A 55043-nucleotide genomic window follows, 5' to 3' on the forward strand; every position below is an offset into this window, starting at 1 on the left:
AAACCCTCCATCCATGACTCATCTTTTTCGAAACTCGCTGGATTGCTATCCATTTTTCAATGACCCTTCTTCCTTCGCTCGCTCTTCCCGCTAACGCTAACTTCGCGTCAGCAATTCCTATATTACCAGTACCCCTACCCGCTGTCAAGTTACAGGTTCGTTTCCTCTAACTCCTTCTTATAGTGAATTCATGCGGATTGGCTCAAATCTCAAAGCTCTCTTCTGAAAGGAATGTTGACTGCTGCTTCTTTTCAGGGAGAAGGAGGGAGACATTCCATTTGCCGGCAATATACTTCTTGATCGAAGCATTCACATCATCAATCGTGAGACGGTCTATCCGTGCAATCAAATCTTCTAGAGAATCGGGCTTCCCGCAAATCACTACATCATCCAGGAATCTGCTGAGAGTCAGGAGCGTTCCTTCCGTGGACATCAGCAGTTTGCCCCTCGCCCTTTCTTTTCCGTAGTTAAACTGAGCTTCCGTTGCTCCATGGACGATCAGCCTATCCATTTCCTTTTTCAATGAGCTTACAAGATTATCGAGGTTCTTCGGACTTGTGGTGGCATTTATCATAATGGCTCCAGAATCAGCGTAAGAAACGAACTCCGAACTAATATTGTACACCATTCCCAGTTCTTCTCTAATGTTGTGAAAGAGTATGGAACTCATACCACTACCAAAGAGGGTGTTGAAAATCTTGAACGCATCAAAATCCGCTTTGTTTTTCCTGCCTGGGGCATCTCTTGTCAGCAAAATGTGAACCTGCTGAAGGTCCTTCCTTCTTTCGACAATCCAGAGAGGTTCGTCAGCAATCACCGGAGATTTCGCTGCAGATGTATGACCGTTGCTCTTCATTGAGAGAAGTTTATCTTCCACATTTCTCAGCAACTCATCGCCGTAATTGCCTGAGACTGCAAAGATCGCGTTGTTAGCCACATAGTTTTGGCCGTAGAAGTCGGAGACTTTACTCCTTTCCAGCCCTTCTATCGTTTCTTGATAACCAAGGATCGGCCTACCAAAATCCCTATCCCATACTTTCTCAATAGTCATGTCGTATATTCTGTCGTATGGGTCGTCCTCGGCAGAGGCTATCTCCTCGAGAATTACGCCTCTTTCGAGATCCAGGGACGGTTCATCGAAACGGGGCGAGGTGATCAGATCAAAGAGGATCTCCATAGCTTCTAGAGAATATGTATCTGGGACCTTTGCGTAATATACTGTAGAGACTCTCCCGGTGTATGCGTTGAGACTACCACCTATTCTCTCTATCGGTTCCTTGATTTCGAATGCGTTTCTTTTGAGAGTTCCCTTGAATAGAGCATGTTCTATGAAATGGGAAACTCCGCTGATGGCATCATCTTCATCAGCGGAGCCTACCTTCATTGCGAAAGCCATTGAGACGGTTCTCGTCTCTTCCTTTCGCTCTCCAATAATAACTGCACCATTTGGCAGTTCAATATAGTGATTATTCATCAACTTCCTACTTTCTGTTTCGATCTCCTCGATTTCTGTCGTTTCTGGGACTAGGTCTTCTGTTGTCTCTCCGCTTATCTTCGGTAACCTCTACACCTTCGAGTTTCAGACTTATCTTGCCCATTTGATCAGTCCCTGCAATCTCAACCGGAATAGTGTCACCAACTTTGTGCTCTTTCAAGAAGTCCTTTCCGTTAGCGCCCATCTTCGAAATATGAAGAAGACCGGTCTTTCCTGGTGCGAGCTCTACAAAGAATCCGTAGGCTTCTGCTCTAGTGATCTTTCCTTCAAAGAGTTGTCCGGGTTTGACTTCAGATATTATCGCGTCAATAACCTTCTCAAGCTGGTCAAGCTTCTCTCTATTGCTTCCAACGATTTTCGCCTGGGACTTTTCGTCATCTATGAAGATAGTCGAGTCATACTCGCTAGAGAGTTTCTTTATTACCTTTCCTCCAGGTCCGATTATTTCTCCGATCTTCTCGTATGGTAGGTTGATTGTTCTGATAATTGGAGCATAGTCAGAGACGAATTTCCTCGGTTCTGAGATAGCTTCATTCATAAGGTCAAGAATCTTCAACCTCGCAAGTTTCGCCTGGTCTAGTGCCTTTGTCATTATTTCGCTGGAAACTCCCGAGACCTTGACGTCCATCTGGAAGGCTGTGATTCCGTCGCGTGTGCCTGTCACCTTGAAATCCATGTCGCCCATGTGATCTTCATTTCCAAGAATATCGGTGAGAACGACGGTTTTCTCCGGTTCCTGAATCATACCCATTGCCACTCCCGCAACATGCTTTTCCATTGGAACTCCTGCAGCCATCAGTGCCAGTGATCCAGAACATACCGTGGCCATCGAAGAGGAGCCATTCGATTCAAGAACTTCAGAGACAACCCTAATTGTGTAGGGGAAAGATTCACCTTTGGGAACGATGTTCTTGAGGGATCTCTCCGCCAGATGACCATGTCCTATTTCTCTCCGGCCGGGGCTGCGAAGCCTCTTGACTTCTCCTGTGCTGAAGGGAGGAAAATTGTAGTGAAGCATAAACGACTTAGAACCCTCTTCAAACATAGTATCGACGATCTGTTCATCCATCGTGGCTCCGAGAGTGACAATACCAAGACTCTGAGTTTCGCCTCTAGTAAAAAGAGCGGAACCATGAGCCCTTGGAAGAAGATCGAGTTCAATGGTGATTGGACGGATTTCGTTGTGTTTTCTGCCGTCCATCCTGACATCGTCTTCTATAACTCTCTTTCTCATAACTTCTTTTTCTATGTCGTGAAAGAGATTTTTGACAAAACCAATATTCTCGTCGATCTCTTCTTCAGACCACGTCTCCTTTGCCTTTTCAATGAAGAGATCAATTAGCTCGTCTCTGTATGTCTTCAGAGCTCTATCCTTGTTTTTCTTGCCGGAGGTTAGCATGATCTCGGCAAGCTTCTCTCTGTCCACCATTGCATTGAATGGTTCGAGGAAGCCCTCAGGAGCGACGGGGATTTCTGCTTCCCATTTTTCTATCTCGAACTCGCTTATGATTTCCTTCTGAAAGGCCACAAGAGACTTAATCGCTTCATGAGCAGCTTCCAAAGCTCCAACCATAACTTCTTCGGAGACTTCTTTTGCCTCTCCTTCAACCATCGCGACTGCGTTCTCGGTTCCCGCAACTACTATATCGAGTTCTGATCTGTCAAGCTCTTCTGCGGAGGGGAAGATTACGTATTTTCCATCAATGTAGCCTACCTGAACTCCCGCAACGATTCCTTCGAAGGGAATAGGCGAAATATTCAGTGCCAGTGAAGAGGCCGTTATTCCCCAAATGTCGGGAGGATTATCCGGATCGGCCGAGAGAACGGTTATGATAACCTGGATCTCGTTTCTCATTCCATCAGGAAAGAGAGGTCGGATAGGTCTGTCAATTATTCGCGCAGAGAGAACCGCGTTGTCACTAGGTCTACTCTCTCTTTTTAGAAACCCCCCCGGAATCTTTCCGGCGGCATAGAACTTCTCCTGATATTCAACAGTTAGCGGTAGAAAGTCAGTTCCGGGCATTGCCTTCTCATTTCCATTTACTGTAGTAAGCAAGACTGAATCGGCATATCTTAGAACAACGGCACCGTCCGCCTGCTTAGCCATCTTCCCGTTTTCTATAACGAGTTTCTGGCCGAAGAATTCCCTTTCCCATCTCTTGTAACTCACAATAACACCTCTTTTTTCAATTCATCAAATAACCAATTATATCAGCTGTGTGAAATCCACGCAAAAAAGGAGCGGTATCCCGCTCCCAGCGATTTCTACTCTATCAACCTCTCAGCCCGAGTTTGCTTATTAGTTCGAGATATACTTCAGGCTTCTTGGTCTTTATGTATCTCAACATCTTTCTTCGTCTTCCGACAAGCTTTAGAAGTCCTCTTCTGGTATGAAAATCCTTTGGATGCTTCTTAAGATGCTCGGTAAGATGCCTGATTCTTGCAGTCAATATTGCAATCTGTACTTCGGTTGAACCGGAGTCGTTTTCGTGGATCTGGAATTCCTTTACCAATTCTTGTCTGTTGACTTCCATGTATCTGCCTCCTAATATAATCCTCATATCCAGGAATGGGCTGCGCCTCAAACCGAGAATAGGGCAAGGCAATTCTAAACCTATCAGGCATTATTGTCAACTCTCCGATTTTGAATAGATTCTATTTTGATGCATTAACTCTCTCTTGAGTAGATTTAATTATGATGCATTACGCTCCGCCCAGGAAATCCGCTACCATCTTCTTTGCCGTCGGAGTAATTGCAATTCCTCCTCTGGCAGTCTCTTTAAGCTCTTCAGGCAATCTTCTTCCTACTCTTCCAAGAGAGTCTGCAACTTCTTCAAAGGGGATGGCAGACTTTATTCCGGCTAATGCAAGCTCCGCCGCGGTGAAAGCTATCGATACACCAAAAGCATTTCTTTTAACGCAGGGAATCTCTACGAAGCCACCAACAGGATCGCAGACTAGTCCTAGCAATGACTTCAGAGCGAGAGCGGGGGCGTTTTCCAGTGCATCGTATTCCTCGGGGTGTGTTGCATAGATTATCGCTACAGAAGCCATCGCAGTGGCAGTTCCCACTTCTGCCTGACAACCGGACATTGCTCCGGAAATGGAAGCCCTTCTCTTGATCCTTTCTCCAACTGCTCCGGAAACGAGCAAAGCATTCCCAAGGGTGTCAAGATCAATACCCAGATTCATATGAAGTGAGAGCAGCGCTCCCGGAACGACTCCGCATGCTCCCGCGGTTGGGCAGGCCACTATTTTTCCCATACTGGCGTTATGCTCCGACATGGAGAGTGCAATTCCGACTCCCGAAAAGACTAGCGGGCTTAGAAACTCAGGGGTATGGTTCCTTGCCTTCGCATCGTTATCTCCAACCCAGCCGGTAAGAGACTTCTCAGGCCTGTCGAGTCTGCTATGATAGGAACCCAGCATTTCTCTTACTAACTCTTTCGCAGTCTCTTCAGCAGCTTTCGGATCGTTCCCCGTATTCATCATATACCAATCGGAAACCACTTTATGTAGCGGAGTCCTCGAATCTTTTGCGGCCTTCACAAGATCTTCGAACTTCATTATCATATTGACGAATCTAGCCTTTCGAGATAGGATACTTTCTTTACTACGTGCAGCCTCTTGATTGCACTTAGCAAGCTTTCGTCTGGTTCATTATCGAGTTCAACGACGCAAAGGGCCTCTCTTCTGAAAGGGTCAACCCTTGAGAGGAAGAGATTGCTGATGTTCATATCGCTTGAAGAGATCTCACCTACTATCTGGGACAGTGCCCCAGGGACGTCAGAGTTCAAGATTACGAAGGAAGGGTACTTACCAGAGACGTCAGTATCAAAATCATTTATCGAAGTGATCCTTATCGAACCACCGCCAATCGAAGCGCCGGTCATGCTAAGAAATAGCTCTCCAGTACTTCCGTTTATCCTAACTGTGTTTGGATGAAGATCGCCCATATCTTCTTCCTCAAATGTGAAGTAAATTCCCTTTTCTTTGGCAATCCGGAAGGAATCTCTTAGCTGCGGGTCGGACTCCTTTATTCCCATTATGCCGCCTATGAGGGCTCTATCGGTTCCGTGTCCCCTGAAGGTTGCATACAGGGGAGAATTGAGGACAAACCCAACCTCCGTAGGTGTTCTAGCAAAGAGGGATCTGAAGGCTCTGCCTAGCCTAGCCATACCTGCCGTATGAGAACTCGACGGACCGACAATTGCCGGCCCAATTATGTCTAGCAACATCTTTCTGCCTCCAATGAAAACGCGGAACCGTTACGGTTCCGCGTCACCATATATATTGGTCAAAGATTATAAAAGGAGCTCTTTCCTCTATACTCGGCCTGCTCACCAAGTTCTTCTTCGATCCTCAGAAGTTCGTTGTACTTTGCTATCCTATCCGTTCTTGAAGCAGAGCCGGTCTTTATCATACCTGTATTAGCTGCGACGGCGAGATGAGAGATGAAAGTGTCTTCGGTCTCGCCTGAGCGATGAGAGATCACGCAAGTCATCCCGTGCTTTTGCGCATACTCTATTGTGTTTAGAGTCTCAGTAACGGATCCGATCTGATTCAACTTAATGAGGATCGAATTGGAGGATTTTTCTTTCACTCCTCGCTCCAGTCGCTTGATGTTTGTCACGAAAAGGTCGTCTCCAACAATCTGAATAGTGTCTCCAATTTCTCTCGTGAACTTTGCGAAGTTTTCCCAGTCCTCTTCGGCAAAGGGATCTTCAATCGAGATTATTGGATATCTCTTCGTAAGATTTGAATAGTATTCAATGAGCTGATCAGGTGTCAGTTCATTTCCATCGACACTGTATAGACCTCTTTCTTCACTGTAAAATTCATTTGCTGCGCAGTCGAGAGCTATCATTATCTCTTCGCCCGCTTTGTAGCCGGCCGCGTCAATTGCGTTGATTATGTATTTCAGCGCAGCTTCGTTGTTCTCAAAACTAGGCGCAAAGCCACCTTCATCGCCCACAGCCGTCACGTGACCGTTATCCTTGAGTATCTTCTTGAGATTGTGGAAGACCTCGACGCCAGCTCTGAGGGCATCCTTGAAATGACTGAATCCTGCAGGAACTATCATGAACTCCTGAATATCAAGGTTGTTGTCGGCGTGTTTGCCGCCATTCACAATATTCATGAAAGGAATAGGAAGTGCTTTGGCATTGACGCCGCCAAGATACTTATAAAGAGGAGTATCTATGCTGTCGGCAGCGGCTCTGGCAACGGCCATTGACACTGCAAGTATCGCATTGGCCCCCAGCTTGTCCTTGTTTTCTGTCCCGTCAAGCTCAAGAAGAGCAGTATCCACGGTGATTTGGTCAAGTGCGTTCATACCGACAATCTCTGGAGCTATCACTTCGTTAATATTCTCAACTGCCTTGAGGGTTCCCTTCCCGAGGAATCTTTTCTTATCCCCATCTCTGAGCTCTAGGGCCTCAAACTTGCCTGTCGACGCTCCCGAAGGGACGATTGCTCTTCCATGACCGCCGTCATCCAACCAAACTTCGGCTTCAACCGTAGGTGTTCCCCGTGAGTCCAGAACCTCTCTCGCTATTAGATCTACAATTTGAGCGTACATTCTTCCACCTCCACTAGTCAGGTAAAACCACCGTACCTGTTTTCCCGCCTATTATAGCATCGAACAGATTTCCCTTGATAAAGAAATCGATAACTCTTACCGGCAGGCCATACCTCTGGCAAATAGAAAAGGCCTCCATATCCATCACGTTGAGCCGATCGCGTATTGCTTCGGAAAAAGTTGTTCTATCGATCTTCTTAGCATCTCCGTTCAATTTCGGGTCTTTGCTGTAAACCCCGTCAACCTTCGTGCCCTTTATAAGAACATCCGCAGCAATCTCCACTGCCCTGATGGCCGCCGCCGTATCGGTTGTGAAGAAAGGCAGATATGTTCCTCCGCCAAAAACGACAACCTTTCCATTATTCAGAGCACCTTCGATAATATCGTATCTGTGTTCAACGAGAGACGGAAGTCCAGCTGCTGAGGATACCGCAATTGCTTCAAGTCCATTCATACATAGTAATTCTTTCAAATAAAGAGAATTCATTATCGTGCCAAGAATACCTAGCTCATCGGCTCTGGAACTCCTCATCTCCGACAGGTCCCGGCCACGGACAATGTTACCCGCGCCGATTACTATCGCTAGCTGAACACCCTTTTCTATAACGGGTTTTAGCTCTTCAATCAAGTACTTTGCCATCTCTGAAGCAAAGCCTCTACCACCTTCTCCGCTCAAGACCTCGCCGCTGAGTTTCAAGAGTACTCTCCTATACATAAGCACCTCCAATAAAAAAGGTGAGCACCGGGCTCACCTTCCTAACTCAATTTTCTGACTCTCCGACTTGCCAGCGGACGAATCTGCTGAGCTTGATGTTCTCTCCGGTCTTCGCAATAAGCTCAATAAGAAGATCATTTATCGTTTTCCCGCTTTCAAATACGTACTCCTGTTCGAGAAGACAGTTGTCTTTGTAGAAACTCTCGAGCTTGCTCTCAACAATTCTTTCAACAATATTGGCGGGCTTTCCGCTTTCTTTCATCTGCTCTGCATATATTTCCTTTTCTTTATCAATTACTTCTTGAGGCACGTGTTCTCGGGAGATGAATCTGGCTCCCATTGCTGCAAGCTGAAGAGAGATCTTATGCGCGAGTTCTTTGAATTCTTCCATTCTTGCCACAAAGTCCGTTACGCAGTTTAGCTCAAGTAGCACGCCGAGCTTGCCATTGTGATGAATATAAGAGTAAACGAGTCCCTCGGCCGTCTCTCTTCCCGAAACCTTATCTGCCTTGAGTATACCCTTCTTTCTCAGATAGTCCTTTGCCTGGTCGAAATCACCATCTGTTTCGACTAATGCTCTCTTGCAATCCATCATGCCTGCTTGAGTGGCATCACGGAGCTTTTTTACCATATCACTGGTAATATTTGCCATCTTTTAAGTCCTCCTCCACTAAAACTCCAAGGAAAATTATAACTCAGTTGAGCCGACATTAATTTCCGCGATGTTAAGTCATCTTCCGAGTTTCTTTCTGAACTCTTCTCGTACGCAGGGCGGAACCCATTTTGAAATATCTCCCCCGAACGCCGCAATCTCCCTCACCATGGACGAAGATATGAAGGAGTTTGTGGTCTCAGTCATGAGAAAGAGGGTTTCAAGTTCAGGAAGCATTGCTTTGTTCGCGTGGGCCATCTGAAGTTCTAACTCAAAGTCAGACACAGCCCTAAGACCACGAATGACTACCTTAACATCATTTTCTCTGGCAAAATCAACGAGTAGACCGCTGTGAGTTGTTATTGTAACATTTCTTAGATGAGACACTCCCCTTCTAACCATGCCAATTCTTTCTTCATGATTGAAGAAGTGTCTCTTGTTAACGTTTTCCATAACCAGTACAACAACTTCGTCGAAGATTTCGCTACACCTTTCGACTAAATCTATGTGTCCATATGTTATTGGATCGAAAGAACCTGGATAGACGGCTTTCATCTTCAAATAGCGCCAAGTCACTCCGATCATTTGGAGACAGGCGCCCCTCCTTTCATAGTCTGCTACTCAGGGTTCTCAAATATTTTATAGGATCCCGGGGGAGTCTCGCTAATCTTGTCGCCGTAAATAAGAAGATTTTCAAGCGTCATGGAACCCAATTCCCTCATCATTGCGTTATATAATTTAAACCATACATACTTTACGGTGCAGTCGGGATCTTCAAGACACTTGCCGTTCTGCTGAAGACAGGCATACGAGTTCATTGGTCGGTCGAGTTTGAGTATCACGTCTCTCAGAAGAATCTCATTGGCCGGTCTTGCCAAACAGTATCCTCCGTATCTGCCTCTCACTGCCTTTATTATTCCAGCCTGTCTCAACTCTCCGAAGATCTTCTCCAAGAAGTCTCTTGGGATCTCATTACCCTGAACGATCTCCACAAGCGAGAGCTTTTCCTTTCCTTCGCGGGCCGACTTCGCCATCTTATAAAGCGCTCTCAGTGCATAACTGCTCTTCAGCGTAAAACCCATGCTTATACCTCCTCTGAACCCTCTTCTCCGGAAGATAGAAGGGCGTTCACGAATTCCCTGCTGTCGAAAGGCTTCAAGTCGTCTTCCTTCTCTCCGACGCCTATGTACCTCACCGGTATTCCGAGTTCCTTGACGATTGCAAAGATTATTCCTCCCTTTGCAGTGCCATCGAGTTTAGTTAGCACAATTCCGGTAACGTCGACTGCCTCTTTGAACTTCTTTGCTTGCACCAGGCCATTTTGTCCAGTTGTGGCATCCAGAACAAGCAAAACTTCACTCGGAGCTCCGGGTGATGCCTTTCCGATCACTCTATGCACTTTCTTCAGTTCTTCCATTAGATTGCTTCGAGTATGCAATCTCCCCGCAGTGTCGATTATGACGATATCTTTCCCTTTGCTCACCGCATGATTTATCGCGTCGAAAGCAACCGCAGCTGAGTCTGCTCCTTGACCCTGGCTGATGAAATCAACATTCGCCCTCTCACTCCAGATTCTCAGCTGTTCAACCGCAGCAGCTCTGAACGTATCACAAGCTGCGAGTACAACTTTGTTTCCTTTTCCGGAGTAAAGCTTCGAAAGCTTTCCTATTGTCGTGGTCTTTCCTGTGCCGTTTACACCTACCACAGAGACCACGTGCGGTTTTGCCTGTGGAACTTCAAATGGTATGTCAAGAATTTCTATCAGCACTTCCTTCAGTACCTCTACGGGCTCTCTACCTTTCTCGGTTCTCTCTCTCAGAGCTTCAATTACCTCTTCGACAGTTTCAGAACCCATATCTGATAGTATAAGAAGCTCCTCTATTTCTTCAATAGCATCTGCATCAAGCGTTTCGAGAGAGAGGAGCTTCTTCACTCTCTTGAAGAAACTTTCTCTTGTTTTCTTTAGGCTATCCTTTAATTCAGAAAAGATACCCATCATTCGTTCTCCAATATGCTAACTGGTTTATACACTGACAACTCTTTCCTTATTTCCTCGAGAAGAAGGTTGAATCCTTCTTGGATACTGACTTCTAGCGGTTTCTTTTCAGTTCTGGCTTTGACCTCAACAATGCCCTGTTGAAGTTTCTTTCCCAGAGTCACTCTGATGGGAATCCCAATAAGATCGGCATCCTTGAACTTCATTCCGGGAGAGATATCTCTGTCGTCAAGGAGAACATCGTAGCCCTCCTTAATTAGAAGCCCATATATTTCCTCAGATTTCTTCAAGACATCAGGATCCTTAGCATTTACGGCAGTTATTATGATTTCAAATGGAGTGACAGACAGAGGCCAGATTATTCCGTTTTCATCGTGCAACTGTTCAACTACAGCACTTATTGTTCGCGAGACTCCCCACCCATAACAGCCCATAATATAATTAATACTATTACCCTGATCATCGGTAACATATCCGTTCATTTTCTCCGAATACTTGGTTCCAAGCTTGAAGATGTGTCCCACCTCTATGCCTTTCACGGACTTCATAGGGATTCCGCACTTAGGACACGGATCTCCCTCTGTCACCATTTTCAAATCATGCCAGGAGTCTATCTCGAAATCACGGCCGGGAAGAACTCCATGGTAATGGTACCCTTCCTTCAGAGCCCCACAAACGGCATTCTTCAGTCCTTTAATCGTTTTGTCCGCGATTATTGTAATGTTCTTGTTGAGCCCTATTGGGCCTACAAATCCTATCGGTACACCCAGCAGGTCCATCACTTCCTGTGGCGTTGCCATTACTAGCGTTTGATCCTCAAGAGTAGCCCTAAGTTTCGACTCGTTGAACTCTTCGTTTCCGCGAATCAAAGCCATATAATAGCCCTTTCTACCTTTATATATAAGGGATTTGACGATTTCCTTTGGAGTTACACTAAGACACTCCGCCACTTCATCGACGGTTCTCGAGTTTGGAGTTGGTACCAGCTGCAGCTCTGAGATCGGTCTCTCCTGAGATTCCTCTTTGAAAAGGTATTCGGCCTTTTCGTCGGAGGCCGCATAACCGCAGTCGCAATATAGCAGTGTCGATTCTCCGTAGTCCGCGAGAACGTTGAACTCGTGAGACTCGTTACCTCCAATTGCGCCTGAATCGGCTTCAACAACCAGAAATTCGAGTCCTATTCTCTCCAAGATCCTGCTATACGCTCCATAAAACTGTCTATATGTTTCGTCAAGAGAAGTCCATGAATCGTGAAAACTGTAGGCATCCTTCATCAGGAACTCTCTTGATCTCATGAGGCCGAATCTAGGGCGAATTTCATCTCTATACTTCATCGCGATTTGATAGAGTGAAACAGGGAGCTGCTTGTACGACTTGAGTTCATTTCTAAGCAAATGAGTGATGATTTCTTCGTGAGTTGGCCCTAGCGTGAAGAACCTCTCGTGCCTGTCCTGCATTCTCATCATTTCGGGGCCATAGTCGTCCCATCTGCCCGTCTCGTGCCATAATTCTGCCGGCTGTATGATTGGCATCAGAATCTCTTGAGAACCGATTGCGTTCATCTCTTGACGAACGATCTCTTCAATCTTCTTAAGAACCCGGAGACCAAGCGGAAGGAATGAATAGATACCGGCAGCAACTTTTCTGACAAATCCACCTCTGACAAGAAGTTTAATACTTACTAGGTCGGCATCGGCCGGAGCATCTCTTAATGTTGGAGCATAAAGCCGTGAAAACCTCATCAGATCTCTCCTCTCGAAATTCAGCTAATCAGGACTAATTCAGTGAGATTATAGCATAGTTCCTGCAAGCTGTTTGACGTTTTGATATAATAAAGTATATGACTTATAAGGAGGACGAGCATGAGTATTTCTGTACTTCAAGAAGAGCTCAGGGAATATGTTGAAAACGTAAAGAGAGCTGCTCGTTTCATTGAAAAGGAAGTTGAGCTGAAGCCAAAAGTTGCAGTGATTCTTGGCAGTGGACTTGGAGATGTTTCTAATAGCCTTGAGAACGCAGTATCAATTCCTTACGATGAGATTCCCGGCTTCCCGTTGTCAACTGCTCCCGGTCATAAGGGCGAGCTAACTTTCGGGAATGCCCTCCACCACAATGTGATGCTCATGAATGGACGTTTTCATTTTTACGAAGGTTACTCCATGAAAACTGTGACTTTTCCAATAAGGATAATGCAAGAACTGGGTGTAGAAGTACTTCTGATCACCAATGCTTCGGGCGGTTTGAACCCTGATTTCGAGGTGGGGAGAGTCATGCTGATAAAAGACATCATCAACTTCATGGGCGACAATCCTCTTATAGGTCAAAATGTCGATGAATGGGGTCCACGCTTCCCGGACATGAGCGATGCGATAGACAAAGATCTGTTGGACAAGGCGCTTATTTCTGCCAAAGAGCTTGGTATAGGCGTCTATGAAGGAGTTTATGTAGGTGTGGCAGGTCCGAATTTTGAGACTCCTGCGGAACTCAGAATGCTGAGACGATTCGGTGCGGATTCTGTCGGCATGTCGACCGTACCGGAAGTTATAGTTGCGCGTCACGCAGGTATCAGGGTGCTCGGCCTTTCTGCGATATCGGACAGAGCCGTTCCGGACGATTTGAAGCCTCTTACAGCCGAGGAGGTCCTTGAAATGGCTAAGAGGGCTGGAAGCGACCTGAGTAAGCTGATATTGAAGACTTTGGAAAAAATATAGGGAGAGACAATCTCTCTCCCCTCTGGTGGGTGCGGTAGGGATTGAACCTACGGCCTCTTCCTCGTCAAGGAAGCGCTCTTCCACTGAGCTACGCACCCGAACAAGATTGATTCTACCATCGTCTTAAGAGCGTTGTCAATACAATTAAGTCGCGAAGTTGATTTGGATTACGAAATAATACGTGCAAGTTAACGGCATTTTGAATTTATAGGCTCCATAGATTATAATTGTACTATCACACTCATCTCTATTTCGAAAGGGGGCAACATTAGTGAAAAAGATTTTGCTGGTAACACTTACTATGCTTTTCTTAGCGTTTACTGCGTTTGCAAGCGACCCAGAAACATTTGTTACCCTAACCATCAGCGAGCCAGAGACACTAGATCCCCTGCAGTCTTATGACACTGCAAGTGGTGAGGCAATTCAGAACCTCTATGACAACTTGATTCAGTACGATGGACAGTCCATGAGCGAGTTCCTCCCTATGATCTCCACAGAAGTACCATCGGTGGAAAATGGACTTCTCTCTGCGGATGGAAGAGTCTATACTTTTCCGATAAGGGAAGGTGTCAAGTTCCATACCGGAAACACACTTACTCCGGAAGATGTTGAGTACTCCTTCGAAAGATACATCCTTGGAGATCCATCGGGTGGGCCTCACTGGATGATTATCGAAGCTTTTACCGGTGCCAATTTCGCAAGTATTGAAGACTTGTTCGAAGATTACGCTGGGATGCCCTATTCGGAGGCTGTGGATGTTGACAGGAACCCGACGTCCGAAGAAGCTAAGGCAAAACTGATCTCTTTCTATGAGGAAGTCGTAGATCCTCTAGTGGAGGTTGTAGACAATACTGTGGTCTTCACTCTTGAAAGCGCATTTGCTCCATTCATGAATATCATCTCGCACTTCGGCTCTTGGTCCGCTATTGTGGATTCGAAAACAGTCAAGGAACTCGGTGGCTGGGACGGAAATGCAGATGGCTGGTGGAAATGGCATGATCTTGAGGTTGAGGAATGTGTGTTGCATAACTTCGATGCGGGATCAGGCCCATTCAAGCTTGTTGAATGGGACAGGGCACAGCAGAAGGTAATACTTGAAAGATTTGACGATTACTGGGCAGGCCCCGCAAAGCTGAAGACAGTCGTTATTTGGGGTGTTGATGAATTCTCCACAAGGAAGGCAATCTTTGAAGCCGGTGACGCAGACATTGTGTATTTTCCTGCACAGTATCTTGATCAAGCCAGAGCACTTGAGGCTCAGGGTAAAGCGATAGTCACTCTAGGTTATCCTCAGGCAACCATTACTTCGCTCCACTTCAACTGGCTTGTGGTTGAAGGCAGCGAATATGTTGGCAGTGGGAAGCTTGATGGGAAAGGCATTCCGAGAGATTTCTTCTCCGATATTCATGTGAGAAGGGCCTTCACACATGCCTTCGATGCGGTTACATTTATCGAAGAAGTAGCAATGGGTCAGGGAAGACTTGTTCCCACAGACCTCCCCGAAGGATTCCTCGGTTTCGATGAGACCCTACCCCTTACCGAATTCAATCTAGCGAAGGCAGCTGCAGAATTCAAGCTTGCCTGGGGCGGAGAAGTCTGGGAAAAAGGCTTCACGATGCAGCTGATGTACAACACTGGTAATGAAGCCAGGCAGACTGCTTGTGAAATGCTTGCCTACTTCGTAAACTCGCTGAATCCGAAGTTCAAAATAACGACACTAGGCGTTCAGTGGCCGACGTACCTCAGCACTTATCAGAACGGATTGCTTCCTGCATTTGTAATAGGTTGGCAGGCGGATTATCCCGATCCCCATAACTTCATTGCTACCTACTACGCAAGCAATGGCGTTTATGGCAAACCTCAGGGAGAGCTTTATCAGGAATGGGCAAGAGAAAATGTTGATGAGTTGATCAGTGCTGCAATCAAGTCAACTGACCTTAAAGAACGAGAGGAACTCTACAAAGAAATCCAGAGAAGAGTCATTGACGCAGTTGTTGGATTGCCTATTTATCAGCCTACAGGTATCAACGTAAGAGCACCATGGGTTGAGGGTTGGTATCCGATGCCCGTCAGATCCAATTACTACTACTATCATCTTTCCAAGAGCAACTAAATGAACAGTTAGCTTTTGAGAGCCGGGAGTTTGCCGCCCGGCTCTTTTTTTGAGAAGAAATTTGGACTATAATTGGAAATGCAATCTCTTTTGGTAAGAGGGGTGATACTCAGGTGACTGCTTTCATAATCAGACGGCTCCTACTTATGCCGCTTATACTGATAGGCGTGACTTTGTTAATTTTCTCAATGATCTGGGCGCTGGGACCTGACAGACTTCTAGCTTCGTACATAAAGAGTCCTGAAGCACTTAAGACTCCGGATGCAGCGGAGAGACTCATCAGAAAGTATGGTTTGGATGAACCGATGCCTGTCCAGTATATCAAATGGCTTGGTAACATTCTGCAGGGCGATTTCGGTTATTCGATGGTGGGTAAGAAGGGCGTACTTCCAGCCATGCTTGAGCGTTTCCCGCATACTTTGGAGTTGACTATTTATGCGATTATTCCAGTAATATTGGTGGCAATATGGTTGGGAGTGATCTCTGCGGTTCATCAAAACAAGTTCATTGACCAGTTCATTAGGGTAGTTGCTCTAATAGGTTGGTCACTTCCCGATTTTGTCTTTGGACTCTTGCTGCTTATGCTTTTTTACTCAGTTCTGGGGTGGTTCCCGCCAGGAATGGCCAGCACTCAGTTTGATCTTGTGATGCGAGGCGCGGATTGGAAGACAATTACTTCAATGACTACGTTTGACGCGTTGTTGAATGGAAGATTCGATATATTTGTTGATGCGTTGCGTCACATCTTTCTCCCTGTGCTGACTCTAGCGTATTTGTGGTGGGCGTATCTTCTAAGAATTACGAGATCAAGTATGCTCGAAGTTCTCAGAAAAGACTACATAAGGACCGCAAGAGCAAAGGGAGTATCTGAAAAAGTGGTAATCAAGAAGCACGCAAGGAAGAATGCGTTAATTCCTGTCATAACAGTTTCCGGGGCTTCGATAATAGGGCTTCTTGGCGGTACTGTATTCGTTGAAACAATCTTCTCACGAGTCGGAATGGGTAGGTTCCTTGCCGATGCTGCGAGCCTTTTGGATTACTGGTCAATAATTGGCGGAGCTCTGTTCTTCTCATTTATTATGGTTGTTGGCAATCTGGTTGTTGATATCTCTTACGCCCTTGTTGACCCGAGAATAAGGCTAGAGTGAGGGGGAAGCTATTGATGCCTGCAAAGAGAAAGAGTGAATTCAGAAAGATAATGAAGAAATATTGGACAAACGGAACGGCAGTTCTTGGTACTTGTCTGCTGATCTTCTTCATAATCATAGCGATCTTTGCCCCTCAGATTGCTGGTGTTAATGAAATGGGTGACAATTACCAGATTCCAAGAGTTTCGTGGTCGTCGAAACCGATAGCTCCTTCAGCCGAACACCCGTTTGGGGTTATCGGTGGGAGAGATGTTTTCTATGGTGTTGTCTGGGGAACTAGAACTGCATTTAGACTGGGTCTAATCATAACAGGCTTTGCATCTTTGATTGGAGTCATTGTGGGATCTATAGCCGCATACTTTGGTGGTTGGGTCGATGAAATCCTCATGAGGATAACGGATATATTCTTGTCGATTCCCTTCCTGGTTGCTGCAATGGTTATGACAACGATTCTGGGCAAGGGTCTAGACAAAGTTATAATTGCTTTGATAATCTTCGGTTGGATGAGCACAGCGCGTCTTATTAGGGGAAATATCCTTCAAGCGAGAGAAGAGCAATATGTGCTCGCAGCAAAAGCTCTCGGACAGAAGGATTGGAAGATTATTATCAAGCATATCCTTCCAAACACGATCTTTCCGGTTGTCGTTCAGATGTCAATGAGAATAGGTTCTTATGTTATTACTGCAGCAGGATTGAGCTTCCTAGGGGTTGGGGCAGAACCTGGTTATGCTGACTGGGGAACGATACTTTCCTATTCAAGGAACTGGATGACGATGCTTGACCAGTCATGGTTTGCAATTGTCTTCCCCGGTACTGCCATGGTGCTCTTCGTTCTTGCATGGAACCTTGTCGGAGATGCCTTGAGGGATATCTTCGACCCGAGAATGAGAAGCTAAGGAGGTTTGAGTCATGGTTAAGAAGAAAGCACTGTTGCAGGTTGAAGATTTGAGAACCTATTTTCACACAGAGGATGGAATCGTGAAAGCCGTCGATGGAGTGACGTTCGAGGTCTTTCCAGGAGAGACGCTTGGAATCGTCGGTGAATCTGGCTGCGGAAAGAGTGTCACCTCTCTTTCGATAATGAGACTTCTTGACGAGAAGGGGGAAATTGCAGGCGGTAAGATAATCTTCGACGACCAAGATGTAATGGCGATTCCGGAATCCAAGATGATGAAGATCAGGGGAAACGATATGGCTATGATTTTTCAGGAACCCATGACGGCTCTGAATCCAGTTTTTACGATAGGATTCCAGATAATGGAAGCTATCTTGCTTCATCAGGATGTTGACGAAAAGAAGGCCCGGAAAATGGCAATAGATATGCTTAAGAAGGTTGGAATTCCCGAACCTGAAAAGCGGATCGATGAATATCCCCACGAACTCTCTGGAGGGATGCGCCAAAGAGCTATGATAGCGATGTCTCTCTCCTGTAATCCCAAACTGCTTTTCGCAGATGAGCCCACGACTGCTCTTGACGTGACTATTCAGGCGCAGATACTTGAGCTCATGAAGTCTCTTCAGGATCAGTATGGTATGGCTCTAGTAATGATTACTCATGACCTGGGAGTCATTGCCGAGATGGCCCAGAGAGTCGTAGTGATGTACGCCGGAAAGGTTGTTGAATATGCCGACGTTCATACCCTATTCAAAAATCCAAGGCATCCATACACCTGGGGGCTAATGAATGCGATTCCCAAGCTGGATGAAGATAAAGAGGTTCTCTATAACATTCCCGGTGTCGTTCCTGACCCTCTTGATTTCCCAGACGGATGCAGGTTCAATACGAGATGCCCTCTCGCTACCGATAAGTGCCGAAAGGAAGAGCCGCCACTGGTAGAGATAGAAAACGAACACACTGCTGCCTGCTGGCATATCGATAAGCTCATTGAAACTATCAAGGTATCTAGGGCAGGTGAGACTGCATGAGTAAATCCAGCGAAAGCAAACTGCTTCTCAGATCAGACAGACTAATAAAATATTTCCCAGTAAAAGCAGGAGTCTTCAGAAGAGTTGTTGATCAGGTGAAGGCCGTGGATGACGTCAGTTTCAATGTATATGAGAAGGAGACACTTGGGCTAGTCGGAGAGTCAGGTTGTGGAAAGACAACTGCTGGGATGACTGTTCTAAGATTATATGAGCCGACTTCGGGAAGAATAATCGTTGGAGACGAAGATACGACGCATTTCTTCATGCCGGCTTTGAAGGCAAGAAAGTACCTGAAAAGTACGTATATTGATAAATTCGTCGATTTGAAAGCAAAGGCAGGGACTGTTGAGGGCGCCCTTAACTCTATTGAAGATGAGTTCGATAAGAGTATGGCTGAGAAGTATTTCAAAGAGTTCAATGAAGACAGGAGTGAGTTCATCAAGAGTCTTCTGGGAAATAGAGAAGAGAAGAGGAAGGCTTTTAGAAGAGATGCTCAGATTATCTTCCAGGATCCCTTTTCTTCGCTTAATCCAAGAATGAGGGTTAAGAACATAATCGGCGAGGGAGCAAGAATTCATGGTCTTGCAACCGGCCGTGACGTTCTGGACAAAGTCGCCGATATTATGACAAAAGTCGGTCTGTCAAAGGATCATATGTCGAGGTTCCCTCATGAGTTCAGCGGCGGGCAGCGACAGAGGATAGGAGTTGCCAGAGCGCTAATTCTGAATCCAAGGCTTATTGTATGCGACGAGGCCGTCTCCGCGCTTGACGTTTCGATCCAAGCCCAGATTCTAAATCTTCTAAGTGATCTTCAAAAGGAGTTCGGACTTACATACCTGTTTATTGCACACGATCTTGGTGTCGTGAAGCATGTCAGTAAGCGCGTTGCAGTAATGTATCTTGGAAAGATCGCCGAGCTATCAGACAAGAAGAAATTATTCGATAACCCTCTCCATCCGTACACGGTCTCTTTGATGTCTGCAATTCCCGAGGCTAACCCTGAAAAGAAGAAACAAAGAATACTTCTCGAAGGGGACGTTCCCAGCCCAATAAACCCACCCTCTGGCTGTAGATTCCATCCGAGATGTCCGATAGCGAAGGACGTTTGCTCAAAGGAAGAACCCAAGCTTCAGGACGTAGGTGGAGGGCATTTCGTGTCCTGTTTCTTCCCCGGAGAACTGAAGAGAGGTTTATGATCTATACCATTCCGCCGATGCCGTTGATGATTATCTGGATATCGGCGGGATGTTTCTTCTGAATCTTCTCTAGGAAACCATAGCTTCCATCTATTGGCATCTTCACCACTAATTTCATTCTATAAGAGTTCTTAAGCTTGGAGAGAAGAGGGGCTAGGGGCCCGAAGACTTCTAGAGAGCTGACTCCTGACTCTTGTATCTCCTTTAAAACCCTTTCTGCCAGTTCTCCGCTTTCATCCTCTGAACTTCCATAACAGATAATCTCGGCGATTCTACTGAACGGCGGGTTGTTCAGTTTCTTGCGAAGGTTGATTTCGCCTTCATAGAAGGACTCGTAGTCTCTTTCACAGGCTGCTCTCATAATTCTGTTGTTTGGATTGAAAGTTTGAATGAACGCTTTTCCTACACTTGCCCGGCCTGAGCGCCCACTAACCTGAGCGATATGCTGAAAGGCGGTCTCGGAACTGTCGTAACTGGGGAAGCTCATCAGTCTGTCCGCATCGACGATAAGAACCATCTCAACATCCGGAAAGTCAAGGCCCTTCGTAATCATCTTTGTTCCAACAATTACCTGGCAGTTTTTTCTGGAGATCTCTAGCAAGGCCTTTTCATAAGCAATCGGGTTGTCGATCGTCTCTCTATCCATCCTCATGATTTTCGTGGACGGAAAGAACTTTTGAAGATCGTGTTCCACTCTCTCCGTTCCAAAGCCCCTTGCAGAGAGAGTCATAGATCCGCATTCTGGGCAGACTTTCGGGATCGCGCTCCTGTGACCGCAGTAATGGCACTTAAGCAAATTATCGTTTCTGTGAAAAGTCATGGATACCGAGCAGTGAGGACAGGTGATAGTCTTTCCACATGTGTAGCAAACGACGTAATTCGAATAACCTTTCCTATGCACAAAAACGAATACTTGTTTTCCTTCCGAGACAGTCCGCTTTATCTCTTCAAGTGCTTGTTTGCTTATTATGGGATTTTTCTCATCTTTCATGTCGATTACTCTAATCGTTGGGAATGAGCCGACAGGTCTTTCGGTAAGAGATAATAAGGAAATCCTGCCTGATTCGGTAAGATGGTAGTGATCAACTCTTGGAGTCGCAGATCCTAGAATCACAGGTATGTTCCCAAGTTCTGCTTTGCGTATTGCAGCCTGAACCCCGTCGTAGAAAGGCACACTCTGCTGATAGAAACTCGAGTCATGCTCCTCGTCTACGATTATTAGACCTGTATTCTTCATTGGTACCCAGAGCGAGCTCCGCGTACCAACCAGGATGTCTACATTCCCTTCAACTGAATCGAGCCAGATCATCTGGCGCTGTACTCGGGTCATGTAACTGTGGTACTGTCTAACATCTCTTCCCGGAAAGGCTCCCCTGATCCTTGCGAGGAGTTGCGGAGTCAACGACACTTCGGGGACAAGATACAGTATCTGCCGGCCTCTATTTAGCCAGTATTCCATAACCTTGAAGTAAACCTCTGTCTTTCCGGTGCCTGTCAACCCGTGGAGAAGAAAGGACTTTGAGTCGCTTTCCATTATCTCTCTGTATACCTCTTTCTGGCTGACACTTAGCTCATCGACGGCGGGAATTACCCAGTGGGAGTCGTCTTCCTCAATTTCCTCTACCAAAAGAATTCCTTTTGAGATCAACGTATCAATCGGACTTCGACTTCTGAGCTTGAGTTTCTTTTCCAGCTCGGTTATCTCTTCCGATTCGACTGAAAGCAGATAATCAACTACGATCTGCCATAGCGGGGTGAGCTCTTCTTCTATAATCCCTGTCTTCTTTGCTAGCGACACTCTCCGTGTCTTTCGTTTCTTCGGAGTCTTTCGGTCAAAGCTATGCATGATCTTCACTTTTCTGGAGGCGAGAAGTTTTTTGAGATAGTCTTCGCCAAACTCCTTGATGAATTTATCCTTTTGAGTAGGTGGAAATCCAAGCTCGTCTGAAAAGGCAACAACGTAATCATCGATTGAAAGCAGCTTGCCCGGCGGAAAGAACAAATCAAATACTTTGCCTGGGGGTGCCAGATACTCTCTCATTACAAACTTTGCGAGTTCGAGATCCACTTGTGAAAGAAAGGAACGATCATCGACTTTCTTGTTCACACTCTTGATCTTGAAGGGTCCTCTTTTTTCTTCCAATGATACTACATAACCAATGGTATTTCGCCCGGCGAAATTCACTTCGACCCTCTCACCCGGTTCAACAGGGGCGTCGATTTTGTATGTGTACGTATCATGCAGAGGAGAATTGGAAATCGCGATCTGAATAAGCATTGGCTATCGCTCCTGTCTGTGGTAAACAATTTGTGATAATAGATCAGAGCCTCCTGCTCTGCTTTCGGGATACTTGTAGAGACTTGAGTAAAATCTTACGGCTGTGAAATCCCTCTTCAGCTGTGCCTCAAGCAAGTCAACATCTATCTTCATTTCATCTTTGAGAGATTTGTCTACTACTTTTCTCCATAAAGAAGCCGTGGTTATGATTGGGATATTCGTTGAGCGCTTGATGTTCGAAAGATGAGTTCTTCCCTTTTCATTGAAGCCCAGTATCCGAATGTATTGAGGGCCGAGTTCGTTGCTTCTTCTTATTAGGTCGTCTGTGAATCTAAAGATGGGATAGTACATAAGCCGTCTGATTCTAGATAAGGTGAACCGCTTCGATTTGACGCAGTGCAGAAACCCTTCAAGACTACCTTCTATGGAACATTCTTGAAATCTCGCGTCTAGACCTTCGACGAACCCATAATATCGGCAATAGTCCTCTCTTGATAAGAGCCTGAAAAAGGAAATGAAGAAGGATTCAACATCCTCCTTGAAGACGGGACCTCTTCCGCACCTGATTTCCCGAAGGATTATATCAAGGGATTCCTTTGGCATTGTTTGAGAAGCGCTCTCGATATTGCCATTTTGAATCAGCCTTCTGATTGCCGTTGCGGAAGAAAATTCTCCACGATGCTCTTCATCAGTATAAGAAGCTCCGACTCTCCTTATTGAGTGGGGAATCATCTTGCTCTTTATCTCTTGAATCGCTCTCAAGTATTCCACACCCAGGATGTTGTTGGATGAACCTATCTCTTCAATTCGGTGTGAAAGAGCCGCATTTTCAGTATGTATAAAGTCTCTCAGAGCATACTTTCTGGCATTAGGAAATGAATGACCTGTCTTAAGATGTTTCTTCAAAAGATCCTGATAGTGTTCGGGTTCTTTGATCAAAACTTTGGACACGGCCTTCATCAGGTCGATATCGTCTGTCTCGCTTCCGAAAACGACATCTGTTGCTCCCACATGGTCAAGTGTCCATATTGATCCCGTTGCGAACCCTCCGGCGTCCTGCAAGGAATACACTACCGGCAATTCGAGAACCAGGTCGACACCTTGCTCCAGAGCTGCTTCTGCTCTTGCAAACTTCTCGACAATTGCAGGCTCTCCTCGCTGAACAAAATTGCCGCTCATAACCGCAACGGTGACATCCGGCTTCACAATCTCTTTCGAATGTGAAAGATGATAAAGATGACCATTATGAAAGGGATTGTATTCAACAACGAGACCAAGCACCTTCATTTACGGACCTCCAATTTGAAGAACATATCGCGTTGCTATTCCTATTATCGATAACACAACCCGTTACTATGGAGCCATTATCACAAGCTCAAGCCAGATATCTTCGGTGGAAAAGGGCGTCTTTGGATCAGATCATAATCAATTTAGAGGTGAAAAGGTAGAGGTCCGAAGATCAAGATTAAACGTAACGCCAGGTCAGGCTGAACTTGATCAAACATCTAGCCCCTGCTTTTTTCCTCTCGAGTGTATATTCACTACCTATTCTGCTATTGATTCAGTCATGACAAAAAGCCTGTCAACCGCCCTTTGAAAGAGCCGCTGCACGCTGTATTTAACCTCCTTCGATAAGAGTCGCTCAACGCTTGAGAGAACAAGCTGTTCGCTGAAGACCACGCTGCCCGTCACAGGTCGCCGTTCTCTGAGAAGACCGGTTAGAAATATCCCATCGGCGATGAAGTGATTGACGCCCCTCTCGAGAGCTCATCATTACCCGCATCATCTCTTTGATGCCAAATCATTTTGCTTCTTAGTTCCAGAATCAGTCATCACTATCAAATAGACCTGACTATGCGAATATCTACACTCTTGTTCTTTAGCCCCCCGCTTGAGCACCTTATCATTCAACACATCATCTTCTTTGGAGTTCGATCATCTCGCTTCTTACTTCCAGAATTGTCATCATTAGCAAATGAACCTGGCTATATGCTCTTGATCTACAATCCCAATTTGAGCGGGGCGGGTGTTTGCGGCCTGAAGATCCGCTTATCAAAATACGCTGCACGCTGAGTGTTGTGAAAAGCCAAGAAGCAAAAACAGAGACTGGCGGGGTCCTGACGTCTGTCCCGTTTTTTGCTATCTATCTTCAAAGGCCAACACCCTCCGCCACTGCGTGGCCCTCCTCCCTCAAGGGAGGACTTAAGATCAGGATCATCAAGAGCCAAACGCAGCGTAATGCATCATAATCAAATCTACTCAAGAGAGAGCGCACAGCGTACCTTGCTGAGGGAGAAGGAGTATCATATTATTCCTCACTAACTCCCTAACTAAAGATAATAATGAGTCTCTCGAAAGAGGACTCAAAAGCAAGGTCGTTCTGAGAACCTCACATGCCGTCATGCTTAAGAGATCCGTCCTTGGTCCTTCGTCAAGACCATGAAACCGTCCTTCGAAGAACGGTTCTTCGTTCCGACGCCACGCGTCCAGGTTCTTCGTAAAACTGAGGTCAGAGGACAGAGATGAGAGGTTGGAAGAGCGATAAGATCTTGACTCTCTAACCTCTAACCTCACCCCACTCCCACGATCTCTCCATACAACGGTCCCGCGGATACTCTATCTACTTTGATCTTAACAGATTTGCCGATCAGTTCGGGTTGTGCTTCGTAGATGACGATTTTGTTGTTCATTGTTCTTCCGTAGATCTTGCCGTTTCCTTTGATCTTGCCTTCGCCGATTACATCTATAACTTTGTCAAGATACTTCTCGTTTTCTTCCCTGTTGATGTGTTTTTGCAAAGCGAGAAGATCATTGAGCCTTCTAGTCTTCACTTCTTGTGGAACATCATCAGCCATCTTTCTTGCAGATATCGTGCCTTCTCTGGGTGAATACATTGCCAGGTTGATTCGTTCAAATCTGATTTCCTTCACAAGCGAAACCGTTTCTACGTACTCCTCTTCTGTCTCCCCGGGAAAGCCGATAATAATATCACTGCTCAAGGTTGCATCAGGAATTCTTGTTTTGACACGTTCGATGAGATCTAGATAGTACTCTCTCGAATAGCCCCTGTTCATTGCTTTCAAGATTCGATCGCTTCCCGACTGAACGGGCAAGTGGATGGAGCGAGATATCTTTTCGGATGAAGCAATTACTTCAATCAACTCGTCGCTGAAGTCTCTTGGGTATGAAGTGAGAAACCAGATTCTTTCAATTCCATCTATCTTCGTCGTCTCTCTTATAAGCTCTGCAAGTGAAGACCCATCCTTCAAGTCCTTTCCGTATGAATCGACATTTTGTCCAAGGTAGGTTATTTCTTTATAACCTTCAGCTACAAGTTTTCTTGCCTCGGATAGGATGTCTTCCATTTCCCTGCTCTTCTCTCTTCCTCTTGTATATGGCACAATACAGTAAGAACAGAATTTGTCGCAGCCAAATATTATGGTAATCCAGGCGTGATGCGAGCTAGTCCTAATTCTAGGAGTATCCGAATCGAGTTCATCGATGAAGTCGCCCATCTCTATGAATCTCTCGCCCGACTCCGCTCTTCTGAGCAATTCATCTACTTTCGTAATCGAGCGTGTCCCAAACACGAAGTCAACCTCTTTGTGAGTAAGCAGTTCGGTGGCATTCTTCTCGGCTACACATCCGCAGACACCTACCAGAAGTCTCCTATTCTTCTTCTTAAGCGCCTTCAGTTGGCCTAGTTTGCCGTACAGCTTGTTCTCAGATTTGCCTCTTACGGCGCATGTGTTTACGATGATTGCGTCTGCTTCTTCCTCATTGCCTGCAATCTTGTGACCGGCGTCAGAGAGAATACCCATCATAGCTTCTGTATCGTTCATATTCATCTGGCAACCGAATGTCCTGAATGCTACTTTCAAGTGATCACTCCTAATCCGATATCATTGATCAGCTAAATTGTACCGCATTAAGTTAGGACGAGAAACCCCGGTATGTTACCATTCTAATGTGTCTCTTTGTACGAAAGTGCAAGCGAAAAGTCTCTGGATAGAGACTATCGGCTAAGAGCAGCATCTGAATTCAGGCAACGCTACTGGAGGTGCGAAGTGTTTTCGGAAGCTTTTAGGATAGCAAGTCAGTTCACAAGACCGGTCATAGTTCTGACGAGAAGCGGTACGGGCAAGGTGTCCGCAACTTGCGGGACCTTCATGATACTTAATCGAGAAGGCTGGATAATAACAGTTGCTCACCTGTGGCAATCGTATTTCTTATACAAACAGCAGCAGACGAAAAAGGAAAACGATCCGGAGAAGAAGATTGAAAATCATTCGTTTTGGTGGGGTGGAGATGGAAAGAGCCTGAAGGATATAAAGCCATTCCCAGAGTCCGATCTAGTTGTTGGTAGACTTGACCCGTTCGACCCCTCTGAGATCATGGAGTATCCCGTTTTCGTGACACCTGAGGAAATGAGTATTGGAACTAGCTTGTGCAGGGTCGGTTATCCCTTTTCTAGAATAAGAGCCTCCTTTGACAAAAAGAACTCCAGATTTTTGATGGACAGCAAGAGCTTGCCTTCGCTCTATCCGATTGAGGGAATATACACAAGAACCGTAGTGGCTCCTGCATTCAAAGAGGCAAAGAAGATTGCGAAATTCGTTGAGACCTCTTCGCCAGGTCTTCTTGGCCAGAGCGGCGGGCCAATAGTGGACATGAAAGGGAAGGTCTGGGCAATCCAGAGCAGGACGGTTCATCTGCCGCTGGGCTTCAGCCCGAAACTCAGAAGAGGCGGAAAGGAAATTGAAGAGAACCAGTTTCTCAACGCTGGTTGGGGAGTTCACATAGAAGAAATCCGTGAAGCCCTGCGCTACACTAATAAACCCAAATAATCGTTGATATTCTAGGGTACCCCGCTTTGTTGAATAAGATGACAACATGGTAAAATATCTTAATAGCAGGTATTCTGAAATTACATATTTCCTTCAAGGAGTAGATTTCTGTGAAAAAGACCTCATCAGTTTTACTGGCTATTTTGCTTGTTCTTGTGGTTTTCTCAACCCAAGGTTGCTTTCTTTTTCGAAACGTAACTCTGTCAATAGAGAATTCTGAGCTATCCATTGGGATCGGGGAGTCAGAACAGATTCAGATCAAGGTGAAACCCGAGGATGCTACCGTGAAGTTCTCTTCCAGCAATGAATTGGTAGCGACAGTTTCAACTTCCGGAATGGTAACAGGCGTTTCTTTAGGAGAAGCAGAGATTACGATCGAGGCTACCAAAGACAAATACAAGAGCGCTTTGAAGAAAGTCAGCGTTCAAGTTGTGGGAGAAGAATCATTTTCCGTAACGTTTTCAGTGATTGATTCATCCGGAGCCGTGCAAGGAGCGAACGTCACTTTCAATAGTGAGACAAAGACCACAGACGCGAGTGGCAAAGCAGTGTTTGATGGTGTGTTGGCGGGGAACAAGGATTACACTGTGAACAAGGCAGGCTACAACGAAGCTATTGGAAGTGTTAACGTGGATGAGGACAAAACTGTAGAAGTAACTCTTGAAAGGAAGACTTACATTATCACTGCGACAGCAGGAACCGGAGGAAGCATAAGTCCGGCTGGAAATGTCTCCATCGAGCATGGGGCGAACCAGACTTTCACTATGTCACCTGCTGTGGGTTATAGCGTAGAAGATGTTCTTGTAGATGGAGAGTCGGTTGGGCCAAGATCTACTTACACCTTCAATAATGTGACTTCAAATCATACGATATCTGTTAGTTTCACGACCTTACCTCCCGATACATACACGGTGACCTTCAATGTGAGCGATTCGGAAGGAGCATTGCAAGGAGCGAACGTCACTTTCAATGGCGAGACAAAGGCGACGAATGATGAGGGGATGGCCGTTTTTACTGGGGTACTTGCGGGAAGTAGAGCGTACACGGTCAGTAAAGAGGGCTACAATAACTCAACCGGAAATGTAAACGTGGAAAGCGACGAGAGCGTCGATGTCACGCTGACCAAGAAAACCTACACAATAACTGCGGGCGCAGGAAGCGGTGGAAGTATAGATCCTACAGGTGAAGTGATAGTTGAGCACGGATCGAGCAAGACATTCACTATGAGTCCTTCAGATGGTTACAGTGTGAAGGATGTTCTTGTAGATAACGAATCCGTTGGGCCAAGAGCTACTTACACTTTCAACAATATAACTTCAAATCATACGATATCTGTTAGTTTCACGACCTTACCTCCCGATACATACACGGTGACCTTCAATGTGAGCGATTCGGAAGGAGCATTGCAAGGAGCGAACGTCACTTTCAATGGCGAGACAAAGGCGACGAATGATGAGGGGATGGCCGTTTTTACTGGGGTACTTGCGGGAAGTAGAGCGTACACGGTCAGTAAAGAGGGCTACAATAACTCAACCGGAAATGTAAACGTGGAAAGCGACGAGAGCGTCGATGTCACGCTGACCAAGAAAACCCACACAATAACTGCGAGCGCAGGAAGCGGTGGAAGGATAGATCCTACAGGTGAAGTGATAGTTGAGCACGGATCGAGCAAGACATTCACTATGAGTCCTTCAGATGGTTACAGTGTGGAGGATGTTCTTGTAGATGGAGAGTCGGTTGGGCCAAGATCTACTTACACCTTCAATAATATAACTTCAAATCATACGATATCCGTTAGTTTCAAGACCTTGCCTCCCGATACATACACGGTGACCTTCAATGTGAGCGATTCGGAAGGAGCAGCTGTTCAAGGAGCGAACGTCACTTTCAATGGCGAGACAAAGGCCACGGATACCGAAGGAATGGCCGTTTTTACTGGGGTACTTGCGGGAAGTAGAGCGTACACGGTCAGTAAAGAGGGCTACAATAACTCAACCGGAAATGTAAACGTGGAAAGCGACGAGAGCGTTGATATAACACTCATCAGACAAACCTATACCCTCACAGTGAATGCTGTCGGAGAGGGGACGGTCACTAAGAATCCCGACAAGGCAACATACACTCACGGAGAAGTCGTACAGTTAACAGCCAACCCGGCTGAAAATTGGATTTTTGCTGGCTGGAGTGGAGACCTAAACGGCTCCGCGAATCCAATAAACATTACGATGAACACAGACAAAACAGTGACAGGTAATTTCGCAAGAGTATATACGGTAAGCTTCAACGTGAGCGATACAGGTGGAGCAGTTCAGGGAGCTAACGTGGCCTTCAACGGAGAAACCAGGGCCACGGATGGCCAGGGGAAGGCAGTTTTCACCGGAGTTCTTGCCGGCAGCAAAGCCTATACAATTACTAAAGAGGGTTACAATAACGCCAATGGAGAAGTCAACGTCGATGGTGACAAGGCCATAAACGTTACCCTCACCAAGAAGACGTATACTTTTACAGTGAACACCGTAGGCAAGGGGACGGTCACTAAGAATCCTGACAAGGCGACCTATACACATGGTGAGGTAGTTCAACTGACTGCAAACCCGGACTCTGGCTGGAATTTCGACTCATGGAGCGGTGATCTTACTGGATCGACCAATCCGGTAAACATAACAATGAATGAGAATAAGACAGTTACAGCGAATTTCAGCGAGATAACTTACACCATAACCTTCAATGTGAGCGATTTGGAAGGAGCAGCTGTTCAAGGAGCGAACGTCGCTTTCAATAGTGTGACAAAGACCACAGATAGTCAGGGGAAAGCCATATTCACGGGCGTCACAGTAGGTGAAAAACAATATAGAGTGAGTAAAGATGGCTATGGCGATGTCTCGGGGAGTGTCATTGTTGATTCTAGTAAAAGTGTAGATGTTGTTCTGGAGAAAAGGCCTATGATTGAAGTGGTAGACAAAACCTTCTCAGTGAGCGAGCCTCTTCCAATATTAATTAGGGCTCAGAATCTTGGAGAGGTCAATCTAATTGAAGTTGTTATCCAGTATGATACTGAATATTTTGATGCTTCGTGGTTCTTCTCTGTCAGGTTGTCGAAGTGGCAGCCAGTTTTTAAAGATCCTGGCAACGGTATTATTCATATAGGACTTTCTCCTAATGAGGGGGCCACGAAGCTCATTGATGAGTTAACTAACATACTATCAATAGAGCTAACCCCGAAAAAAGCCGGAACGACAGAACTTGCATATACAAGTTACACTTCTGAAGGTGGTGTTCCTTTCGAGACGAATATTATCACCACTGGAGGGATAAGACTCAGCGGTTCAGATCTGATACTTGATGAAGGTAAAATAACCATCACAAACTGATTCTTTGAGAGGCGATGACTATGAATCGAGCAATTAAGATCTGCCTGATTTCAGTATTTATCATTTCAATCATCTCGTTGACCGGATGCATAAAGCCAACATTCCAGGTTGTGGTACAGATAACACCGGCTGGCGGAGGCAATGTGACAGGGAGCGGAAGTTACAAGAAGGGTGAGATGGTTACATTGAACGCGATTAACTCCGAAGGTTATCGTTTCCTGCATTGGAAAAGCGACGATGCTTTCCTTACAGACCAGAACCCATACTCTTTTAAGATTACGAGTAATGCCAGTCTGGAAGCAGTTTTTGTTGCTGACGCAGGCGAAATATCGATCGAAGACGCCAATTTTGTTGTTGATGAAGAGGGCCACGTAAAAATAAATGGAGTTGGGCTTGGGGCAGTGAATCTGATTGAAGTCGTAATTGATTATGACCCTAATGTTCTCAGCTGGGAAGGTAGTAGTTGCAGAGTAGCCGGTTGGATAACCATTGAAAAGAATCCCTCCCCTGGAATAGCCCATATAGCCATATCGGGTGTGTCAACCCAAATAAACGAAGAGAAAGAGTTAATTCGTATGTATCTTCTGCCTAAGAAAGCAGGAATAAGCGATATCGAATTTGCGACCTACGAAAGTGAGGGTGGCGTGTTTTTTGAGACAAACTACATCACCGCCGGAGGGCTGAAAAAGACTTACCCAGAACTGGGGCTTAAGAAAGGTGTAATAACAATAAATGAAAACTGATTCTGAGAAATTCAATGATGGGGGCGTGCGACCATGAAAACATTCAGAAGTTTTGTTTTTGTGCTTCTCATGGCGATCTTACTTTCCGGTTGCTACATCAAGCTTTATGAAGAGAACGGTTTGGAAACAAGGTTAGATGGCAACGACATGGTTTTCATACTAAAATCGGAAGCTGATGCGATTGAATTGTTAATTGACGAGACGATAGATTTCTCAAAATTACTTGTACCTGATGACTATCTGAAGATAGTCAAGTATATCGATGAAAGTACTCTCATCGCCCTTGCAAGAGGGTCAACGATGAACCAAGGTGAAGAGGTACTGAGAATTGAAGGACTTACAGAAAAAAAACTTATTACTTCGATCAAGATATGGAATACCCAGGATATTTACCATGAATCAAACGGAACGGAACCAGAATTGCTGGGCGATTTCACAGGAGATGGTCAGGTCGAGGGATTCGATTTCATACCCTTTGCTCAGAGCTATGGAAATGCGCTTGGTTCTCCAGGTTATGATGCAATTTACGACATGAGCTCGTTGGGAAATCTTGCCAGCAAAACATTTTCGGGAATTTGGGAGAAGATATATTCTCAGGAAGGAGTGCCTGACGGAAAGATCGATGGGCCAGATTTCATTGTCTTCGCCAACAACTACGGCTTCGCCAATCCATATCTCGGAACATGGACGTTCACCGGAGCAATTGATTATGAAAGTTCTTCATTCGGACAGGTCGATGCAACTGGAGAAGGTACTGCAACTATTCAGTCTTCAAATTTCAACTTCGTTGGAAGTGTAACTATGTCTTTTGAGGCCGATTATGAGGACGAGAGTGGAAATCCCCTTCATTCAGAGATGACCACAACGATCAACAATGTCAGTTTTAATTTCGATAACCTTGTAATGACAATTGACGCAACTGTTGAAGATCCCACAGGTTCAGGCAGTACATACGATGTTCAGTTGAGAGGTTCATTAAGAACCGACGGGAATGCAGTCTATGCCGAAGTACCTTCCGGGGATATCTATCTTCTGAATCCCGAAAGAAAAATCGGCACTTGGTCTGGAAGCAAACAATGAAACTTCATTTGAGAAGGTGAGGATTTTGAAGCGAGTACTGCTTCTATTAGTTGTTCTAATGATACTTCTGCTATCCGGGTGCATTTTCAAGTCAAATCCCGCCGGTTTTGTGGAAGTTGCCGGCGCCTGGTCCCTCTCGGGAAGGGTTATCTACGGTGAGACCGACGTATCGGGTACAGGAACTTTATACGTAACGAAGCAGGATGGAAGCTCCTTCAGTGGTACCGGATGGTACTTTGTCCTCAGTGCACCTGTAGAAGGAACAGTCTCCGAAAGACCCGAAAACTATCTTGTAATGCATGCAACGGTTACTTATGGTGATCAAGAAAGGACAGTCTACTTCACAGGACATGTTAAGGAATCCGAGAGCAAGGTCTCAGTCGAGGATGGTGAGATCTTCCTTGATAATCTTACGAAAAATGTCGGCACGTGGACTGGAGAGAGGACAGTCGCACCGTGACAGCAGAACTTAGGCCCGTTATTTCCTCATGGTTACCGTGTTTGCTGCAGAATATAAGTAGCAGTTGAGTATTCCTCGCATGTTTTCCCATGATACTTCGTACGCTTCTGATTGGGTTCGCACTTTGGAAATCAGATAGCTCAAAACTGGAATAGATAGTGTTCGTTCTTACTGTCTCCTTCAGAAACGCTACCCCGCAGATCTAACTGCTTCGCGTCTTCGAGCAATAATCCATTTGGTACAGGAACCTCGATATTTACAAAGAATCCTTCTGGCACCAGAACTGTTTTCACAGCGCATTCACTTCATGAACTTCGGTACCGCGACCCCTACACAGTCTTCACGATTTTCACGTAAATCTTGATGAATAATCAAAAGTACGGTAGAAAATTCCCGTGTGTTTCTCTTAGAACCTGCTACAAATCCCGAGGTTTTTGGTCCCTTACGCCAACTTTCAGCAGAAGAGTCAAGTGTAATATCTTCCTTAAGTTAAAATTTACAATTCAGTCTTAGTGAAAGTCTGCAGCGATTAAATACTCATTCGTACGTTCTTAGTTATAGACAGACTTACTTGCATCTCCCTTAATGATGTATACACGAACAGAACACTTAGTACAAAGGACAGCGTAAATTGCTGAGAAATTCAAGCAGATGATGATGTCTTTTGTTGTGATCATAGCTATGATACTTATGTATGAAGCGTGTATAATAAAACTGTACTTGAAGTTACTCGCCATCGTTTCGGAGGAGATCCTATGATTAGATACAGGAATGCAATTCTAATGAGTGCTTTACTTTTCATAGCGTTGATATTCAGCAGTTGCGTTCCCAGGATTCAGTGGTTTACTGTTGAGGTTGTTTCTGAACCGGACACAATTTCGATTGCCCTTCTAAAAGATATCGAACAGGCGAATTATGAAGCTTCGGATGTTCAGAAAACACCGCTAGTTCTTAACCTAAGACCCCAGGAGACTGTAGTAGTCAAAGTTATAGATGAAGAACCACTTGAAGAAACCGATGTCGTTCATGTTTTTGATAGCTGGGCTGACGGATCTGTAGCCAACCCAAGGGTGATTACGGCGGATTCAAACAAGAAATTCGAAATCAAGACGAAGAAAACTGTAAGAGTTTCTATTACATCAAATCCGAAAGGTCTTGTTCAAATCGAAGGAAGCGGTTTCTACCCTGTGGATACTGTACTGACACTGGTAGCTCCCGGTGAAGTCAGTGAATATCACTTCTCCCATTGGAAGGTCAATGCAATCGCTGATTACAATCACGAACTGACCATAAAGCTTGATTCTCCTGTCATGATAGAGGCTGTGTACGAAAAAGAGGTTCTTAGGGCCCTCAAAGTTGAGACGGAGCCGAAAGGACTAGAAGTTACCATAGATGGCAAAGAGGTCGGCAGTCCTTATGTTGCTGAGGTTGAAGACGGAGCCTCACGTACAATTGGATTCGTTACTCAGGAGAAGGATCTCAATAGCTTAGTTGGTGGTCCAGATACTCGGTATTCCTTCAAGTCATGGACTGATCAAGATAGAACCAACCCCAGAAATGTGGTTATGAAAAGCGATCTCTCTCTAGTAGTGGTTACAGGAACTGAATACCTTGTTCAGGCTTCAACGGTTCCTGAGGGAATTGCTACTCTGAAGGATTCAAACTGGTTTGCAAAGGGATCTTCGATTTCCTTCGAGGCCCCGGTGGTATCCGGCTATGAGTTTTCGCACTGGGAAGTGAACGGTGAGCTTATAGATGGCAGAAGCCTAGCGCTGATTGTTGACTCTCCCAAAAGAGTCACTGCCCACTATGAACAAAACGGGTATGTTTTTTCCGTCAACACAGAACCCTCTGGACTTGAGGTGAGAATCAATGGAGTGACGAAGACTTCTCCGGCCTCCTTTTCGGGTACTCATGGTAGCTCTGTGACTGTCGAGATTCCGGGTCCGCAGATGATGGATGGATCGGAGTTCGTCCCTGGATTCGATACTCGCTACACATTCAGTAAATGGAGTGATTCCAATACAGCCAATCCGAGAGTAGTCTTACTAGAGGCAGATATGGAGCTTTTCGCAAATCTAAAGACAGAGTATCTTGTGCAAACGGCTACCTATCCTGAAGGGATTGCAGAAATCCATGGAACTGGTTGGAAAGTCAGAGGTTCTTCTTTTTCTTACGAGTCAAGTGATTCAATCGGCTATAACTTTTCACACTGGGAAGTGAACGGTGAGCGCGTAGATGGAAGGATAATCGTCCTGGAAACGAACAGCCCGATGATGATTGTTGCGGTCTATAAGAGCAAGGAAGAGTCAACGCTTGAGGTTCTATCAGATCCTTCAGAGTTGGTCTTTAATCTCAATTCCGGAACCTATTCATCGCCGAAAAGTTTCGTTTTTGAGAAGGGCACTTCCGTTCAAATCTCATTCCCTGCTTTGCAGGAGAAGGACATAGATGCGGAGTTAGTTGGAAACGATACTAGATACATATTCTCAAAATGGGCAGATGGATCGACAACAAATACAAAGACCTTTGAACTTGGAGCCGATACGGGGCTAAAAGCCATTTACACGACGGAGTTTCTTGTAGAAGTATCATCTGAATTTGCTCAGATTGATGGGAGCGGCTGGCACAAAAAGGGAAATGTTCTTAGTCTTACGGCTCCAGAGGTATCGGGTTTAAGATTCACAGGCTGGCTAGTTAATGGGAGTACAAAAGAGCAAAACCCCGTAGCAGTGACGATTGACTCGCCCAAAAAGGTCGTTGCAGTGTACGAGAAGATAGAGGAAACAAATAAGACTCTGAGAGTCTCGACAACTCCTGAAGGACTTTTGATAAAGCTCGATGACAAACAGATTGTGTCACCTTTCGAGTTAGTTGCTGAAGAAGGAAGCACACATTCTTTCTCGGTCATTTCACCGCAAGAGAAAGACTTATCGAATCTTGTTACGGGCACAGATGTAAGATACGTGTTTACCTCCTGGAACGATGGGGGGACTTCTGTAAACAGAACGGTGGAGCTGGATTCAGACTTCTCCTTTACTGCGAACATGAACAAGGAATTAAAGGTAGAAACTGCGACTCAACCTTCAGGTTTAGTTGAGATAAGCGGCTCAGGTTGGTACTCTGAAGGTACCAATATCTCGTTAAAAGCAAGTTCAGTGGCGGGATATAACTTTATGTACTGGATCATCAACGGAGTTAATGCAGGTGACAGTACCTCTATCGAGTATGTAGTAGCCGTGCCTCTTTCAGTGAAAGCCGTCTACAACTCTATTCCTGTTGTATCCTTTGAGAATGTGAGCATTGCCAAAGGAGATACACTGAGATTAACTCTTTCCGATTATGCAAGCGACAAGGATGGCGACAGCCTAGAGTATACGCTTCTTAGCGGGCCGGGGTCGGTATCAAAGGGAATATACACAGTTGATTCTTCAGTGATCAATGCGGGAAATTACGACATATCAATCCGAGTAACTGATGGCAGAGGTGGATCAGTTACAGGGATGTTCACTTTGACCGTTACCGAAGAGAATAGCGCGCCAACTGCTCCAAATACGCCGTTCCCTGTTAGTGGTTCGGTCGATCAAGAATTGAGCCTAACGCTCTCATGGGAAAGTGTGGATCCAGACGGCGATCAGTTGGTCTTTGATGTTTACTTTGGAACCTCTTCTGATCCAGCAAAAGTAGCCACGGGCATTTCTTCCGGAACCTGGCAGACCGGAGAACTAACAGAGGGAACAACCTACTTCTGGAGAGTAGTTTCAAGAGACACTAAAGGAGCCACTGCTGAGAGCTCTCTTTGGTGCTTCATAACCAGGGACAGCGTTCCTGCTGACGGTGTGGACAAAGTTGGCCCGGTCTACACAGGAGATGTGCTCTTGGTTAGTAACGAGAGTGAAAGTGGAACAAGCAGAGCATTCACTGGAACTCTTTCTGAAAGCTTCCTCCCGACCTCTTTTACCACTGCTGGCAATCTCGAACGAGAAGCATATATGGTCAATCCTGAGATTCCGCTTCCGTATGAGGCTTTTCCAGAGAATATCGCTTCTCCATCAGATACGTTTGAGTTGGCTGGTGTAGGCGATACAAGATCATTCTGGGTCCTAAACTTTGCGACGAACAAGTATTATCAGCTTACGGCGACACTGCTGTACGTCGGGCAACACTCTGAGGTTTGGGTAGAGAGCACTGACGTTATTACGGAATCAAAAGCTGCAGAATTGGGAAGTGAATTTGACAGCGCAATTTACCCGCTGGTAGCCGAGTATTTCTACACACCTTCCGATGTAGATGGAAACGGAAGGGTTCAGATTCTCTGCTTCGACATACAGGACAACTTCGCGACGACGGGAGCGTATGTGGGCGGCTATTTCTCTTCTGGAGACCTTTTCAACATCAGTAACTCAAATAGAGCTGAGATATTCTACATAGACACATATCCGACGATGCATTACCCGAAGGACAAACATGTGGATGTTTCAAAGGCATACTCCACTCTTGCGCACGAATTCCAGCACATGGTGAATTTCAACAGAAATTACCTGGTAGAAGGCGGAGACCCAATGCCTTCCTGGATAAATGAAGGTCTTTCGATGGCAGCTGAGCATCTATATAGTGGTGTCCTTACGAGAAGGATCTCCTACTACAACTCCTCGACGAATATCCAGAACGGTCACTCGTTGGTTTATTGGGGGGACAACAACGACACATTGTCGAACTACGCGTTGTCATATCTTTTCCTGCAGTACATACGAGCTCAGGTGGGAACTGAGAGTGTATACAAAGATATCCTCCTGGATAAGAATAACGGTTCGGGGGCTATCACAAATGCTTTAGCCAAATATGGAATGGTTAAGACACTGGGAGAAATAATGACTGATTTCAGACTGGCTCTTCACCTGAAGAATCCTACAGGTCCGTATGGCTTTATGGATGACTCGGACTTCGATGGTATAACTGAGAGACTTTATACAGGTTCGGCAAAAGAGCTAAGAGGAGGATCCGCGATCTTCAAGAGCATTTCCGACTCATATATAGAGCCAGGCGATCAGGGATCAACTATTCAGTATGCAGGAATAAGCGGGTAGGTAGCTAATACAAGTTGAATAGAGCAAAGGCCCTCAACGAGGGCCTTTGGCGACAGCTTTCGGAAGTGCTGGATATCGAGTTTACTTGTCTGTTTACTGCTTGACTTCAACATCCAAGTGGATTGCATAATATCTTGCAGGACTTACAGAAATCACAAGATCCGAACCTTTTATTGTCATTTTTCCCGGAGCTGGACTGCTAGAAGGCAGAGAACCCTCTGCATACCCCTGAATCTTAACGGGGTCAGAAACACTTTGCAACCGCATGTTCGGTCCCAAGACTATCGTCAGTTTGCCATTCTTATAGGTAACAGAAGCTCCTTCAACTTTTTTCTGACCTGCATAGATATCTTGAGTAGAAGGCCCCTGCGTGTCGAAGTAATACCACCACGTTGCCCCAGCTCCTGGATGATAGTCTCCACCCCAGGCGGTCTCTTCCTTCCAGACTTGGGGATCTGTGGGAGTAAGCTTTATCTCGACAACCGCATCGTCCCAGAGTTCATCAGTCCCGGTTACAAGAGTTGCCGTGTTCTCAAGTGTGAACTCCTGCACTTCGCAAGGCAATACTGCTTCCAGTATCAGGTTCTGCTTGTTTGAACTCAATGCACTTATGAGAATCACATCACCACAGCCTGGAAGGAAATCTTCGTCTGCAGTATCAATAATGGTTTCAACGAGCGACTTGTCCCCATCCGGGACATCTGGGTTGAACATAGTTCTCCACGAGCTCCAGTTAATAGAACCTTCCATTATCGTCCATATGGCAATTTGAATGTGCCTGTAATCAACACCCGGATAATCACCGTCTCTGAATCTGTTTAGAATATAGTTGATCCTGGCCATCTGTGTACTTGGTGCGCCACCCTCGTAAACGTCCAGTATTGTGTATGGACCTTCAATACCAGGAACATTTACCTCTGTGCACCAACCGGGGTATGTTCCTTCCATGTAACCCGAAACTGTTGCACTTATGTAGGAATCTAAGCCCATTACGTAAGTAATTCCACCTGAACCGTCGAATGAGAATTTTCTCAACGTGATCGAGAATTGTATAACTGCAGAATCTGTCAGCTCCATCGGGAAAGGCAATGGGTCGGGGTCGGTACCGACTATCTGGAAGCCTTCAGGAATATACGTGAACTCATCGTCCAGAGTCGCAGTTGCATTTGTTGAGGTACTGTTAGTGATCTGGAGCATCGAACTGTAGGAATCATCTGCTGTGTTTGCTGGTGCATCAGCCGAAGCTACTACAACTATTCTGTGTTCAGCGGAAGCATCTACTGGTGTGAAGAGTGAAGGTCCGAAGCCGTGAACAGTGGACAATCCGGATGCCAAATTGCCGAGAGAGACTTGTGGAAGCGTCTCAATAGTGATCCAGTTAGTGCCATTGTAGTATTGGAGTTCTATGAGCAGTTTCACATTCTGAGCTTCACTCAGGCCGCTATTAGTAACCGTTACGGCCCCTTGATAAGAGTGCTCACTAACATCTGATTCAAGTGTCCTCGTTGCCGTTATTGTGTAGTCGATTTCCTTTTCGAATTCATCCACGTCGTAGGTTATAGAAGTTGGATTAACTTCCTTGTCTATCTCCCATGAATATAGCTTGCTTCTATTCCAGAAGAATTCAGCTTCAACTTCAGCTTCTAGTGTGACTGTATCTGGTACGATTATAGTCACTGTCTCGTCGTCAGTATCATATTTTGTATCTGTATCTTTACCAAAGATATCTGCTATGTTGTGCAGATAGTACTGGCCTGGGACAGCGCCTGTGTTGCTTACTAAAACAGAGTAAGACTGAGTCCAACTGGCAGTTGTCGCTTGCCAATCTCTTTTAATATTCCCAGAAAGAGTGAGTCCTGCAACCGAGAATGGATCAAAAGCATCCTCTACATATGCGTTCTCGTCTATTTCGGTCAAAACAGGAGTTGGTACTGTCTGAGTTGTTTCAAGAGAATCGGAGGCGCCGTCTATTGCATTTACTACAACCTTGAAAGGAGCAGCGTAGGCTCCGGGATTGAACCCCTTAAAGGAATATGGAATAGTCTGTTCGTTCCCAGGTGCGAGAGAAATAATTATCGTATTATAACTCTTGATTGTACTTCCGTTGAAATCTTTAAGAACTATCGATACAGCTATATTGCTGAGTGTAGTATTGCCTGTATTGGAAACAGTAGCTACACCGGTAAGGGTTGCTATGTTTGTCTCCTCAACAGACCTGGTAGCCACCAGGGTGTAATTGAAGGTACCGGAATCACCCGTACCTAGAGTCAGACTCTGAGGGGTAACACTCTTGTCTATTATCCAGCTGTACTCCTTAGTCTGATCCCATTCCATGTCATGTTCGTTCGCTATTTCCAGGTCGTTGTTAGCATCTACCTTAATAGTGACAGTCTCATCATCTCTATCATATTCATCGTCAGTATCTTCACCGTAGATAACGGCTGTGTTGTGTAGAGAGTATTGACCTGGAGCAGCAACCGAATTGGCTACTGAGACAGAGTAGGACTGAGTCCAGCTAGCAGTTGTCACTTGCCAATCTCTGTACTGGTTGCCCAGAAGAGTAAGTCCGGCAACCGAGAATGGATCAAAAGTATCCTGTACATATGCGTTCTCGTCTATCTCGGTTACATTAGGAGATGGCACTGTTTGAGTTGTTTCAAGAGAATCGGAGGCGCCGTCTATTGCATTTACTACAACCTTAAACGGTGCCTTGTACGAGGTAGGATCAAATGTGAAGGAGTAAGGGAATCCCTTTTCTGCTCCAGTTGCCAGAGTAGCTATTGTGTCGGTGAAAGTACCTATCTCCACACCGTCTGCATCTTTAAGAACTATTTCGACATTTATGTTTGTAAGAGCTACATTACCCGTGTTAGTAACAGTGGCAAGGCCTGTTAGAGTTGCGATATTCGTCTCTTCCAGGGTCCTGGTTGCCAGAATGGTATAGGCGAAGGTGCCGTCTTCTCCTTCATTCAGTTCTATACTTTCAGGTACTGCGCTCTTTTCAATTTCCCAGCTGTACTCCTTAGTCTGATCCCATTCCATATCATGTTCATTCTCTATATCCAGGTCGTTGTTTTCCGGAACTAGTATCGTGACCGTTGCGTCGTTGCTTCTTTCTTGCTTCGTGTCATCTTCAACGAGAGTTACTGTGTTTGGAACCTTGAACTCCCCTGTTTCAATATCCTTATTAAATACTTTAAATGTATAGGTGGTTGCCGCCGTTGTCTCTGAAAGCAGCCATGGCCATACGTAATCAGAATCAGGCGTAACATCAAATCCTACTGGTACCATGTATGCATCGTTCACAGTGGCTGTCATATCGTACTCAGTAAGGTTAGGCGATATCGGACCGGCAAGAGCCCCAGTATTGGTCTTAGATACTACGCCGGAGACAACCTCTGCCTTAACCCTATAATAATAGCCAGTGACAAATGAATAGCTTGAGAAATCGAAGCTTTTCGCAACTTTATCTCCAGGAGCCAGGTCAACTATCGGTTGCGTGCTGGTTTGAGCAACAGCAAACGTCCCGCCGTCACTGGACTCCAGTAAGCTTATTGTAAGTGATACTCCAGAAGCTGTGAGGTTTGAGGTAAGAGAATTCCCCACTTCAACTGCCCCTGTGTAGGAGAAAGTATCAGCTGCATTGTTAGTTAGTGTCCTCGTTGCATTGACAGTATAGGTAACATCTGCATCTTCCCCAATACCCAAATAGATAGTCTCAGGGGACACGGACTTTTCAATTTCCCAGTCATACTCAATCTCCCTGTCCCATCTGAAGAAACCTGTAACTGTTGCTTCAAGAGTAAGAATATCTTCCTGGGGTTCGGGTGTGGAAACCAGTACTCTTGCAAAGTCTTCTCTCTTGGTCAAAGTGTCATTTTCAGTCAAGGTCGCATCGTTTGTCAGAGTATAACTTCCAAGAGGAGCATTAACATTTGTGATGACAATTGAATACTTCTTGGTTCCACCGCTCATATTGTTCAAAACCCATGGGGAAACACTCCAAGGCCATGTGCCTGTATGATCGACCGAGAATCCGAAATTCTCGAATTCAACAAGATTTCTCGGCATGTCAATTACCGAAGCACTTTCATCAACGAATGTCTGTGATGAAGGCGAAATTGGAATTAGATGATCCTCAAAGTCATCCACGATTTCTGGCCAATTATCAGTTGCTTCTGCCAGAATTCTCACTTCAGAATAGTCTCCCGGATTGAATTCAAAAGCGAATGGCTTACCGATACCTGCCAAATCACCAGCAGCTATTGTAGTGTTTGAACTGGTTTCAATAAGAGTCTTTGACTCAACCTCAACCCAGCTCCCTCCATTCTTTCCCAACAGAATGGCCTTAAGACCAACCTGATCTGCTTGAAGAGACCCTTCGTTGGTCATAGTAGCGATCCCTGTTAAGGTGTATGTGTCAGTTACCGCAGGGGTGAGTCTGGTCGCGGTCAATGTGTATTCAACGCTCGCAGAATCTCCTTGCTTGAGGTTGCTGATTACTTCCGGACTGGCCTCCTTAGTTATCTCCCAATCGTAATCAGTCACTCTTGAAAGATCAACTTCGCCTTCAACATCTACCTTGAGTATCGGTCTGAGTTCTACGACAGGTTCGGTATAAACAATTGCGAAGTATATACAAGGGGCAGTTATTCCTATCTGAGAGAAGTATTTATTTTCCTTCCTCGAAGCTTCTGCATAAGCTGAGAAATAGATCTTGGTTGTGTTGGCTTCTAACGACTCCAAAGAAATGACAAATTTGGAAACCAGTTCACCTGGATTATGAATGTTGTAATTGGGGAAAAGCTTTGGATTCAATAACCAGCTCCCAGGGCTCCTTGGCAAGTCAGCGACTGTTAACGCTGTTGCTACGCGAGTTTCATTTAGAAGCCAGCCGTCTTCAGTCGCCGAAAAATCGATATGTAGAAGTTTTCGATCGTTATCAACCCAGTAGTCTATCCTTCCAATTACAGTATCTGCTCCAACAATCAGGTTCGCACTATAAACACCGTTTGATGATTGAGCAGCAAATATTACGTCCTCTGTAGCATCATTGGGTGGAACAAGCCTTTCGATTTCAGTCTTAGGTACCATACAACTAGAGATTATCAAGATCGTAGAAATAACTAGCAGCGCAAATGAAAGTTTCCTCATATCCTATACCTCCTATACTCTTCCACCCCAAAGCTCTCAAAATAACCGAGAAAAAAATGATAAATTGAATTACTTCTTTACTATTATAATTCACGAGCTATCGAATAACAGCCGTTCGACTAAGAATATATGTAACATATAAGCGCTCAAATGTGTAAAATGTAAGTTACCAACGAGTTGGAGCTGCAGATCTAATATTCCATGTGAATGTCATCTATAGCCGCTAATAAAGGTCTTGAATGCGAAACGTGTTTCTGACAGAGCCTTGCAGAAAGCGAGGAAAGTCAAAAGAAAATTTATTGTGATCGAATGATGGAATCATATATACAATTACAATCGAAAGTATACATTCAAAAGTAGTCTCGATATCATGAGTTTTGTCTAGCCTTCTAGAAATAGCTTAATTGGGTGATTTCTTGTGTGGCCGAATCAGAAGAGGCAAGATTCGTGGGTGTATTTTGGCTCGGTGATTGACTGAAAAAAGAAACAATTCGGTACAATTCTTGAGGAGAATTTGGTTAGCGGCTTACGATGATGAGTACTTTGGCTAGTAATCTCCGAATATCTCAGATTCACGCGTGTTTGAACAAAGACGAGTCTTCTGTAGACCTACAGATTCGAGTGTTGGCATCTTAAGGGTGACTGTTAATGAGTTTTACCTAAAAACGACACTGTTATTATGCGTTTTGAACAGTATTAACTCAACTCAGCCTGTAGATCTGAGAAGAATCAGGACACATCTTACTATATAATTGAGGTGAACCTCATAATCATCTTGAGAATCTCAAACTGACCGGAGGCTATTTTAATGAATAAAAGAATACTCTTACCTCTATTACTTCTACCTTTGGTTTTCGTGATTTCTGGGTGCCCGTCTATTGATAGCGACCTTGTTTTGGAGATTCCTAGCATGATCGTAGATGAAGGAGAAACCCTTCATTATGATCTAGCAGCTTTCGTTTCTGGCTATGACGTTTCTTTGCTAGTATTTGAAAAGGTATCGGGGGTTGGAGTCATTACCGGTTCTGAATTCATTTATGAGCCATCATATGAAGACGCTGGTGAGAAAGAAACGGTAGTAAAAGCGACGAGTATCAGTGGCAAATCCGCTGAGTCTAGTTTTGTCATAACCGTGAACGACGTGAATCGACCGCCAGTAATAGCAAAAGCGGATGGTCCAGACGAGTTGACAGAAGACGTCAGCATCACTTTCAGCTGGACGGGAGAAGATCCTGATGGCGATGCGATTGAATTCGAGTGCAGAAAGGACAATGAGGAGTGGATTAACAAAGGCTCGGGTAGTTCTCACACCTGGAGCGGTTATGAAGAGGCCCAGCATATGTTCGAAGTAAGGGCGTTCGATACAAAAGGTGCATATTCAAACTTAATCTCGTGGATCTTCACTTACCAACCTTCAAATCGTCCTCCGATTCTGCAAATACCGGAACAAAAGGTTGTTGAAGGAGAGACTCTTCTGATCGAGCTGGCTGATTATGCCAGTGATCCTGATGGCGATGATATAGTTTTTGAGATCCTTGAAGGGGTAGGTGTAATTGAAGGCTCAATTTACAGACTCACGCCTGATTACGATGTTCTTCGCCAGGACTTCATTACAAGCTCTTCAACAGAATGTATTGGACTGGACGTGAAGATCAGGGCTAGTGATGGAAAAGGCGGCCAATCTGATTGCACATTCATTGTTTGGGTATACGACAACAACAGGCCACCTGTTCTGAATATCCCGAACCAGGTAGTTGATGCGGGGAAGATTCTTACCATCGACCTTCTGCAGTATACTGAGGATCCAGATGTTTTAGACGATTTCACATATCTTGTTCTCTCCGGCGAAGGATATGTAAACGGTAGCCATTATAGGCTCATGACGAAAGATAGCGATTCTGGCAGTAGGAAAGTTAAGATTCAGGTCAATGACAGCAAGGGGGCTACTGATACAAGTGAGTTCAGCGTTCAAATTAACGCATCAAACTTACCGCCTGTCGTGACCAAGATAAGCGGTCCATCGGGCAAGGTTTTCCACAAGAGCAGTACTTTTGTTTGGGAAGCTGTCGATGATGACGGTTACATAGTCGACTATTCATTCAGAAAGGATAGTGGTCCATGGACAAGCAATGGGCTTAACAGTTCGATCGAGTGGAGCGGTTATTCTGTTGGGAATCATTGGCTAGAAGTTAGGGCAAGAGACAACAATGGTGCTTACTCAAATACAATAACTTGGAGCTTCGAATACAGCTTAGCAGTTGAATATGGCACGTTCAAAGTTGCAAATTCCTGGGGAATAGGTAACTGGGAAAATGTTCCCGATGGATTCCTTTACATAACATATGAAGCAATGAAGAAGAACAGAGTATATTGCTTCGTGACAGTTCCTAAAGACAATTATTCTCCCAGAGCGATAGCTTTGTTCGAGATCAATCACGATGTTAGAGACGACTGCCAGATATATGTTGGGATAGGAGATCCGGCAAAACCAAGGGTAGAGAAGCGATTTGATGATACTAATCACAGGGGAGGAGAGCACCCATTTCCCAACAGCAAAATGGTTCTTGACATCACCGAACTTCTTCCCTTTCTTGGAGAAGACGTGTACTTGAGAATCTTCGACAGTTCAAAGACCGAAGTTACTGGTTCAGTGAAATACTTTGCTATCGAGGTATATTCCAATTACGATACTGGATCGCTTTCAGCGAGACATGTATCAAGTGACACTCCGGTGAAGACGATAAACGGAACTGATGTCTTCGCCAGGGTGGAAAACATTGCAGTTTCAGCTGCCGACGTGTTTAATACTGCGGGGTTGAGCTTTTCAGAGGGTATTCCCAATGACTTTCTTGAGGAGATGAAGGCCGAACTCGGAGTCTGTGAGGAAGGCAGGGATTACAATGAGATAGTCATGGGCTTTGGCACGGGGCTCAGACCCCCAACCGAGAAAGAATGGATTTCAATCGGGAGAACATGGAGCCTATTAGAGGGTACAGCTGACGGGGCAATTCTTCCTTCTTCGGTTGACAACTCTGCCTCTATACATTTTCCTCCTATCGGTGATCAAGGAGCGGAAGGTTCTTGCGTAGCTTTTTCACAAGGATATTATACGGCGACATTCTACGAGGCAAGGGACAACGGCTGGAATCTAACTGGAGCCAGCTGGTCCGGGAGTTCGCCAACTTCATCCTATTTAGACAGTATAATGAGCCCCGATTTCATCTATCACTTAATAAACAACGGTGTCGACAAAGGAGCTGCATACATTGATGCTCAGAGCGTAATCGGAAACATCGGAGTAGCTACATGGAAAAAGATGCCCTATAGCGTTTCGGATTCCACCAGCTGGCCAACCGAAGCCGCATGGAGAGAGGCACCTAAATATAGAAATGGAAATGCTTCAAAAAACCTGGTCATTAGAGTAGAAAAGGATAGCGATATTGAAACTCTGAAGTCTTGCCTGGCTTCGGGTTGGCTCGTGTCAATTTCTATTGATGCGAACAAGTACACTTCTCTAAGTCAGAACGACGTTTGGAATTCAATAAACTACACAGTTATAAGTACGAATCATGCGAATACAATAGTTGGATATGATGATAGCATACCGGGGTATTGAAGCTCGTCTGACCTGATAGTTCCTATTTTCAGGACCCGGAAGAAAGATGAATTCTTTGCTCAGTGAGGAGAATCGTTTTTCTGACGGCCGGAGACGTGAGCAATAACATTGACACAGATACCAGTCGATTTTCAGAGGTCTGTTTTATATGCTCGAATTTCTGGAGAAGAAACAAGGAACCTCTATGTCTATTACTTTGCTTTGGTCCACTATTTATGGTATGAATCATAATGATGAATGTGCGAAAATCGATCGTTATCCAAAAACGGGTGAAATCGAACGCTTTTTTGCCTGTCTGTTTCATTAACCAAATACTCTATGAGCACTACGCAATGCGCTATTATGGTCGAAAATAGTTGACATTGGTTTACCGTAAGTGGTAGAATAATTCCAGACAAGTTTCTCTTGTGGTATTTGGTGTATAATTGGCAGTGTCGAAAGTCGTATCTCTTTGACTTTTTTTCAGTTCAGTTAGCATTTAAGGGTCTTTTATTACGTTTCTAGATCTTTCAAGAAGTAAGGATGTTCTTTAAGGTTGATATACTCTAAGCTATGTGAGGAAGAAAATATTCACAACCAAACGCCTTATAGGGGGTGTGTGCAGTGGCAAAGAAACTCTTGAAATTAACCACATTGCTGGCTATTCTACTCCTCGTGTTCATGCTGACTGGCTGTCCGAAGCCGCCTGCAGAAGAATACACGTTGACGATTGAGAAGACTGGCAATGGAACTGTTACTGCCAATCCTGCACCCAATACAAGCGGCAAGTACGCAGCGGGAACTGAAGTAACCCTTACCGCTGTTGCCGATGCAGGATGGCAATTTGCTAAGTGGGTAGTCGGTGAAACAGACGTGACAAATAATACTGTTGTTGTCACGATGGACGCCGACAAAACTGTTGAAGCGGTCTTTGAGGAAGAGGAACCACCAACGGATAAGTATACTCTTACGATTACAAAGACCGGACAGGGAACCGTTGTTCCGGCCGAGGGAGTGCACGAGTACGACGAAGACACTGAAGTCGTTCTTACTGCAACTCCTGCAGCGGGCTGGAATTTCAGCAAGTGGGTTGTTGGTGGTGCAGATGTTTTCGAGAATCCGACAACTGTAGTAATGACTTCCAATAAGGCTGCGAACGCAGTATTTGTGGAAGAAGAACCACCAGTTGGTCCTTTCCCAAAGATTACCAACCTCAGCCTCACAACGGAAGACTTCATGGTCCTTCAGCCGTGTACCGAGAATCTTGAGATAAGATTCCAGGTTGCGGTTAGCGGTCCTGAAAGTGCGCTGGTAGAAGCCGAGTACAAGGTTATTCATGTATCTTCAGGAGAATTTGTAGCAGTGGAAATCCCGGAAGACAACTGGGGAGCTCCATGGACTTACAAGATTTCCAACAACTTCCTGAAGGACAACATTGGGAATCCCATTCCTGGTGGTAAGTACGATATCACCGTGGGAGCAACTAACACTGAAGGAAACTTCTCATCCGAAACGATCTCCTTCTATGTGAAGTACGAGCTTTCGAGCCTTGAAGATGCCTGGATAGTCGAATCCGAAGACAGCCAGATCAAGGTTGTAGAAGGCAAGTGCGTTGTTGGTGAAGGAGATCCAGCGACAATTGGAGCGACGATATTCTATGACTCCAAGATAACTGTGAGAATCTACCTGGTTGAGACTTCAGACACAGGTATTCTCGACGAAATGCTGACCAAGGGAGTAATGATTAAAGAGAAGGCATTCATTGCTGATTCAGCGGTCACGGAAGATGTGGAAATAGAGCTTCCTGACCTTAAGCCACTTATGGATGCTGGAACAGAGTACAACCTTCTCGTACTACTCTTCACTCCCGAGTGTGGAGCTCTTGGATGCGTATCATGCGGAATTGAAGACTGGGCACTTCTGGACTGCGATCTAGTCGAAGACACAGATCCTTCTATCGAGTGTCTCCCATGTACCTGTCCAGATCCTTGTGATCCTTGTTTCGTAGGATACAACCCGGGAATCCTCATAAGCAGTGTTTTGAGTACAACTCCAGATCTCTTCGATATCTCTCTTACGATAGGTGGAGAAGTCATAGAAAGCGGATTCACTTTCCTTGAACTGGAGGATGCTCTTGAAGTGAGGTTCTGGATCGAAGACGGGACACTAGATCCTGATCCAAGTGGCGATACAGACCTGTACTGGACGGTAGTTACTCCGACCGGAATTGAACTTGACGCCACCTGTACAATACTAATAGACTTTGAAGAACCTGAAGCAGATATTGTTATTGAAAATTGCTGTGTAAACGAAGGTATAACAGAGACAACCTTCTCCGTTACTTTCACAGACAACGTTGGCCTCAAGAGAGGTAAGATCAGCGCAACAGGAGCGAATGTTGTGCTTCCTGATGGAAAGACTGCAGGCAACTGGTTTGCTCTTTCCGGAACAGAGGCAACCGTTGAAGGTACGATTACCGGGATTACCGGTGCATACACGGTTTATGTGTCTGTTGAGGACGTATCCTGTTTGACTTCTGAAAATGAGAAGAAATGCGGGATCAATACTCCTCCTATGGTGGAATTTGGACCGTACTGCAAGCTCTTCGACTGTCCGCCTGCATGTGGCTCAGAGGAGATCGGGTTACAGTGGGTTATATCCGACTACGAAGACAACTTCGATTATTTCGAAATCTACGTAAGTCATAGTGCTTACGGGGAGAACGTGAAACTAGACATACTTGATCCTGAGCAGATGGAAGGCCATATCACGTGGGAACTCGGGGCAATTGACTGCGAGACCGTTACAGCTACCCTGATTGCCTACGACGACTGTGAAGGATCTGTAAGCTCCAGGACAAAGTTTTGGACCTCGCCTTATCCGATGGACAATGTCGAGCCTGAAATCGAACTCTTCTGGGAAGATTGTGGAGAACCGGAAGAATGCGCAACGTCTGCTGTTATCGGTTGGACGGCCAGCGATGAATGTCTCGATACAGTGAAAATCTACGTTGACCAAGGCTATCTTGTTGCTTTTGACGGTTCCACCGGAACTCACTTCACGACGAGACTTGCTACTCTGACTACCGCTGGCACAATTACCTGGGTCTTTGAGGACGCCGTAGATTGTGAAAACATAGTAGCGAGAGCATGGGCAAAGGATACCTGTGGAAACAGAGGTTATGCTGAGCCATTGGTAAGCAAGAACAAAATCGATAACATGGAACCAGGTGTATTCCTCGGAATTTGGGGAATAGGCATTGACACAGATACGATGTTTGAAGACATAGTCAATAATGCAGCAGAGTTTGATCTTGATGAATTCATAAGGCAGTCGAGATCTGATAATGATTTCATGTGTACAGATGCAAGATGCCTGCAGCTGGTTTGGGTTATTGAAGAGAACTGTTTGGACGAGTACTTCCTTACCACAAACTACCCGTTCGTACCTTGCGGTACCGAGGATCTTGAAGTACCAGTTGACGAATATACATATTATGATCTGGTTGAAAAGAGTCTCTGGGTTAAGGAATTCGTTAATCGGGAAGGTAGAAAAGAACTGATGGGCTGGATCAACTGGTGCCTGCCGAACATCGATTGTGAGGACTTTGTTGCGACCCTTACTGCAGATGATACAAGTGCCTGCACTGATGAAGTTAGTTGGGAAGAATCAATCAAGGTAGACAATGTTGCACCAATTCTCGAATTCGAGTGGACACTTCCCAATCCAGAAGAGGGCGAAGAGTATGCGACCTCATGTGCCACAGAAGCGACTCTCACTTGGAGTCTCTACGACAACACATATCCTTGTGATGTTTGTGGAAGTGTAGAATTTGGCGCTCAGGACGAGGTGGACCTTGGATGTCCAATCGGGTTGATCATACTTCTAACTGATGAACTCGATGTGGAGGAACTTGCAGGAAGTGCGGACTCACTTAGTGATCTGGAAGCGCTCGGTGGTGTTATAGCCGTTGTGTGGGGCGGAGAAGGTGGAACGAATCCTCACTATACCTATCTCGATGGCACCCCAATAACAGATCCCGATGCAACGATTACCTTTGATTCAGTTACCAATACGTATTCAGGAAGTTACTACTATACCAATGATGAAGTAGACGGTGTGATGGTAGCTGCAATAATGGGTGCGATAGACTGCTGCTGCACGGACATTTCGAATGTCAGTCCTGTCGTTAAGTGGCTTGGACCGGTCCTGGTCGATAATGTTGGTCCGGAACTTGTAGTTGATATAGTTCCGCCGCTTTACGAAAGTGGATGTGCAGAACTCACAGCAAGTGCAACAGAACTCGAAATCTACTACAAAGTAGTTTCAGAATATGAAGAGAATGTCACTATCTACTTCGATGTAGAACCATATGGCTCGTTCTCTGAGAACTCCACAACCACGCTGGATGGATCGGTACTGCTCGATGTTACTGGAGTTGACTGCGAAGAAATCACTGTAACGATTACAGTAGTTCCAGAGGCAGGATGCCCCGTAACTGAATGGACCGAGACGTTCTTGGTTGATAATGTTGCTCCGAATCTGAAGTTGGAGATTCTTGACGAGGCAACATGTGGTGCAACACAGCTCACAATGAGATGGGAAATTGATGATGAATGTTTGATTTGCACAGAGTGCGAAAGCGGTACCATTCCTATCTACGTTGGAAAGATAGAGCTGAGCACAGGGGAAACAATTCAGGTTGAGGTCCCTTGTGGTTCTACTCTCCCAGCTTCCGATACATTCGTCTGGGAAATTGGCGAGATTGACTGCGATGAGACTTTAGTCGCTACGTTTACCGGCTGGGATGCATCTGGAAATGAAGCTTCTGTGAATGCAGACCTGGCAGGAATCGATAACAAGCCGCCAGAACTTGAGGCAGAGTTTGATCGCACGAACACGAACCCTGTGATAACCTGGACAGCAACTGAACCGTGCTTTGATCTGGTTAGCATCTGGGTTAGTGAGGGCACTCTCGAAGCAACTGTAGTTGGTTTCGATCAGACAGCCGCTTTTGCTGGCGTATTTGATCCGGGTCAATACAACGATCAGTTCATCAGCAAGAAGAAGATAGGAGCTGTTGAGTGGTTCGATTATTCCGAGACTGCAGTCGCGACAATTCTAGCAATGGATGTATGTTGTAACTACACTGTTCTTGAGGCAAGTTCTGGTACAAACTGGTTTTTCATTGATCCAAATTAAGCAATTGACTGATCCTGATAACTTCAAAGTTAGTCGTTAAATGGATTGGAACCCGCGGCCTCGGCCGCGGGTTTTTTTATTATGGGCTCTTTCTTTCTGTGATATAATTTATCGTAATTGGCGCCATTCATTCTTGAGAGGTGATCTTATGAGAAAGGCTGCTCTGATCTTCTCCGTAATAGGTATAGTTCTTCTTTTTGCTGGATGTGGTTCGAAACTTGAGTTTTCAGTGCCCAATCAAAGAATATCGCAGGGAGAAGTTCTGAACCTGAATCTTGACAACTATTCAGAATTCTCCGGAAAGTCTGAAGTATACTACTCACTTCTTTCGGGTGTTGGGCGCGTTGTAGGAAACAAATACGAGCTTGAAGTAGATAGAGTCATCTCCGGCGAAAAGACGATCGAGGTGTTGGCCTTTGCCAAGGGAGTAGACCCTGTGATAGCTTCATTTAAGATAACGATAGATCCCACGGATTTCCCTCCGGAAGGTTTTATTCCAGATATATCGCTGCTTGAAGGAGAGGCGCTGGATATTCCTTTGAACGTTCTAATTATTGATGCAGAGGGTTCAAAGATCAAGTACGAACTTCATGGAGAGTTCATCGAAGGATTCGCCTGGATAGATGAGGATATTCTATCAATAAGGCCAAGATACATCGATTCTGGCAGCAACTCGCTCAGGATAGTTGCGGAGAACAGCAGGGGGAAGTCGATCGAGATTCCTTTCTCAGTTAATGTGGAGGCGACTAATCGCCCGCCCATTATAGAAATAAGTGATCAGAGTGTGCAGGAACACAGAGCGCTTGTTCTAGACCTTAAAAAGTTCTCGACTGATCCTGATGGTGACGATCTCCACTTTGAAGTTGCTGACACTACTAAAGCGAGTATAAGCGGCGGAATCTTTACTTATGAGGCAGGTGGTTACTCTGATGAACCTGTGCCAGTAACCATAATCGCTCGAGATTCCAAAGGTGCTGTTTCGGAGGTGTCATTCCTGATTACGGTGCTGGAGGCCCCAGATGTTGCAGAGGGTGTGCTCACGGTCGGTGCAATGGGACAGTTTGCCACTATTCAGGAAGCGGTCGATGCTGCGAAGGCGGGAGATACTATTAAGATTCTCGCCGGAACATACAGAGAGAATATTGCTGTGAGCAAGAGTATAGCAATCATTGGATCTTCAAAGGAAGAAGTAACAATAATAGCCGAGAGCGAGTCTTCTCCGGTGCTCTTTGTTAGGGGTGTCGAGGATTTTGTCGTAGATAGTGTCTCCTTCCAATCTGGGGGATCAGTGATAAATTTCTCTAGATCCTCTGGTCAGGTAATTAACTGCAATATTGCTGGGGGAAGATTTGGAATTTCTTTCAGCGGAGACGGCAGGACGCTCAGAGTTGCAGACTCGTATATTACGAGTCTTATGGGTGTCGGTAACGACGAATATCTTAGCACTAGGCTTGTAGGAATATATGCGTACGGTGAAGCCACATTGATAGTAGAAAATACCGTCATTGAAAGAACTGGAACCGGTGTGAATTTCTCTAACGGATTGAACTATATAGTCAAGAACAGCACCTTTAATAGAAACACGGTCGGAGTCTCTCTTAGCGGTACGTCGACAGGATCTCTCATTGGTAACAAGATTACGGGAAACGTTGATAATGGGGTTCTGGCAAACATCACTTCTACGGCGACTCTTACAGATAATGTCTTTTTCAATAATGTAAGACACGGGCTGGACCTGTATTTGAGAGATTGCACAGATTGTGGGTGCGGAGGAACAACGTTCAGAGGAACGGTTGTTGGATCTGGAAACCTGTTCGATACATTGGAGGCAATCTGCCCTGCTGATTACTGGGACGATTCATTCTATACGGTTGATGAGACATTGGGGAATGACTCGGCCGGCTAACTCACGAGGAGAGATTAAATGAAGATACTCGCTGTTTCAGCCCTCTTAATATTTACAGGTCTTCTTCAGGGTGCAGTAGTCATCGACTTCTTCGGAGTCACAACATGCCAGGAGTGTTTTGAGGCAGAGATGATGATTGATAGCCTGAAGTACGAAATCGATGAAGAGGTCATTCTTAACAAGTTCATGCTTAACGAGGCAAAGAATCAAGAGCTAAAGCTTAAATATGCCAGAGTTTACGGTGTAGATGAAAGCGAGCTGGACTTGTATCCAATGATTTTTGTCGGCAAGGACGCTTTCACTCCCTCAAATATGAGACCGGACTTACTTCTTGAGAGCATGATGAACTACTCTCAAGAGGAAAGAGACATCAAGCTCTCAGAGATAGGGGCTTTTGGCGAAGATGTGAGTCAGAGGATTACAGATCGTTATGAGCAGTTCAGTATCTTAGTCGTTCTCGGCGCTGGACTGATTGACGGTATAAACCCTTGCGCGTTTGTTGTTCTCATTTTCCTGGTTTCTTATCTGTACTACGTTGGTAGGGGAAGAAATGAGATTCTAGTTGCAGGGTTTTTCTTCGCTATTGGCATCTTTGCAGCGTACTTGGCAATGGGAACAGGGCTGCTAGGTGCAGTAGGCTACATTGAAAGCATCTCTAGGTTATTTCAGCTAATCTTTTATCCTGCGATGGCAGTTTTCACCGGCGTTCTTGCCGTTCTGTCGGTAGTTGACTTCTACAGAATGAGATACAAGAACAAGAAGGCTATCCTGGAGCTTTCACCGGGTTTGAAGAAGAAGACACATGAGATAATTCGAAAGAACGCCAGGGCGAAGACCATTTGGATTGCTTCACTTGTTACCGGGATTCTAGTTTCTTTTGTCGAGTTCATGTGTACCGGGCAGGTCTACCTACCGACGATCGTTTACATAATTAACAGTGCCGGAGTTTCGGGAAGGGCTCTTGGTTTCCTCGTGACATACAATCTTGGCTTCACTGCCCCGATTATTGCGATAACACTCGTCGCTTACTTCAGCTCCTCGACCAAGAAAATACAGGAGTTCATGACATCGACTCAGGCAGCTGCAAAGATCAAGCTGCTCATGGGGGCGCTGTTTGCCGTGTTTTTCGCAATAATGCTGAACATAACATTGAGAACCTTCAATCTGATTTGATTGTGAATCTCTTTAAGTCAGTGCCCAGGTGTCTTAGATTATGCTTCCATCGGTGGCATTTTCACCACTCGATGATATTTCGAAGCAGCTTCAAGTTGTCCAGGACATTCACGAATTCGCCCGATATAAGCTCTTCAAGATCATCGGCAATAACGTCCGAATCACCTATTACTAGAATCTTCCCACTTCCCTTACTCTGAGAGGCTATGACGGGGAAGGTTGCGTTTTGCTCCGGCTGAAGTGAGTTTGACAGCGCTGAGAGATCTGCGGATGAGAATACTTGCATATCTTCTCCAGCTAAAGTGAATGCAGTCGACTCGGCGCTTGTAATGACGGTCGCGCCCGAGCCAACTTCTAGGGAACAAGTGGCGAAGAGTGCTATCTTCGTGAGCTCCTGGGCGACCCGATGGGTACCGAATTGTGCGGTAGTAATCCACTGATCGGCTGAATCGTAGTTATTCACTTCGTCGAGAAGCACATTATTCTCCAGCTGAATATCTATTCCGAGTGCACTGAGAAGAGTATTCAGTATTGTATTGTCGTAATACTCAAACCATTCTCCAAGGACTATGATCTTTCCTCCCCTACTAAGAACCCACATTTCTCACCTTTTT

34 protein-coding genes and 1 tRNA gene are annotated in these 55043 nt (G+C 45.4%); 16 read left to right on the forward strand and 19 right to left on the reverse strand.

All coding sequences use genetic code 11. From position 1 onward, the window contains the following. Nucleotides 1-202: 202 nt before the first annotated feature. The 12 genes from Q502_RS00620 to Q502_RS00675 form a co-directional block, all read right to left on the reverse strand. Nucleotides 203-1474 carry a pitrilysin family protein gene (locus Q502_RS00620; RefSeq protein WP_099829021.1) on the reverse strand — a complete coding sequence of 424 codons (1272 nt, stop codon included), beginning with the start codon at nucleotides 1472-1474 and terminating at the stop codon, nucleotides 203-205. 7 nt (nucleotides 1475-1481) lie between these two features. Beyond that, a complete protein-coding gene (locus Q502_RS00625; RefSeq protein WP_099829022.1) occupies nucleotides 1482-3665 on the reverse strand; it encodes a polyribonucleotide nucleotidyltransferase in 2184 nt (727 codons plus the stop codon). Between the two features lie 103 nt (nucleotides 3666-3768). Further along, nucleotides 3769-4029: a 30S ribosomal protein S15 gene (gene rpsO, locus Q502_RS00630; RefSeq protein ID WP_099829023.1), complete on the reverse strand. Its 261-nt coding sequence runs from the start codon at nucleotides 4027-4029 to the stop codon at nucleotides 3769-3771. Between the two features lie 169 nt (nucleotides 4030-4198). Next, nucleotides 4199-5068, reverse strand: coding sequence for an L-serine ammonia-lyase, iron-sulfur-dependent, subunit beta (locus Q502_RS00635; protein WP_099829024.1), 870 nt, complete (start codon nucleotides 5066-5068; stop codon nucleotides 4199-4201). Then, the gene (gene sdaAB, locus Q502_RS00640) at nucleotides 5065-5733 is read right to left on the reverse strand and encodes an L-serine ammonia-lyase, iron-sulfur-dependent subunit beta (protein ID WP_099829025.1); all 669 of its coding nucleotides are present in this window, start codon (nucleotides 5731-5733) and stop codon (nucleotides 5065-5067) included. The genes Q502_RS00635 and sdaAB overlap by 4 nt, the downstream gene beginning before the upstream one ends. Before the next feature lie 59 nt (nucleotides 5734-5792). Then, the gene (gene eno / locus Q502_RS00645) at nucleotides 5793-7076 is read right to left on the reverse strand and encodes a phosphopyruvate hydratase (RefSeq protein WP_099829026.1); all 1284 of its coding nucleotides are present in this window, start codon (nucleotides 7074-7076) and stop codon (nucleotides 5793-5795) included. A 13-nt stretch (nucleotides 7077-7089) separates the two neighbouring features. Beyond that, complete coding sequence (locus Q502_RS00650) at nucleotides 7090-7791, reverse strand: uridine monophosphate kinase (protein ID WP_099829027.1); 702 nt, start codon at nucleotides 7789-7791, stop codon at nucleotides 7090-7092. Between the two features lie 46 nt (nucleotides 7792-7837). After that, nucleotides 7838-8443 (reverse strand): translation elongation factor Ts, encoded by a 606-nt coding sequence (gene tsf / locus Q502_RS00655; RefSeq protein ID WP_099829028.1) that lies wholly within the window; start codon nucleotides 8441-8443, stop codon nucleotides 7838-7840. Nucleotides 8444-8521: 78 nt separating this feature from the next. After that, nucleotides 8522-8998 carry a pantetheine-phosphate adenylyltransferase gene (coaD, locus tag Q502_RS00660; RefSeq protein WP_099829134.1) on the reverse strand — a complete coding sequence of 159 codons (477 nt, stop codon included), beginning with the start codon at nucleotides 8996-8998 and terminating at the stop codon, nucleotides 8522-8524. Between the two features lie 62 nt (nucleotides 8999-9060). Next, entirely contained in the window at nucleotides 9061-9525 is a 465-nt protein-coding gene (locus Q502_RS00665; RefSeq protein ID WP_099829029.1) for an Rrf2 family transcriptional regulator, read from the reverse strand. A gap of 2 nt (nucleotides 9526-9527) precedes the next feature. After that, nucleotides 9528-10439 carry a signal recognition particle-docking protein FtsY gene (gene ftsY, locus Q502_RS00670; protein ID WP_099829030.1) on the reverse strand — a complete coding sequence of 304 codons (912 nt, stop codon included), beginning with the start codon at nucleotides 10437-10439 and terminating at the stop codon, nucleotides 9528-9530. Next, nucleotides 10439-12181, reverse strand: coding sequence for a proline--tRNA ligase (locus Q502_RS00675; RefSeq protein ID WP_099829031.1), 1743 nt, complete (start codon nucleotides 12179-12181; stop codon nucleotides 10439-10441). Before Q502_RS00675 ends, ftsY begins: the two co-directional genes overlap by 1 nt. A gap of 120 nt (nucleotides 12182-12301) precedes the next feature. On the opposite strand from Q502_RS00675, the gene Q502_RS00680 reads away from it, so the two are divergent. Next, on the forward strand, nucleotides 12302-13150 hold the full coding sequence (locus Q502_RS00680; protein ID WP_099829032.1) for a purine-nucleoside phosphorylase: 849 nt from the start codon (nucleotides 12302-12304) through the stop codon (nucleotides 13148-13150). A gap of 23 nt (nucleotides 13151-13173) precedes the next feature. Here the strand turns inward: Q502_RS00680 and Q502_RS00685 are convergent. Then, nucleotides 13174-13248: transfer RNA gene (locus tag Q502_RS00685), tRNA-Val, on the reverse strand. Between the two features lie 173 nt (nucleotides 13249-13421). Between Q502_RS00685 and Q502_RS00690 the strand changes: the two genes are divergently transcribed. The 5 genes from Q502_RS00690 (at nucleotide 13422) to Q502_RS00710 (ending at nucleotide 19533) form a co-directional block, all read left to right on the forward strand. Continuing rightward, the gene (locus Q502_RS00690; RefSeq protein ID WP_099829033.1) at nucleotides 13422-15263 is read left to right on the forward strand and encodes an ABC transporter substrate-binding protein; all 1842 of its coding nucleotides are present in this window, start codon (nucleotides 13422-13424) and stop codon (nucleotides 15261-15263) included. Nucleotides 15264-15376: 113 nt separating this feature from the next. Further along, the gene (locus Q502_RS00695) at nucleotides 15377-16411 is read left to right on the forward strand and encodes an ABC transporter permease (RefSeq protein ID WP_099829034.1); all 1035 of its coding nucleotides are present in this window, start codon (nucleotides 15377-15379) and stop codon (nucleotides 16409-16411) included. A gap of 14 nt (nucleotides 16412-16425) precedes the next feature. Beyond that, nucleotides 16426-17307: an ABC transporter permease gene (locus Q502_RS00700; protein WP_099829035.1), complete on the forward strand. Its 882-nt coding sequence runs from the start codon at nucleotides 16426-16428 to the stop codon at nucleotides 17305-17307. Nucleotides 17308-17320: 13 nt separating this feature from the next. Further along, nucleotides 17321-18337, forward strand: coding sequence for an ABC transporter ATP-binding protein (locus Q502_RS00705; protein WP_099829036.1), 1017 nt, complete (start codon nucleotides 17321-17323; stop codon nucleotides 18335-18337). Continuing rightward, nucleotides 18334-19533 carry an ABC transporter ATP-binding protein gene (locus Q502_RS00710; RefSeq protein ID WP_099829037.1) on the forward strand — a complete coding sequence of 400 codons (1200 nt, stop codon included), beginning with the start codon at nucleotides 18334-18336 and terminating at the stop codon, nucleotides 19531-19533. The genes Q502_RS00705 and Q502_RS00710 overlap by 4 nt, the downstream gene beginning before the upstream one ends. Nucleotide 19534: 1 nt before the next feature. Here Q502_RS00710 and priA read toward each other — a convergent pair whose 3' ends face one another. The 3 genes from priA to miaB form a co-directional block, all read right to left on the reverse strand. Further along, the gene (gene priA, locus Q502_RS00715; protein ID WP_099829038.1) at nucleotides 19535-21811 is read right to left on the reverse strand and encodes a primosomal protein N'; all 2277 of its coding nucleotides are present in this window, start codon (nucleotides 21809-21811) and stop codon (nucleotides 19535-19537) included. Nucleotides 21812-21814: 3 nt separating this feature from the next. Beyond that, on the reverse strand, nucleotides 21815-23098 hold the full coding sequence (locus Q502_RS00720) for a nucleotidyltransferase (RefSeq protein ID WP_099829039.1): 1284 nt from the start codon (nucleotides 23096-23098) through the stop codon (nucleotides 21815-21817). Nucleotides 23099-24381: 1283 nt separating this feature from the next. Then, the gene (miaB, locus tag Q502_RS00730) at nucleotides 24382-25692 is read right to left on the reverse strand and encodes a tRNA (N6-isopentenyl adenosine(37)-C2)-methylthiotransferase MiaB (RefSeq protein WP_099829041.1); all 1311 of its coding nucleotides are present in this window, start codon (nucleotides 25690-25692) and stop codon (nucleotides 24382-24384) included. A 186-nt stretch (nucleotides 25693-25878) separates the two neighbouring features. Here miaB and Q502_RS00735 point away from each other — a divergent pair, with 186 nt between their 5' ends. From Q502_RS00735 to Q502_RS00755, 5 genes are all read left to right on the forward strand, one after another. Beyond that, entirely contained in the window at nucleotides 25879-26658 is a 780-nt protein-coding gene (locus tag Q502_RS00735) for a trypsin-like peptidase domain-containing protein (protein ID WP_099829042.1), read from the forward strand. A 110-nt stretch (nucleotides 26659-26768) separates the two neighbouring features. Next, a complete protein-coding gene (locus tag Q502_RS00740) occupies nucleotides 26769-30029 on the forward strand; it encodes an InlB B-repeat-containing protein (RefSeq protein WP_165775333.1) in 3261 nt (1086 codons plus the stop codon). 20 nt (nucleotides 30030-30049) lie between these two features. Next, the gene (locus tag Q502_RS00745) at nucleotides 30050-30772 is read left to right on the forward strand and encodes an InlB B-repeat-containing protein (protein ID WP_099829044.1); all 723 of its coding nucleotides are present in this window, start codon (nucleotides 30050-30052) and stop codon (nucleotides 30770-30772) included. A gap of 33 nt (nucleotides 30773-30805) precedes the next feature. Beyond that, nucleotides 30806-31852, forward strand: coding sequence for a hypothetical protein (locus Q502_RS00750; protein WP_099829045.1), 1047 nt, complete (start codon nucleotides 30806-30808; stop codon nucleotides 31850-31852). Nucleotides 31853-31877: 25 nt separating this feature from the next. Beyond that, on the forward strand, nucleotides 31878-32312 hold the full coding sequence (locus Q502_RS00755) for a hypothetical protein (RefSeq protein WP_099829046.1): 435 nt from the start codon (nucleotides 31878-31880) through the stop codon (nucleotides 32310-32312). 140 nt (nucleotides 32313-32452) lie between these two features. Here the strand turns inward: Q502_RS00755 and Q502_RS14250 are convergent, their stop codons facing one another. Further along, nucleotides 32453-32605: a hypothetical protein gene (locus Q502_RS14250; RefSeq protein ID WP_165775334.1), complete on the reverse strand. Its 153-nt coding sequence runs from the start codon at nucleotides 32603-32605 to the stop codon at nucleotides 32453-32455. A gap of 462 nt (nucleotides 32606-33067) precedes the next feature. On the opposite strand from Q502_RS14250, the gene Q502_RS00760 reads away from it, so the two are divergent. Beyond that, on the forward strand, nucleotides 33068-37399 hold the full coding sequence (locus Q502_RS00760; RefSeq protein WP_099829047.1) for an InlB B-repeat-containing protein: 4332 nt from the start codon (nucleotides 33068-33070) through the stop codon (nucleotides 37397-37399). Between the two features lie 93 nt (nucleotides 37400-37492). Here Q502_RS00760 and Q502_RS00765 read toward each other — a convergent pair whose 3' ends face one another. Then, entirely contained in the window at nucleotides 37493-42553 is a 5061-nt protein-coding gene (locus Q502_RS00765) for an FxLYD domain-containing protein (RefSeq protein WP_102819233.1), read from the reverse strand. Between the two features lie 808 nt (nucleotides 42554-43361). Here Q502_RS00765 and Q502_RS00770 point away from each other — a divergent pair. The 4 genes from Q502_RS00770 to Q502_RS00785 all read left to right on the forward strand — a co-directional run bounded on the left by Q502_RS00770 (nucleotide 43362) and on the right by Q502_RS00785 (nucleotide 54429). Next, nucleotides 43362-46169 (forward strand): C1 family peptidase, encoded by a 2808-nt coding sequence (locus Q502_RS00770; RefSeq protein WP_146024492.1) that lies wholly within the window; start codon nucleotides 43362-43364, stop codon nucleotides 46167-46169. Between the two features lie 603 nt (nucleotides 46170-46772). Next, entirely contained in the window at nucleotides 46773-51350 is a 4578-nt protein-coding gene (locus tag Q502_RS00775; protein WP_102819235.1) for an InlB B-repeat-containing protein, read from the forward strand. A gap of 148 nt (nucleotides 51351-51498) precedes the next feature. Next, nucleotides 51499-53256: a nitrous oxide reductase family maturation protein NosD gene (locus Q502_RS00780; RefSeq protein WP_181456422.1), complete on the forward strand. Its 1758-nt coding sequence runs from the start codon at nucleotides 51499-51501 to the stop codon at nucleotides 53254-53256. Nucleotides 53257-53274: 18 nt separating this feature from the next. Beyond that, nucleotides 53275-54429 carry a cytochrome c biogenesis CcdA family protein gene (locus tag Q502_RS00785; RefSeq protein ID WP_102819238.1) on the forward strand — a complete coding sequence of 385 codons (1155 nt, stop codon included), beginning with the start codon at nucleotides 53275-53277 and terminating at the stop codon, nucleotides 54427-54429. 61 nt (nucleotides 54430-54490) lie between these two features. On the opposite strand, the gene Q502_RS00790 is transcribed toward Q502_RS00785, so the two are convergent. Beyond that, nucleotides 54491-55030 carry a hypothetical protein gene (locus Q502_RS00790; protein WP_112109482.1) on the reverse strand — a complete coding sequence of 180 codons (540 nt, stop codon included), beginning with the start codon at nucleotides 55028-55030 and terminating at the stop codon, nucleotides 54491-54493. Nucleotides 55031-55043 lie beyond the last annotated feature (13 nt).

This window comes from Mesotoga sp. Brook.08.YT.4.2.5.2., assembly GCF_003351125.1.
Classification (GTDB): domain Bacteria; phylum Thermotogota; class Thermotogae; order Petrotogales; family Kosmotogaceae; genus Mesotoga.

What these genes read in the sequence shown, in the direction of transcription:
- Q502_RS00620 (WP_099829021.1), bottom strand. Translation starts at nt 1,474, where the DNA reads ATGAATAATCACTATATTGAACTGCCAAATGGTGCAGTTATTATTGGA.
- rpsO (WP_099829023.1), bottom strand. Translation starts at nt 4,029, where the DNA reads ATGGAAGTCAACAGACAAGAATTGGTAAAGGAATTCCAGATCCACGAA.
- Q502_RS00635 (WP_099829024.1), bottom strand. Translation starts at nt 5,068, where the DNA reads ATGATAATGAAGTTCGAAGATCTTGTGAAGGCCGCAAAAGATTCGAGG.
- sdaAB (WP_099829025.1), bottom strand. Translation starts at nt 5,733, where the DNA reads ATGTTGCTAGACATAATTGGGCCGGCAATTGTCGGTCCGTCGAGTTCT.
- eno (WP_099829026.1), bottom strand. Translation starts at nt 7,076, where the DNA reads ATGTACGCTCAAATTGTAGATCTAATAGCGAGAGAGGTTCTGGACTCA.
- Q502_RS00650 (WP_099829027.1), bottom strand. Translation starts at nt 7,791, where the DNA reads ATGTATAGGAGAGTACTCTTGAAACTCAGCGGCGAGGTCTTGAGCGGA.
- tsf (WP_099829028.1), bottom strand. Translation starts at nt 8,443, where the DNA reads ATGGCAAATATTACCAGTGATATGGTAAAAAAGCTCCGTGATGCCACT.
- coaD (WP_099829134.1), bottom strand. Translation starts at nt 8,998, where the DNA reads ATGAAAGCCGTCTATCCAGGTTCTTTCGATCCAATAACATATGGACAC.
- Q502_RS00665 (WP_099829029.1), bottom strand. Translation starts at nt 9,525, where the DNA reads ATGGGTTTTACGCTGAAGAGCAGTTATGCACTGAGAGCGCTTTATAAG.
- ftsY (WP_099829030.1), bottom strand. Translation starts at nt 10,439, where the DNA reads ATGGGTATCTTTTCTGAATTAAAGGATAGCCTAAAGAAAACAAGAGAA.
- Q502_RS00675 (WP_099829031.1), bottom strand. Translation starts at nt 12,181, where the DNA reads ATGAGGTTTTCACGGCTTTATGCTCCAACATTAAGAGATGCTCCGGCC.
- Q502_RS00680 (WP_099829032.1), top strand. Translation starts at nt 12,302, where the DNA reads ATGAGTATTTCTGTACTTCAAGAAGAGCTCAGGGAATATGTTGAAAAC.
- Q502_RS00700 (WP_099829035.1), top strand. Translation starts at nt 16,426, where the DNA reads ATGCCTGCAAAGAGAAAGAGTGAATTCAGAAAGATAATGAAGAAATAT.
- Q502_RS00705 (WP_099829036.1), top strand. Translation starts at nt 17,321, where the DNA reads ATGGTTAAGAAGAAAGCACTGTTGCAGGTTGAAGATTTGAGAACCTAT.
- Q502_RS00710 (WP_099829037.1), top strand. Translation starts at nt 18,334, where the DNA reads ATGAGTAAATCCAGCGAAAGCAAACTGCTTCTCAGATCAGACAGACTA.
- priA (WP_099829038.1), bottom strand. Translation starts at nt 21,811, where the DNA reads ATGCTTATTCAGATCGCGATTTCCAATTCTCCTCTGCATGATACGTAC.
- Q502_RS00720 (WP_099829039.1), bottom strand. Translation starts at nt 23,098, where the DNA reads ATGAAGGTGCTTGGTCTCGTTGTTGAATACAATCCCTTTCATAATGGT.
- Q502_RS00745 (WP_099829044.1), top strand. Translation starts at nt 30,050, where the DNA reads ATGAATCGAGCAATTAAGATCTGCCTGATTTCAGTATTTATCATTTCA.
- Q502_RS00750 (WP_099829045.1), top strand. Translation starts at nt 30,806, where the DNA reads ATGAAAACATTCAGAAGTTTTGTTTTTGTGCTTCTCATGGCGATCTTA.
- Q502_RS00760 (WP_099829047.1), top strand. Translation starts at nt 33,068, where the DNA reads ATGATTAGATACAGGAATGCAATTCTAATGAGTGCTTTACTTTTCATA.
- Q502_RS00765 (WP_102819233.1), bottom strand. Translation starts at nt 42,553, where the DNA reads ATGAGGAAACTTTCATTTGCGCTGCTAGTTATTTCTACGATCTTGATA.
- Q502_RS00770 (WP_146024492.1), top strand. Translation starts at nt 43,362, where the DNA reads ATGAATAAAAGAATACTCTTACCTCTATTACTTCTACCTTTGGTTTTC.
- Q502_RS00780 (WP_181456422.1), top strand. Translation starts at nt 51,499, where the DNA reads ATGAGAAAGGCTGCTCTGATCTTCTCCGTAATAGGTATAGTTCTTCTT.
- Q502_RS00785 (WP_102819238.1), top strand. Translation starts at nt 53,275, where the DNA reads ATGAAGATACTCGCTGTTTCAGCCCTCTTAATATTTACAGGTCTTCTT.
- Q502_RS00790 (WP_112109482.1), bottom strand. Translation starts at nt 55,030, where the DNA reads ATGTGGGTTCTTAGTAGGGGAGGAAAGATCATAGTCCTTGGAGAATGG.